The following is a 55,624-nucleotide window of genomic DNA, read 5'->3' on the forward strand; positions in this document are numbered from 1 at the left end:
ACTTGTACAACCCGGCCGTCTTCAGGCCATCGAGCTCTAAACGGAGATGGGACAGAAAGGCTGAAGTCATGGCGCCCTCACTTGAAGAAAACATCGCGTGGCTGACGAGTATCATGACGGCTTTTGACTTGCAGCAAAATCCGGCGCGCTGCGGCATGGAGCGTGAAAACGACAGGCCATTTCACTACGAGATGGCGTGGCAGACATATTGTGTCGCGCCGGATATGCTGACGGACATTTTCCGTCTGGCTTCGAACGTGCCGGCCGCCGGCGCGAACGTCTTCACCCGTCCAGATACCCGTCAATGACAGCAAGAAATGCCTCGCCGTAACGTTCGCGCTTGCTTTCGCCGATGCCGGGAATATCGAGCAGTTCGTCGAAGCCGCGTGGGCGTTCCTTGGCGAGTGCAATCAGCGTTGCGTCGGGGAAGACGACATAGGGTGGGACGTTCAGGTCCTTGGCGATCGTAAAGCGCTCGGCGCGCAGCAGTTCGAACAGCTCGAGATCCGAACCCGCAAGATCCGCGCGCTCGCGCTGCGAGCCCGACTTGGCACCGCGGGCGGCCTTGCCCGACGTCGGCCTGTCCTTGCGGAAGAACACCTGGCGTTCGTGCTTGAACACGGCGCGGGCCTCCGGTTCGAGCTTTATCGCCCCGAAGGCCGTATGATCGACACTGATCAGTCCTGCCGCCAGCAGCTGCCGGAAGACCGACTGCCAGGTGCGGGCCGGCAGATTCTTGCCGGCACCGAAGACCGGCATGTCGACATGCCCGAAGCGCTCGGTCTTTTCGTTGACCGTGCCCATGAGCACATCGACCACATGGCCGGTGCCAAAGCGCTCACCGGTGCGATAGACGGCCGCCAGCGCCTTGATCGCCGCCTCCGTGCCATCCCAGGTCTCGACCGGCTTCAGGCAGGTGTCGCAATGGCCGCAGCGGCCGGGATGGGCCTCGCCGAAATGCGCGAGGATCGCCTGGCGGCGGCAGCCCGCGGTCTCGCAGATCGCAAGCAGCGCGTTGAGCTTGCCGCGCTCGATACGCTTGATGTCATCCGCCGCCCCACCCTCGTCGATCATCCGGCGGCGCTGCAGCACATCAGCCATGCCATAGGCCATCCAGACCTCCGACGGCTGGCCGTCGCGGCCGGCGCGACCGGTTTCCTGATAATAGGCCTCAACCGAGCCCGGCAGATCGAGATGAGCGACATAGCGTACGTCGGGCTTGTCGATGCCCATGCCGAAGGCGACGGTTGCAACCAGGCAAAGGCTCTCCTCTTTCAGGAATGCATCCTGATGCTTGTCGCGCAGCGCCCGATCCATGCCGGCGTGATAGGGCAGCGCCCGGATGCCCTGGGCGTTCAGCCACTCGGCCGTATCCTCGACCTTGGCGCGCGACAGACAATAGACGATGCCTGACGACCCCTTGAAGCGCGAAAGAAAGCGCAGCAGTTGCTGGCGTGGCTGGTCGCGCTCGACGATTTCATAGGCGATGTTCGGGCGGTCGAAGCTGGTGGTGAAGACCTTGGCATTGGTCAGCGCCAGTCGCTCGACGATATCGTCGCGGGTATGCGGATCGGCGGTCGCCGTCAGCGCGATGCGCGGCACGCCCGGATAGCGCTCCGCCAGAAGCCCGAGCGCGCGGTACTCCGGACGGAAGTCATGGCCCCATTGCGAAACGCAGTGCGCCTCGTCGATGGCAAAAAGCGCGATGCGGGCATCGCCGAGCAGATCCGCGAAACCGTCGGTGACGATGCGCTCCGGCGTCACGTAGAGAAGGTCGAGCGTGCCGTCATGGACCTGCCGCCGCACGGCGATTGCTTCCTCGCGGGTCAGCGACGAGTTGAGGGCCGCCGCGTTGACGCCGAGCTGCTTCAACGCCTCCACCTGGTCGCGCATCAGCGCAATCAGAGGCGAGACGACCACACCGAGCCCGGGACGGCAGAGCGCCGGGATCTGGAAACAGAGCGATTTTCCAGCACCGGTCGGGAAGAGGACAACGGCATCGCCGCCACCGGTCACATGCTCGACCACTGCCTGCTGCTTGCCGCGAAAGGCGGAATAGCCATAGACGCGCTTCAGCACATCGAGCGGCGCCGGGCCGGCGTCGTCGAACAGATGGCTGGCAGCGCTTGCGGCGCGCTTCGCCCTTTCGACAAACTCCATCACGTCTCCTTCACGGGAATCACTGCCTGCAATCATCGCAAGATGCGGCCGCAATGCCATAGTCGTCAGGGCAAATGAAGAGAAAGCAGCGATTATCCCGCGCGATCGGCAGGCTTTTCAACGTGGGGGATTGAGCCTTTTGCCAGCTTGACCTTGATGACGCACCAGTACTTTAGTGGCTCCCAAAAAATCGGGAAGTCATCATGGCGAACATTCTAGCGGCGAGCGGCGGCGTCAAGCAGATCATCTGTATCAATTGGGGTACGAAGTACGGCGCTCCGTTCATCAACCGGCTTTATGCCATGGTGGCACGCAACATCACCCCGCCCTTCACCTTCACCTGCTTCAACGACAATTTCGAAGGGCTGCGTCCGGAAATTCTCTGCGAGGACCTGCCGCCGCTCAACATCGCGGACATGCCCACGAACACGCCCGGGATCTGGCAGAAGTCGCGGCTGTGGGGGCCCAAGCTCGGCAACCTCAAGGGTCCGGTGCTGTTTCTCGATCTCGACATCGTCATCGTCGGGTCGCTCGATTCTTTCTTCGAGGTCGGCGAACCTGACGACGTTATTCTCGCCAGGAACCAGACAACCCCGTTCGAGCGTCTCGGCCAGACCTCGCTGTTCCGCTTTCCGGTGGGCAAGCTCGTGCCCCTGCAGCAGAAGTTTGCTGCCAATCCTCAGGGCATTGCCGATGAATATCGCTTCGAGCAACGTTTCGTCACGCGCAATGCGCCCGGCGGCGTGAAGCTTTTCCCAAGACGCTGGGTCCTGCACTTCCGGCAGGACTGTCATTGGACCTTCCCGCTCAACTATTTCTTCGAGCCGCGCCTGCCGGCCGATGCGCGCGTGGTGCTCTTCCCGCGCAGCCTGCTGCCGCAGCATGCGATCGACGGGCAATATGGCTATCGTGGCCGGGTGGACACGCCGCTTGGCCACATTCGCCGCCTGTTCAACGGCGACCGTCGTGAAAAGAACCCGCTCCGCTACCTGCGCCACTACATCCGTCCCGCTCCGTGGGTGGCCGAACATTGGCGCGAATAGTCGGCGTTCGGTTAAGATCGGGTGGGATTTCAGCGTGGCAGCGTAAGTTTTTGGACTAGCGCGCTGCTGGCCCCTTCACGCGGCCGGAAAGCACCCCGAAACCCTCGATGATCGCTTCCTGGTTCTCAAGCCGCGTCACTTCGAGCTGAACTTCCTGAAGCGTGCGCAGCAGTTGCGGCACCGCCTCGAGGTCGCCTTCCTCGGTCGCGTGCGCCAGTTCACGTTCGAGCTCGCGCCGCTGCCAATGCAGCGCCTTGGAGCGCTGGTGCAGGGCCAGCGCCTGCAGGTAGCCTTCGCGGGCATCCTCGGGTGCCGCCACCGTCGTCGCGGTCCAAAGTCGCGCATAGCGGATCTGCTGGTCGATCGCGCCGATCAAGGCGCCGAAACCTTCGGCATGCAGCTGCTCGACCAGACCTTCGCGCGTCAGGCGCGGCCCTTGCGCGGCCGCGGCATTCAGCACCGCCGCCCAGCAGCGTTGCAGGTCGCGATGATCGAATTCGATCGTCGAGATCTCATCATATTCGTCGAACAGCAATTGCGGATGATTGACGATGGTGAGTGCCAGCACGCTTTCGCGCAACAGCGGCGCGATCTGCTGCCCGCTGACGAGCGAAGACCGCGCCAGCCGATCGGAGATCGCCGTCGGTCCTGCCGCATTCGGCCCTCTCGGCCCGCCGGCACCGCGGGGGCCGTTGCCGGGCCTGCCGCCGCGCTCGAACGGACGCCGCTCTCCCCGCCCCGATCCTGACGATTGCAGGAAGGCGTTCAGCCGGTCGCGCATGTCCTGGCCATAGTGGCGGCGCACGCTCTCGTCGGCGATGACGGCCGTGACCTGCTTCAACTTCGCCTCAAGCTCGGCGCGCTTTTCCGGCGTGTCGAACGATCCGCCCTGGATCTCGCGCTGCCAGACCATGTCGGCAAGCGACCGCGCATTGGCGAGCACCTTGTCGAAGGGCGCGCGGCCCTCGTGGCGCACCAGGTCGTCCGGGTCCTTGCCGTCAGGCAGCATGGCGAAACGCACCGAGCGGCCGGGTTTGAGGTGCGGCAGCGCCAGGTCGACGCCGCGATTGGCGGCGCGGATGCCGGCGCCATCGCCATCAAAGCAGAGTACCGGCTGAGACGTCATCTTCCAGAGAAGGTCTAGCTGGTTCTCGGTCAATGCCGTGCCGAGCGGCGCGACCGCATTTTCGACGCCCGCCTGATGCAGCGCGATCACGTCCATGTAGCCTTCGACGGCGATGATGGTTCCCGCGGCATCGTCCGGTCCGGCGTCGGCCAGACGGGACGCACCTTGCGCCGCGCGGCGGGCACGGGCGAAATTGTAGAGCACGTTGCCCTTGTGGAAGAGCTCGGTCTCGTTGGAGTTCAGATACTTCGCCGGTGCATCCGGCGACATGGCGCGGCCGCCGAAGGCGATGACCTTCTCGCGTGACGACAGGATCGGGAACATGATGCGATCGCGAAAACGGTCGTAGGAAACAGGCACGTCCGGACCGTGGACGACGAGGCCGCAGGCCTCGATCTGCTCCTTGCCGATGCCCTTGCCGGCCAGGAATTCTTTCAGCGCATTGCGGCTGTCGGGCGCAAAGCCCAGGCGGAAGGTTTCGATCGTACGCCCCGTCAGGCCGCGCTCGCGCAGATAGGCACGCGCCTTGGCGCCGCCCGCAGTCTGAAGCTGATCCTCGAAAAATGCGGTCGCCAACTCCATGACGTCGAGAAGGCTGGTGCGCTCCTTTTCCCGCCGTTCGGCCTGCGGATCAGGCTGCGGCATGGCAACGCCCGCCATATCGGCGATCTGCTGCACGGCTTCCGGGAAGCTCAAGCCCTCAAGGTCCGTGAGAAAACGGAAATGGTCGCCGGAGACGCCGCAGCCGAAACAATGGTAGCGGCCCTTGCGATCCTCGCAGTGGAAGCTCGGCGACTTCTCCCCATGGAAGGGGCAGCAGGCCCAATAATCACCGCGCGAAACATTGGTCTTGCGCCGATCCCAGGAGACGCGCTTGGCGATCACGTCCGAAATCGGCACGCGATCGCGTATCTCGTCGAGAAAGGATGGTGAAAAGCGCATGAAAACCTCTGGTCGATCCTCCATATAGGCGGCAAGTCCGCGGGACGCCACAAGAGTGATCCGGCTTGCCCGCAATTCACAGGACGGAAACGGGAATTACGCTCGCAACCACAACCCAAGAGGGCAGCAACGGGCTTCCAAAGACCAAAAGTAGCGCTTGACTCGCCGAAGGTGAACAGCGTCAATTCGGTGTCCCGAATTGGAACACCCATCATGGCCATTGCTGTCGAAGCGCTCGCGTCCAGTCCTGTCTTCTTCAGCGCCGTCCTGGATTACGCCCGCGGCATGGTCTCCATGTATGGGGACAACCCGCGGCTCGCTTCGATCTTCGCTTCGCAGCAGCGCTGGCTGATGGCCCAATCCGGTCTCGCCCTCCATCACGACCGCGATCCCGAAGATCTGTTTAGCGGCCTCTATAGCGGGCGTTTCATCAACTATGCCGTCGCCAACGATATCGCCAGCCGCAACACCGCGGCCTCGTTCGTGCAGGAGATGATCGCCTATCGCTTCGCGCAATACACGGTGTCACCACCCACCAAGCGCAATCGGCCGATCGAGCCCACGGACGCTGCGCTTGATTATGTCTGGAAATGGATGCTGGCGCACCTTGCCATTCTCGACGTGCTCGATGGCCGGTCGCGCGTGGCGACGCTGACGCAGGACCCGACCCAGTTTGGCCGGCTGCAGGCGGCAGTCGCTCATGCCCTTGTCGGAAACGACAAGGTTCGCCGTCCCGGACCGACCTTCGATCTCTTCACCTGGGTCAATTCCGGCGGCGTGGTGATGGACGATCTGTTCTCCCGCATCGGCACCTTCGACCCCGAGGCCGAGCGACTGGCGATCGGTTCCGTTTCGCCCAGTGACCTCAGCGAACGCTTCATGATTTCGAAGACGCATCTCAAGCGGATCTTCGACAAGGCGGCCCTGCTCGGCAGCATGGGCTGGGAGCGAACACCCGGACGCGGTGGCGTCTGGCTTTCGAAGGCTTTCATCCGGGAATATTGGGACTATCAGGCGGAGAAGTTCGCGCTGATCGATCGGGCGTTCGAAGACAAGATATTCGCAGACGCCGAAGAGGCGACGCCCGTCACCTATGGACGGGCGTGCGCCGGTATTTGATCCGCCCTTACTTGAGCAGGTCCTTCACGAGACCGGACGCCTTGGCGAAGTCCATCTGGCCCGGGTAGCGCTCCTTGAGCACGTTCATGCACTTGCCCATGTCGCGCAGGCCGTGGGCGCCGGTTTCCTGGATCACCGAGGCGCAGAGTTCGCGCACCTTCTCTTCCGGAAGCTGTGCCGGAAGGAAGTGGTTGATGATCACGATTTCCTGGCGCTCCTGCTCGGCAAGTTCCGGCCGGCCACCCTCGTCGTAGATACGGGCCGATTCCTCGCGCTGCTTGATCATCTTGGCGAGGATCTGCAGGATGTCGTCATCGCTGACCGGGTCCTTGCCCTGGCCGCGATTGGCAATGTCCCGGTCCTTGATCGCCGCCTGGATCAGCCGCACGGTCGAGGTACGCCGCGTATCCTTGGCTTTCAGGGCTTCCTTCAGTGCGTCAGCGAACTGGTCGCGCATGTCCATACTCCATGTCGAAACCGGCCCGCGGTGCTCTGCCCGGAACCGGTTCGAAACCATCATTGTTGTCGTCGTCTTAAACCAGTGTGACAGGTGCAATCAAACGGAATACGCAACCGCTTGAATTATAAGGAATTTTATTTCCAGACAATTCACAGCGGCCGGTTGACCAGGAGAAGCGCTTTGGCTATTTTCCCGCACCTGCACGACATCGGCATGAGAGCACTTTCCGCGGGGATTCCGCGCGTCCATGCCTGAGCACATGAAATGGCGATCGATTGCCGGGCTTTCAAGCCCCGCTTCGCGCCGCAACGGGATAGGAACGATGACCGCGACACCCGCATGGACCACTGAAAAACCAACCGCTCTGCTCGTTCTGGCTGACGGCACCGTGATCGAAGGCAAGGGCATCGGCGCGACCGGCAAGGTGCAGGCGGAGGTCTGCTTCAACACGGCACTGACGGGCTACCAGGAAATCCTGACGGACCCCTCCTATCTCGGCCAGATCGTCACCTTCACCTTCCCGCACATCGGCAACATCGGCGCCAATGACGAAGACATCGAAGATCTGACGCCGGCAGCACGCCACGGCGCGGTCGGCGTCATCTTCAAGGCCGACATCACCGAACCGTCGAACTACCGCGCCGCCAAGCACCTCGACACCTGGCTGAAGGCCCGCGGCATCATCGGCCTCTGCGGCATCGACACCCGCGCGCTTACCGCCTGGATCCGCGAGAACGGCATGCCGAACGCCGTCATCGCCCACGATCCCTCGGGCGTCTTCGATATCGATACCTTGAAGGCGGAAGCCAAGGCCTGGAGCGGGCTTGAAGGCCTCGACCTCGCCAAGGTCGCAACCTCGGGCCAGTCCTCGCGCTGGAACGAAAAGCCCTGGGTCTGGAACGAGGGCTTCTCGACGCTCGGCGAAACCGATGCGGCCTACCACATCGTCGCGCTCGACTACGGCGTGAAGCGCAATATCCTGCGGCTTTTCGCCGGTCTCAACGCCCGCGTCACCGTCATGCCTGCCTCGACCAGCGCCGACGAAGTGCTGGCGCAGAAGCCGGACGGCATCTTCCTTTCCAACGGCCCGGGCGACCCGGCGGCAACCGGCAAGTATGCCGTTCCCGTCATTCAGAACCTGCTGAAGACCGACATCCCCGTCTTCGGCATCTGCCTCGGCCACCAGATGCTGGCGCTGGCACTCGGCGGCAAGACCGAGAAGATGCATCAGGGCCACCACGGCGCCAACCATCCGGTCAAGGATCACACCACCGGCAAGGTCGAGATCGTCTCGATGAACCACGGCTTCGCGGTGGATTCGAAGTCTCTGCCGGATGGCGTTGAAGAGACTCACATTTCGCTCTTCGACGGCACGAACTGCGGCCTGCGCGTCGCCGGCAAGCCGGTCTTCTCGGTCCAGCACCACCCGGAAGCTTCCCCCGGCCCGCAGGACAGCCACTACCTTTTCCGTCGCTTCATGAACCTCGTGCGCGAGAAGAAGGGCGAACCGGCATTGGCCGAACGCTAAGCCCGACAAAATCACATGAAATGGCCCGCCTCGTGCGGGCCTTTTCATTTGCAGATCTCACCTGGCGGACCCCGTAGGCAAGTGCGCGGGAAGGCATCTCCAGCAGGCTGTCGCCGTCAGCCTTCGCCCAGGCGGTCGGCAATGAAATCGACAACGGCCCGAACCGAAGGGAGCTGGCCACGCCGATGCGGCATCAGAAGGGTTGTCGTGACAAGCCCCGCCTGCCAGCCGGGCAGCACCCGCACGAGGCTGCCATTGTCGATCTCGGCACCGCAGAGCTTGCGCGGTAGTGCCGTAATTCCCAGGCCGGAAAGCGCCGCCTCGAGAAGCACCTGGGATTCGTCCGCGACGAAGCGCGGCTCGGGCTTGACCGAGACAGCTGCGTCATCCCCGTTTCGGAGCGTCCAGCCATCGCTGGTCGGCGACGTGAGCAGCCCATCGTGGTCATCGAGTTCACCTGGCTCAATCGGCGTGCCGCGTCGCGCGAGATAACCGGGTGCGGCAACCAGCCAGATCACCTGCGTGGCGACCCGCCGCTGGACGAGACCGGAATCGGGCAAGGGCGCGAAATGATCGCGCACGGCGATATCGAAGCCTTCCTGGATCAGATCGACGAAGCGGTCGGTCGCGTGCAGCGCCACCCGCATCTTGGGATAGGCGAGCGCTAGTTGCGGCAGCAACCCGGCAAGCGTCATCTGCGCCGTCGGCACCGAGGCAGTGATGCGCACGGTGCCGCTTGGTTCGGCGAGCCTGCCCATGACCACGGCCTCGGCCGCTTCCGCCTCGATCAGCATCGCGGCCGCATGCCGATAGAAATCCTCGCCGATCTCGGTCACCGTGAAGCGCCGGGATGTGCGGTTGATGAGCCGGACGCCGAGCGTCTTCTCCAGTTCCGCCACGCGTTTGCTGAGCGTCGACTTCGGCACGTTGAGGACGCGTGCCGCCGGAGCAAAACCCTTGTGGTCGACCACATGGGCGAAGATGATGAAATCGTTGAGATTGCGCATTGAGGAGGCTCAGTGGCTGCATTTGTGGACGACGGGTCCACGCATCCCACTTTTTCGGCAACGCGTCCATCCTTGCAGACTTAGCTCCAGAGCGAACACCAAGCGAGAAATCGTGAAGATGTGCTACGGTTGACCCGTCGCCGGCCTTCGCGCATCCTCCACTGCAACTGGAGATAACGATGATTACAGGTCCACAGTGCCGCGCCGCCCGGGCGCTGATCGAAATCTCGCGCGAGATGCTCTCGAGCTTTTCGGGCGTTGACGAGGATACGATCCTCAAATTTGAGCGCAAGCTGGAAACACCCGCCGACGAGGTGATCCTGTCGCTGAAGCACGCGCTGGAAAATGCCGGTGCGGTGTTTCTGCCGGAGGGCGAGCGCGGCATCGGCGTGCGGCTGAAGTTCACCCGTTCGGAGGCACGCCGCCTCTCCATCCTCGAAAGCGAGGGTGGCGTCGTCGGCGACGACGAGGTTCCCGGCGCCTGAGGTTCGAGTCTGATTTCAACGCCTTAGCCGGCTGATTTGAATCAGGTTCGCTGCCCGTTGAATCGCTTTGCGAACGAAAAGCCCGCCGTTTCCGGCGGGCTTTTTTTGTCAGATGCGGTTGCTCGCGCTTACTTGCAGGCGGCGCAGAAGCGCTGGATGCGGCGGCAAGCTTCTTCGAGCTGGGCTTCCGAGGTCGCATAGGAGATGCGGAAGTTCGGGCCGAGGCCGAAGGCCGAGCCGTGCACGACGGCAACGCCTTCGGATTCCAGGAGTTCCGAGACGAAGTCTTCGTCCGTCTCGATCACCTTGCCCGACGGTGCTGTCTTGCCGATCAGGCCGGCGCAGGACGGATAGACGTAGAAGGCACCTTCCGGCGTCGGGCACGAAATGCCCTTGGCCTGGTTCAGCATCGACACGACGAGATCGCGGCGGCCTTCGAAGATCTTCTTGTTCTCGGGGATGAAGTCCTGCGTGCCGTTCAGCGCCTCTACGGCCGCCCACTGGGCGATCGAGGTGGCGCCGGAGGTCTGCTGGCCCTGGATCATGTCCATGGCCTTGATCAGCTGCAGCGGGCCGGCTGCGTAGCCGATACGCCAGCCGGTCATGGCATAGGCCTTGGAGACGCCGTTCATCGTCAGCGTGCGGTCATAAAGGCCGGGTTCGACTTCGACCGGAGTCGCGAACTTGAAGTCGCCATAGGTCAGGTGCTCGTACATGTCGTCGGTCAGAACCCAGACATGCGGATGCTTCATCAGAACGTCGGTCAGTTCCTTGAGCTCGGCATGGCTGTAGGCAGCGCCCGACGGGTTGGACGGCGAGTTGAAAATGAACCACTTGGTCTTCGGCGTGATCGCCTTGTCCAGGTCCTCTGCCCTGAGCTTGAAGTTGTTTTCCTGCTTGGTCGAGACGGTGACCGGCGTGCCGCCGCACAGCGCCACCATTTCCGGATAGGAGACCCAGTAGGGTGCCGGGATGACGACTTCATCGCCGGCGTTGAGCGTCGCCATGAAGGCGTTGAAAAGAATCTGCTTTCCGCCGGTGCCGACGATCGTCTGGGCAGCCGTGTAGTCGAGGTTGTTCTCGCGCTTGAACTTCTTGGCGATCGCTTCGCGCAGTTCCGGAATGCCGGAAACCGGCGTGTACTTCGTCTCGCCGCGGTTGATCGCGTCGATCGCAGCCTTCTTGATATTGTCGGGCGTATCGAAGTCCGGCTCTCCGGCGCCGAGGCCGATCACATCGCGGCCTTTCGCTTTCAGCTCACGGGCTTTCTGCGAAACGGCGATGGTGGCGGAAGGCTTTACACGGGAGAGGGCATCGGCAAGGAAGGCCATGGGTGAAGGTCCTGATCGTTTCGAGACGAGGTGATCGCTACGGAACGGAGAAAACCAGGCTCCATAGCGGTTAGGTCTATGTCGAAAGACGCCCGGTCTTGCAAGCGCCGGAACGGCAAAAACGCCGGAAACGCGGGCAAAAAGCGTCACCATGACAAAGTTTCATGAGTGCGATCAGCGTTGTCGATCGCCAGCCAAGATCTCAAGGCGATGCTCACCTGCAAGCGCAAGGCCACGAAAATGGAAATGTGGCGGCGGTTTGAACGGCCACGAAACGTATCAGTCCGAAACGGTTCTTGATCGCGATTTATTCAAAAAAATCAGCGCAATTCTACAAAATTGCAAATGCCATAATTTAGCCACGACAACTGTCGCGGAACGCCGCAATTCCGTCCCGCAAGAGCCGGTTTCCGGGCTTTTCCTCCGATGATCCGAACACATTCGCATTACGGGGGTTATGCAATGTTTCTCGACGACGAAATCGCCTCAATGAAAACACGACAGAGCGAGGCGCGCTGGGGCATGTATCTGGCGCTCGCGGCCCTTGCCGCCTGCATCCTGATGTTCATCGGCCTGATGACCCAGGCGGCCGCGGAAACGCCAGACGCCAAGCCCCAGCGGATGGCAGGCTACGTCCGCCCCAACGACGTCGGCACCGGCGCCTTGCTCTTCCCGTCGAAGGAACCGGGCTATTTCGTCGAGGCACCGCGGCTGGCGACGGACGTGACGATCGACGTCAACGGCCCGATCATGCGCACCCGCGTAACCCAGCGCTTCGAGAACCCCAGCAAGGGCTGGGTCGAAGGCACCTACGTCTTCCCCCTGCCCGAGGATTCGGCCGTCGATACGCTGAAGATGCAGATCGGCGACCGCTTCATCGAGGGCCAGATCAAGCCGCGCCAGGCCGCCAAAGAGATTTACGAACAAGCGAAGGCCGAGGGCAAAAAGGCAGCGCTTCTCGAACAGCAGCGCCCGAACATCTTCACCAACCAGGTCGCCAATATTGGCCCTGGCGAAACGGTCGTTGTGCAGATCGAGTATCAGAGCGCGGTCCGTCAATCGAACGGCCTCTATTCCCTCCGCTTCCCGATGGTGGTGGCGCCGCGCTATAATCCGCAGCCGATCGTCCAGACCGTCGATCTCGACAGCCGCACCGGCTATGCCGTCAGCGATCCTGTCCCCGACCGCGAGAAGATCGAAGCCCCGGTCCTCGATCCCAAGGCAAACGCCAAGATCAACCCCGTCACACTGACGGTGAACCTCAAGGCCGGCTTCCCGCTCGGCGAAGTGAAATCCGGCTATCACGACGTCGATATCGCCAATCTCGACGATCTCAGCCGCCGCGTGACGCTGAGGGGCGACAGCGTGCCCGCCGACCGCGACTTCGAGCTCACCTGGAAAGCGATCGAGGGCAAGAGCCCCTATGCCGGACTCTTCCGCGAGACGGTGGACGGCAAGACTTATCTGCTCTCCTTCGTCACGCCACCGGCCACCGCAAGCGATACCGACGCCAAGCCCGTCAGGCGCGAAATCGTCTTCGTCATCGACAATTCGGGCTCCATGGCCGGCCCTTCTATGGAACAGGCCAAGCAGAGCCTGGCGCTTGCGATCTCCAGGTTGAAGCCCGAAGACCGTTTCAATGTCATCCGCTTCGACGACACCATGTCCGTGCATTTTCCGGAGCTCACCGAGGCAACACCGGACAAGCGCGAAGAGGCAATTGCCTATGTCCGCGGGCTAACGGCCGATGGCGGTACGGAAATGCTGCCGGCGCTGGAAGCAGCCCTTCGCACGCAAGGACCGGTCCAGTCCGGTGCCCTGCGCCAGGTGGTCTTCCTGACCGACGGCGCGATCGGCAACGAGATTCAGCTTTTCGAAGAGATCCAGAAGAACCGTGGCGACGCTCGCGTCTTTACCGTCGGCATCGGCTCGGCCCCGAACAGCCACTTCATGACCAAGGCCGCCGAATATGGCCGTGGCACCTTCACGCTGATCGGCTCGGAGAGCCAGGTGGCCGAGCGCATGGGCGAGCTTTTCACCAAGCTTGAAAGCCCCGCGATGACCGACATCTCCGCGAGCTTCGACGGCGCGTCGGCAGGCGACATCACCCCGAACCCGATGCCCGACCTCTATCGCGGAGAACCGGTCGTGCTGACGGCCGAACTCGACGGCGCAGCCCCCGAAGGCAAGCTGCAGATCCTCGGCAAGGCCGGCGACCAGCCGTGGCGGGTCGAGATGGACATCGCCAAGGCCTCGACCGGCCAGGGCATCGCCAAGCTCTGGGCGCGCCGCAAGATCGATGATCTCGAGGCAAGCGCCGCTTCGATCGCCGATCCCGCCACACTCGACCAGCGGATCGAGACCGTCGCGCTCGCCCACCACCTCGTCTCCCGCGTCACCAGCCTGGTCGCAGTCGATGCAACGCCGTCACGCCCGGCCGGCGAGCCTCAAGCCGAAACCAGGCTGCCACTCAACCTTCCGGCTGGCTGGGACTTCGGCAAGGTCTTCGGTGAAAAGCCCGGCGAAGCCACGCCCGGCAAGGTCGACGAACGCGACGCTGCACTCGAAAGTCGGACCAAGCTTGCCATGGCGACGGCCGATCGCATGCGAGCGGCACCAACCGCGCGGGCGGCAGGCCTGATCGCGGAGGCCAACAACCAGGTCACCCTGCCGCAAACGGCCACGGAAGCGGACAAGCAGATCCTGATCGGCCTGATGCTTCTGGCCTTTGCCCTCGTCGCCGGCATGACGTTCCTCTTCTGGCGCGCGCCAATCGCCGCCGTCGTGCTTGCCGGAGTGCGCCGTCGTGGCCGCTGACAACGAAAAGCCCGAGCCACGGCCGGGCTTTCTCGCCCGCCTCTCGGCGGTTGAGACGATCGTGCTTGCGGTCATCGCACTCATTGCCCTTGCCGGTCTGATGTTCATCGGCAAGGGCTTCTACATGAAGGCCAAGGCAGAGGTTTCGCAGGTGCTCTTGAAACGCACCTTCGAGGCCCAGTTGCACGGCAACCCGGACGGAAAGCCCTGGCCCTGGGCCGACTTTCAGACGACGGCCGAAATCACCGCGCCTCGATTGAACCGCTCGGCGATCGTGCTCGAAGGTGCAAGCGGCGAAGCGCTTGCCTTCGGCCCCGCCTGGCTGACGACGACGCCTTTGCCCGGTGACGAGGGTACTTCCGTCATCGCCGCCCACCGCGACACGCATTTCCGTTGGCTGAAGGACGTCAACCCCGGTGATCTCCTGGTGCTGACGCGCAAGGATGGCCGACGCTTCCTGTTCCGCGCCGGCGAAAGCCGGGTCGCCCGCTGGGACGAAAGCGGCATCAACGCATCGGCCACCGGCCATCATCTGGCGCTCGCCACCTGCTGGCCCTTCGATGCGGTCGAACAGGGACCGATGCGCTACATCGTCAATGCCGAACTGATTGGCGAACAGCGCCCGGTGCCGCTGACGACCGGGTCGATCTCGAAATAAAGCGCTTTTGATCGGTTGTGACTTGAACGCCTCCGTCGACCGCACCAGCTTGCCTGTTGAACGAGTCGGGTCGGAGAAGCGGAATGCGGCGAACGAATGCAGGAGCATTGGAACAGCTAACGACGCGGGCGCATAAGGCGCCGGCGCTCGCGATGTTTCTCACGCTGGCAACGGCCCTCGCCCCTTGCGGCGCCTCGGCGCAGGAGGCCCGCGAATTCCCAAGCCAGCACGGCCCCTTGCGCGTCGAGACCCTGGCGACCGGCCTTGAACACCCCTGGTCCGTCGAAGCGCTTCCGGGTGGCGGCCTGATCATCAGCGAGCGTCCCGGCCGACTGAGGATCCTGCGCGACGGCAAGCTGTCGAGCCCGCTGAAGGGCGTGCCCAAGGTCGCCGAGCGCGGCCAGGGCGGCCTGCTCGACATCGCCCTCGACCCCGGCTTTGCCGAGAACAGGACGCTTTACCTGACATTGGCGGCCAGCGGCAAAGGCGGCTACGGCACCGCGGTCGTGCGGGCCAAGCTTGCAAAAGACGAGAGCGGCCTGACCGACGTCAGGGAGCTCTTCCGGATGAACAAGTTTACCGGCAAGGGCCAGCATTTCGGCTCGCGTATCGCGATCGCGCCCGACGGCAGCCTGTTTTTCGGCATCGGCGATCGCGGCGAAGGTGACCGGGCGCAAGACCCACGCGACCATGCCGGAGCGATCCTGCACATCAATGCCGATGGCAGCATTCCCGGATCGAACCCCTATCGCGGCGGCACCGGCGGGTTGGCGGAGATCTGGTCGAAGGGCCACCGCAATCCTCAAGGTATCGCCGTCGATCCCAGGGACGGCACGCTGCTGACGGTCGAGCACGGCGCCCGCGGCGGCGACGAAATCAACAATCCCCAGCCCGGCCACAACTACGGCTGGCCGGTCATCACCTACGGCAAGGACTATTCCGGCGCCGAGATCGGCGAAGGTACGGCGAAGGACGGCCTCGACCAGCCCCTCTTCTACTGGGACCCCTCGATCGCGCCTGGCGCACTTGCCGTCTACCGCGGGAAGATGTTCCCTGAGTGGGACGGCGACCTGCTGGTCGCGGCGCTGAAGTACCAGCTCCTGGCACGGCTCGAACGCGACGACAGCGGCGCCATCGGCAACGAGGAGCGGCTGTTCGATGGCGAATTCGGCCGCATCCGCGACGTTGTCGTCGCGCCGGACGGCGCTTTGCTGATGGTGACGGATGAGGAGGACGGCGCCGTTCTCCGGGTTTCCAAAGGCGCGACGCAGTAACAATTCCGGCCCTCGCCCTTCACGTCAGCCGGTCGCGAAGCTCCCTGCGGAACACGAATTTCAACCCGGACCAGACGGCATCGACCGCGCAGACCTTCACATCGACGAGGCCAAGCGGCAGGAAGATGTCGCGCAGCACATCTTCCGTCAGTGTCGTCGACACCTTCGACGCCTTCTTCGGCCAGGAAATCCAGAGCATGCCGTCATGCCTGAGCCGGGCCGCCACCTCTGGCGCAAGCCTGGCCAATACGGATCTCTGCGTCTCGAACACATGCACATAGTCGTAGCTGCGCTCGGTTGCCGGGCCGATCGACGTTTCGCTGGTCGAGAAACCGGAAAAGCCGGTGACGTCGCTGAGCCCGGGCGGAACGCCGAGAAGCAACGCCACCTGACCGGTCCTCAAGCCCAGCTTGCGAGCAAGCGGCTTACCGGAATATCCGCTGTCGTTCATCGCCATCTCCGAGCGCCGAGACGCTGACGATGAGCCTTGCCCGCCCAGAACGCAACTGCTAGACGGCGGCCTGTCCGAGGAGAACGAACATGCCCCGCATTCAGGCCAATCTGCTGCTGTTGATATCAGGCGCGATCTGGGGCGCCGGCTTCGTTGCGCAGTCGACGGCCATGGATGCGATCAGCCCCTTGTGGTTCATCACGCTCCGGTTTGCGATCGCGACACTGGTCGCCATGCCCTTCGCCATTCTCGAGACGAAACGTGCGACCGAGCCGCTGCGGCTGAAGACCGTGCGCAATTTCATCTTCATCGGCCTTGCGCTCTTTGCCGGCGCAACGACCCAGCAATTCGGCCTCCTCGACACGAGCGTCACCAATTCCGGCTTCCTCACCGGGCTGTACGTCGTCTTCGTACCGGTGCTGACCGTCGTCTTCCTGCGCCGCAAGCCGCATTGGGTCATCTGGCCGGGCGCGCTGATGGCGCTCTTCGGCATCTTCCTTCTGAGCGGTGGGACGCTCTCGGCCCTGAGTGGCGGCGACTACCTGACGATCCTGTGCGCCCTGTTCTGGGCCGTGCAATTGCTGCTGGTCGGTCTTTTCGCGCCCAGCAGTGGCCGACCGATGTTGCTGTCGATGACGCAGTTCGCCGTTTGCACGGTGCTTGGTTTCCTGTTTGCCGTGACCATGGAGCCGCTGAGCCTTGCCGCGATCGAAGGCGCCCTCTTCGAAATCCTCTATGCCGGCATCTTCTCGAGCGGTCTCGCCTTCATCCTGCAGGTGGTGGGCCAGCGCTATACCACGGCGCCGCAGGCGGCCATCTTCCTGTCGAGCGAGGCGCTCTTTGCCGCGCTCTTCGGCGTCCTGCTGCTCGGCGAGGTCATCACCCCGATCGGCTATGCCGGCTGCGCCATCATCTTCGCCGCGATGCTTGCCGTCGAGATCATTCCCGAACTGACGAAAAGCCGGCGCGTTCAAGCGGCCGCCTGAAACCGGCACTTGCGGGCGCAACCGACTGCGGCACGAACTATATCAGCGACCGCCCCAAACGCCGGACTGGCGCTTTACTTGCTATTGTACCGGGCCATCAGATCGTTGCTTCGGCACGAAACCCCGGGCGGGGTGTCGTCGACCGGTCCAATTCAATACCTTTAGTTTTTCTGCAAGAATCGTAGGCAAGAAACGTTCGACGCGAGAAGCATCAAACATATCAGAGAGTTGCGAATACCGGACGCCGCCTGCATTCATCAGGCCCCGTTGTGGCTGCATCGAAAAACAGCAAAAACCCACTCAATTTTGCGGCATTCATTTTCAAAAAGCTGTGATTTCAACAGCTTGCGATATATCTTGAAAGAAGGGCAACAACCGCGGAAATGACCGATTTTTGAGCAATGACAAGACGCAATACCACGCCTGAAAAGTTTTGCTTGCCAATTCAAAATAAACCCATCAATCTTACTCTGTTCGGGCAATCTGCGAACACGGGAAGATCTTGAAATAAAAGCGGGCCGGAGACGCAAAACTCCGGGCGGCCAGGCCGGGAAGACGCATGAAAATGCAACTTCTCCAATGGCTGGCTGCGGTAACAGGACCCTTTCCTCAAACGTCGAGAACTGCCTGCCAACGCCCATTCGGGCAAAACTGCAATGCTACCCGTCCGTCAAACGGGTGGAGAGAAAAGGACCTGACGCATGGCCGAAACTGGCACTGTAAAATTCTTCAACACCGACAAGGGCTTTGGTTTCATCAAGCCTGACAACGGTGGTGCAGATATCTTCGTACACATTTCCGCAGTCCAGGCTTCCGGCCTGAACGGTCTGACGGAAAATCAGAAGGTGAGCTTCGACACCGAACCGGATCGCCGCGGCAAAGGCCCGAAGGCGGTCAACCTGCAGATCGCCGGCTAACGCCGACTTCTGCTGACAGATTCAAAGTTGAAGCCCGGCAGATTTGCCGGGTTTTTTTTGTTCAGGCTCGGTTCAGGCTGGCAGCATTAACTTCCTCTCATCATGAAATCCGGATTGATCCGGTCCATGCGATAGGATTGAAGCTCATGAACAAGTTCATCAAAGCCGCCGTTCTTTCGGTCGCAGCAGCCGCCATCGTCATCCCGACGTTCGGTGTTGCTGAAGCGGGTGGCGGCCACCACCACAACAATGACGACGCATGGGCAGCTGGTGCAGCGGGCCTCGTCGCCGGCGCGTTGATCGGCGGCGCGATTGCCTCGCAGCCCCGTTACAACAGCGGCTACAGCGACCGCGTCTATGTCGATCCGGAACCGGAATACGATTATTACGAGCCGCGCCCTGTCTACCGCGCCCGCCCCGTCTATCAGGCACGCCCGGTCGTCGTTGACAGCTATGGCGGCGGTTACCGCTCGCTCGAGCCCTGGACGCCCTCCTGGTACCGTTACTGCTCGCAGCGCTACCGCTCGTTCAACCCGGACAACGGCACGTTCCGCGGCTATGATGGCCGCAGCTACTTCTGCACCGCCGGCTGATCAAGCGAGCGTCAGAACAAAAAAAGAAGCGCATGGCTCTCGCGAGCCATGCGCTTTTTGATTCGGGCCGCTGATCGGCCTGCTAAGCGGTTCAGAGCCCGCGCAAATAGGGATTGGTGCGGCGTTCCTCGCCGATCTGGCCGCCGGGGCCATGGCCGCAGATGAAGCCGACAGTGTCACCGAGCGGCAGGATCTTGTCGCGGATCGAATCGAGCAATTGCTGGTGATTGCCGCCCGGCAGGTCGGTGCGGCCGATCGAGCCGTGGAAGAGCACATCGCCGACATGGGCGAAATTCTGCGCCCGATTGAAGTAGACGACATGGCCAGGCGCGTGACCGGGGCAATGCAGGACCTCGAAGAGATGATCGCCGAAGGAAACGGTATCGCCCTCTTCGAGCCAGCGATCCGGAATGACGTTCTGGACCTTCATTGCGAGGCCAAAGCGCTCGGCCTGGCTCTCCAGCCTTTCGAGCAACGGCAGGTCGTCCTTGTGTGGGCCGATGATTTCGAGCCCGAGCGCATCCTTCAATTCCTTGGCGCCACCGGCGTGGTCGATGTGGCCATGGGTGATCCAGATCGCCTTCAGCGTGATGCCGTTCTCGCGAACCGTCTGCAGGATGAGATCGACGTCACCACCGGGATCGACGATCACGCCTTCCTTGGTCTCGCTGTCGAACAGCACCGTGCAATTCTGCTCGAAATGGGTAACCGGAATGATGCCCGCCTGTAACATGTGCGCCTGCCTTTTTAGGATCTGCCGCGGCCTCCTTCGATCGTCGTCGATCGATAGATAAAACGCCTGCAGCACTTCAAAGTTCTATAACGATCAGCGCGCCCGACAGGACGCGCTGCGCTGTAGTTCTCTCCTATAGCGGCAAATGGCGTCGGTGACAGCGCCAATCAGCGCAGAACGGCGACTTGGGCGGTGGCGGCCTGGCTGGTCGCAGGTTGCGGCACCGGCCATTGCACCGTCGTCATCAGCAGCGCCGAAATGGCCAGTTCCGCGGCAACGACGATCCGCACCACCGGCTTGAGGCTACGGGCGGTGAAATTGTTCTGGTCCGGCTGAATATTCTGCATCTTCGTTCCCTCTCCCGCCGCCTGTTTTCTTTGGCCCACGGGGCGCGGCAGCAGCGGGAGAATGTCACGGCGTCACATTTCGTGACGTTCCCGGGGGAACATCCGCGCGCGCGGAGACGTTTCGCCTTCATCAATAAGAGGAGAAAGATGATGGTGAAGCTTACCCGCCCCCTGTTGCGAGCCGCTGCGGCCGCGGGTTTGGTGTTGACGGTCGGCATGCCGTCCGCCTTTGCAGCCATGACCGCAACGACAGTCACGGACCTCAACATCCGCACGGGTCCGGGCCCCCAATATCCGACAGTCGGCCTGGCGACGCGCGGTAGCACCGCGGTCATCGATGGCTGCATCGAAGGCAGCAAATGGTGCCGGATCGATATCAATGGCGTGCGTGGCTGGGTCTATGCGCAATATCTGACGACCGACTTCGACGGTTCCGCCGTCGTGGTTCAGGAACGTCGGGCCGACCTGGCTATTCCCGCCGTCACCTATGAGGCGCAGCCGAACGATCCTGTGATCGTCAGTAGCGGCGACGAATTGATCGGCCCCGTCGAAGAGGTCGATCCGATCGTGCCGCCGGACAATGTGCGCACCTACGTCACGTCCAACCCTGGCGACACCGTCTATCTCGACGGCGAAGTCGTGGTCGGGGCCGAACTTCCGCAGACGGTCGCGGTCCAGCGCGTGCCTGACTATAGCTACGACTATGTCAGCATCAACGGCCAGCCCGTGCTGGTCGAGCCGGCGACGCGACGCATCGTCTACGTTTACCGATAGAACTCGACACTCCGGCGACCCCGAGGTCGCCGGAGCCTGCTGTTTCTGCGATCCTCCACGCCGTCTGGCGCATGCGCGAATCATCCCATTTCATCGGGAAAAGACAGAGAGCCGTTCGGTCCCAACACTGCGGCGAACCCTCCTCCCCCGTCCCGCCGGGCTCGGCCTCCGGTTGAAAGCGAACCATTTCAATAGGCTAAGATCCGGCCCTCCGGCTGCCATTTCGTTCAAATTGACAATAAATCAGAATAGGCTTCAACCTATCGGTGCCGGCTCATCGGCTTTAGTGGCCCGTCCACGACGAGCCACGACACGGAGGGATCAATGGAAGCATTAATGCCTATCATTACCCAGTTGATCGCGGGGGCGGCCGGCGGTAACGCGGCCAGCGCAGTATTGAAGCAGCAAGCATTCAGTGTCGTCGCGCGGACCATCGTCGGCGCAATCGGCGGCCTGGGCGGAGGGTTCCTCATTCAGATGCTCGGTGGCGAAGCAGCCGCAACCGGCCTTGCGATGCAAGCCATCGGCAGCCTCGTTGGCGGCGGCGTGCTCAGCGGCATTGTCGGGCAGTTCCTCGGCAAGGCAGCCTGACCCATCCCACGATCATATCCGTAGCAAGACAAAAGGCGGCCGGAGGCCGCCTTTTCTGCATTCGAAAACGTCCCTATGGCGTCACTCGGCCGCTGCGGCAACCGGATAGACTTCCTTCATGTAGTCGTTCATCAGCGTTTCGCAGATCGTCGCCGGCATGAAGCGGTAGGGGCCGATTTCCGAAACCGGCGTCACTTCGGCAGCAGAGCCGGTCAGGAAGCATTCGCTGAAGCCGGAAAGCTCTTCCGGCATGATCGCCCGCTCGACGACCTCGTAGCCGCGGCGCTTGGCAAGCTCGATGACCGCGCGGCGGGTGATGCCGTCGAGGAAGCAATCCGGAACCGGCGTATGGATGACGCCGTCCTTGACGAAGAAGATGTTGGCGCCCGTCGCTTCGGCCACGCGGCCGCGATAGTCGAGCATCATCGCATCCGCATAGCCCTTGGCTTCCGCCGCGTGCTTGGAGATGGTGCAGATCATGTAGAGACCGGCAGCCTTTGACTTCGAAGGTGCTGTCTGCGGATCCGGGCGGCGATATTCGGCGATGTCGAGACGGATACCCTTCAGCTTCTCGGCCGGATTGAAGTAGCTGCCCCACTGCCAAATGGCGATGGCGACGTTGATGCGGTTGTTCTGCGCCGAAACGCCCATGCTTTCGCTGCCACGCCAGGCGATCGGCCGCACATAGGCTTCGGAAAATCCCTGGCGCTTCAGGAGCTCGACGCTCGCAGCATCCAGTTCTTCCACCGAATAGGGAATCTTGAAGCCGAGGATATCGGCCGACTGATGAAGGCGCTGGTTGTGTTCGTTCAGCTTGAAGATACGTCCGCCATAGGCGCGCTCGCCCTCGAAGACAGCGCTCGCATAGTGCAGCCCGTGGGTCAGCACGTGTACCTTGGCGTCCTTCCATGCCACGAACTCGCCGTTGAACCAGATCTCTCCGTCCAACTGATCAAAAGGAACCGCTGCCATGGTGTCATCCTCCGGCGCATGTGCGCCATTCTTAGTTGATTATCGTCCTGCTTTCAGTTTATCGGCAAACTGATTGAGGGAAAATTCAATTTCGTGATTTTGGATTTGCGATCGGAACGGCGCGGCATATCCTTTCAAGGTGTTGCCAACGCCAAATGTCTCGCTTACCGAGCAAGGACGCTAATGGTGCGGTAAAAATATGTCAACAAAGCTGACGTATTTTTCCGAATGTTTCGCAAGTTGCAATCAGGCTGAAAGGAAATGACCGCGTGGCCGGCCAATCCAAAGAGAACACCCGGTATCTCACCGATGCCGCCGCCGATGATGACACGATCGATTTCGAGATCATCGAGCTGCTCTTCTTCGCCTATCGCGACTTCACCTCCGATCCCGACGCCATCCTGGAAAAGAGCGGCTTCGGGCGGGCGCATCACCGGGTCGTTCACTTCGTCGACCGCGAGCCCGGCATGACCGTCGCCAACCTTCTGGACACGCTGAAGATCACCAAGCAGAGCCTTGCCCGCGTGCTCAAGCAATTGATCGACTCAGGCTATATCCGCCAGGAGACCGGCCCTGAAGACCGGCGCCAGCGGATGCTCTATACAACCGAGGAAGGTCAGGCGCTCGCGCGTGCACTGGCCGAGCCACAGTCCCGCCGCATAGCGGATGCATTGGCAAGAACGGGTCCGGGCGCGCGGGAGACGGTCAAACGCTTTCTCGCCGGAATGAAGAACGCCGCAGACTGACACGAGGCCCCACCGCCGGCAGCCGGCGCGGAGCCTGGAACTTGGGAAGCGTGGAATGACGACAAAAGCGACTGTCTCGGACGATGCGGCTCACCTTCTGGTCGTTGACGACGACCGACGCATCCGCGACCTCCTTAACCGCTATCTGGTCGACCAGGGATTTCGGGTAACGACCGCGTCGGACGCGGACGAGGCGCGGCGCAAGCTCGTCGGCCTCGATTTCGATCTTCTGATCGTCGACGTGATGATGCCGGGCGAAAGCGGCATCTCGCTGACCCATAGCCTCCGGCAGATCAAGACCGTGCCGATCCTGATGCTGACGGCACTGGCGGAATCCAATTCCCGCATCGAAGGTCTCGAGGCTGGCGCGGATGACTATCTGTCGAAGCCTTTCGAACCGCGCGAACTGGTGCTGCGCATCAACAATATCCTGCGCCGCAACCAGCCCGCCCAGACGCCCAAGGTCGACCAGGTGATCTTCGGTCCCTACACCTTCTCGGTGGTGCGCAAGGAACTCAGGCGCGGCGCCGATCACATTCGCCTCACCGACCGCGAGCAGGAGATCATGACGCTCTTTTCGCAGCGCGCCGGCGAGACCATTCCGCGCCACGAGCTGATCGGCGACGATGCCGAGGTCGGCGAACGCACGATCGACGTGCAGATCAATCGCCTCCGGCGCAAGATCGAGGACGATCCGTCGAATCCCGTCTGGCTACAGACGGTGCGTGGTATCGGCTACCGGTTGAGCGTGGACTGAGATGGCAGCCCTTTCGATGAGCACGGCGTCCCATGGCAAGCTTTGATGGCATAGAGCGCGGAGCGGCAGGCTCCAGCGACAATGCCTGGAGGCGCTTCACGCGTTGGCTTCGCCGCCGCCTGCCCATGGGTCTTTACGCCCGTTCGCTGCTCATCGTCATCATCCCGATGGTGCTGCTGCAATCGGTCGTCGCCTTCATCTTCATGGAGCGCCACTGGCAATTGGTGACGCAGCGCCTTTCGGCCGCCGTCACCGGCGACATCGCCGCGATCGTCGATCTCATCGATACCTTCCCCGACGACCGCAACATTGCCGAGATCATCCGCATCGCCCGCGATCAGCTCGATCTCAGTATTTCCGTCGAACCGCCCGGCGAACTGCCGCCGCCACGGCCAAGCCCGTTCTTCGAGATCCTCGACCAGATCCTCGGCGAAGAGATCTCCAACCAGGTCCGCCGCCCCTTCTGGATCGATACGGTCGGCAACTCCAAGCTCGTCGAGATCCGCATCAAGCTCGACGATGGCCGCATCCTGCGGGTCTATGCCCGGCGTAACCAGGCCTATGCCTCCAACACCCACATCTTCCTCGTCTGGATGGTGGCCGCATCGCTGGTGCTCCTGACGATCGCGATCCTGTTCCTGCGCGGCCAGATCCGGCCGATCCTGGCGCTGACCAAAGCGGCCGAAAGTTTCGGCAAGGGCCAGAAGATCGACGACTTCGCACCGCGCGGTGCCGACGAGATCCGCCGCGCTGGCCTCGCCTTCATCCTCATGCGCGAGCGCATCGAGCGCCAGATCGAACAACGCACGGCGATGCTGACCGGCGTCAGCCATGATCTTCGAACCATTCTTACCCGCTTCAAGCTGCAGCTGGCGCTCGCCGGCAACAACCCGGATCTCGAAGGCCTGAACCAGGACGTCGAGGACATGCAGAACATGCTGGAAGGGTACCTTGCCTTCGCCCGCAGCGAAGCGGAGGAAGATGTCGGCCAGCTGAAACTCAGCGACCTGATGACCCGGCTCGCTGCGGAGGCCGAACTGCTCGGCAAGACCCTGACCACATCCATCGAGGGCGAAGACGAGATCCGCGTCCGACCGAACGCCTTCACCCGCCTCGTCGCCAACATCGCCTCGAACGCCTATCGCTACGCCAACACCGTCCGCATCGATGCGCGCCACAGTGCCAAGTGGCTGACCATCACCGTAGACGATGATGGTCCGGGCATTCCCGAACGATCGCGCGAGGACGTGTTCAAGCCGTTCTTCCGTCTCGACGAGGCGCGCAATCTCGACAGTTCCGGCACCGGGCTTGGTCTGGCGATCGCCCGCGACATCGCCCGCAGCCATGGCGGCAACGTCACTCTCGGCGACAGCCCGTTCGGCGGCCTGCGTGCAACGGTGCGCGTGCCGGCTTGACCTTCTCGCATTGACGGGTGACTGCTCGCAGGAGACCAGGCTGAGGGAATGCGCTGTGGCGAACGTTATCGATTGGAACGGCTGGGAAAGACGGCTGGCCGAGCTCTGGGCTGCCTTTGACACCGTCGACAGCGAAACCTTCATCGCCCGGATCGAGGCGCTCGCAGCTGAACTTCCGGCGGATCACGCCATCGGCCTGTTCGAACGGGCTTCGGCGCAGGATTCAACCGGCCATGAGACGCAAGCCGAGCCGCCGTATCGGCAGGCGCTGCAAAACGGTCTCACGGGCATTCGCCGCCGGCGCGCCGCGATCCAGCTCGCCAGCACTCTGCGCAATCTCGGCCGCGCTGACGAAGGCATTGCATTGCTGAGCGCCGAACAGGCCCAACACTCGGATGAACTCGACGATGCGGTCGCCGCGTTCCTGGCCCTGTGCCTGGTCGACGTCGGTCGCGCGCAAGAAGCAGCCGCACTTGCCCTCGGCAGCCTGTCGCGCCACCTCCCCCGCTACAATCGTTCGCTCAAGCGCTACGCGGAGGCGCTGCTGGCAGACCAGTAAGCGTTAGCGCTGATAGATCGACGTCAGGCCGCGCCGTTCGTTAAAGCGATGCCAGGCGTCGATGCGTCGCGGATGGCGTGCGCGCATGATGTCGAGCGGGGCGAGCAGCCGACCTTCGCGGCCAAGCGCTGCATCGAGGATTTCGATGATCCGCCGGTTCGGCCAGGGCTTGCGGGTGATCGTCAGCAGCGCCCGGAACGCCTCGTCCTCACGGCCGGCGCCGAGCTGGTGGGCGATCAGTCCATAGGCAAAGGCAGTGGAACGGCTGACCCCTGCGTGGCAATGAACGAGGATGCGGCTCGAAGCATCCTCGGCCGCAGGGCGCATCGTCTCGAACACGTCCAGCACCAGATCGGGGAAATGCTGGGTAGCGGTCGGGTTCTCCTGATCGCGCATGCGCACGATCCGGTGGCTTGCGTCAGCGATGACGGGAACGTTGGCATCCGGCAGTTCCGGATCGAGCAGCGAGAGCACGTGGCTCGCGCGCCAATCGCGCGCGGCATCGGCGGCGCGCCACAGGCAGGAAACCTTGACGCGCTCGGGGATCACTTCGAATGCAATGTTCATCGGGATCACATCAGTTTTTTGCCGTTGGGGACCGGCCGTTCGGTGGCAGCCAGCACGATCGCGCCGGCCTCGTCTTCAAAGCCCAGGGTCAGCACTTCGGAGCGGACAGGCCCGATCTGGCGCGGTGGAAAATTGACCACGCCCAGCACCTGCCGCCCGACGAGATCTTCCGGGCGATAGTGCACCGTGATTTGGGCTGATGACTTTTTTATGCCGATCTCCGGGCCGAAATCGATTCTCAGCTTGAAGGCCGGCTTGCGCGCCTCCGGAAAAGGCTCAGCCTCGACGATCGTGCCCACGCGAATGTCGACGCGCTCGAAATCAGAAAATTCAATAGTCTCGGCCATTACAATTCCCTTTGTGAAAAGTCGCTGCCGCCGGGCTTAAAGCATCGGCGGAGATTCCGGAAGCACGCCGGCATCGGCGGGCGCCCCGTGAAATCTGGCCTCCTCCCAGGGGCGGCGTGCGAATTGCTCGGCCAGGAAATCGACGAAGACGCGCACGCGCGGCGGCAGGAAACGTCGGTGCGGGTAGACGACGGTGATCGGTTCCGCCTCTGCATAATTCCAATCGGTCAGCAGCGGCACCAGCAGGCCCGCCCTGATGTCACCACCGACCAGTATCTCGGAGAGCCGCACGATCCCAATGCCTGCGAGCGCGAGCCGCCTCAAAGCCTCCGTGCTGTTGGCCTCGACGGAACCGCGAACGCGGATCGCATGCCGGCCGTTGCCATCCTGGAACTCCCAGACATTCAGGCGGCCGTGGGCAGTGATGGCAAGGCATGTGTGCCGTCGAAGTCGTCGGGCGTCTTCGGAACGCCGTGTCTCTCGAGATATCCCGGCGCTGCACAGATGACGCGGCGGTTCGATGCCAGGCGCCGCACCACCAGCGTGCTGTCGCTTTGCGCCGCCACCCGTATGGCGACATCCGCGTCGCCGTTCATGAGGTCGGCGATCGCGTCGCTGAAATCGAGCTCCAGATCGATCTCGGGGAACCGAGCTATGAAATCAGGCAGCATGGGCACGATCAGGCGATGTCCGAAGGCGCTCGGCAGGCTCACCCGCAAACGCCCACGCGGCTCGGCGCCCGGCTGGATCGCAAACTCGGCGTCCTCGATGTCGCCGAGGCTCCGGCGGGCTGACTCCGCATAGGCACCGCCTTCGCTGGTGAGGCTGATGCTGCGCGTCGATCGCTGCAGCAGACGCACGCCGAGACGCGTCTCCAGTCGGCCGATGATCTTGCTGACCGCCGAGGGCATCATGCGCAGCCGCCGCGCGGCCGCAGAGAAGTCGCCCTCCTCGACGACGGAGAGAAACACCGCCATGGCTTCCTGCCTATCCATCCTATCTATTCCATATTGTCACAGATGAACGGAATTTATCATGGATTATCGCGCTCACCGACAGGCCGTAGCTTGAGATGCAACTCAGACAGCAAAGCTTGAGGAGTGATGGAAATGGATGAGCAGCGGTACGACAGGCCGGCGAGTTACCAGCTTCATTCCTGGGCGCGGCGTCAGCGCAGCGCGGCCATTGCTGACGCGATCCGCCGGGCAATCGGTGTGATCTGGAGGTTTCTGCTCAATCGGAAACCGCGGCAAGAGCGCGACGCATGTGCGGGTGCCTCCCGCACATGCACGCCCTAAGGCAATCACCACGCCGACGCTGCGATAGCGCGGCGGTGTCGCGGGCTCAGCCCGCCAGTTCTTCCGCCCGCTTGCGCGCCGCCGCGATCGCCTTGTCGAACAGCGGCTGCATGCCGTCGTCGGCCATCAACACGGAGAGCGCTGCAGCGGTCGTGCCGCCGGGAGAGGTTACGTTCTGACGCAACCGCGCCGCTTCGTCGGGGGACTGGTGCAACAATTCGCCAGCCCCCGCGACGGTTTCCCGCGCAAGCCGCATGGCGAGGTCCGCCTCGAGGCCGGCCTTGCGGCCCGCCTCCGCCATGCACTCGACGAGGTAGAAGACATAGGCCGGACCGCTGCCGGAAACAGCCGTCACGGCATCGATCTCGGCTTCAGTCCTGACCCATTCGACCGGGCCGCTGACCTTCAGGAGGTCGTTGACCTGGCCGCGCTGCGCGTCGCTGACGCGCGCATTGGCAAAGGCACCGGTGACGCCGCGGCCGATCATCGCCGGCGTGTTCGGCATGGCGCGAACCGTGGCTGCAGCACCCAGATGCGTCTCGATGAAGGCAAGCGTCTTGCCGGCCGCGACCGAGACGATGACCGTGTTCGGACCGACCAGCGGTTTCAACGGCGGCAGCACGACGTCCATCACCTGCGGCTTGACCGCAAGGAAGATCACGCCGGCCGCGACGCCGGACGGCGCCTGGGTCGCATGCGTCACGCCATTGTCGGCAATGAGCTTGGCCATGGCCGGCGGCGGACCGGGATCGACGACGAGCACGTCGGCACCCCTCACACCACTCTTCAGCCAGCCGGAAAGCATGGCGCCGCCCATATTGCCGGCGCCGACGAGCACGATGGGACCGGAAGCGGCATTCGCCATGATCAAGCCTCTCCAACCGTTTCGAACAGGACCGCATCGACGGCGCGCTGCGCGTCCATGCCGGACCAGACGACGAATTGAAACGCCTGGTAATAGGATTCGCAAGCGTCGAGTGCGCTCGAAAGCAGAACTTCAACCTGCTGGTTGGTGGGCTCGGCGCCGCCGGCGAGCAGCAGCGACTGGCGGAAGATTACCACTTCCTCCTGGCGCCACAGATCGAAGTGGCCCATCAGCACCTGGCCGTTGATGTGGGAGAGCAGACGGATAACTTCGTTGACCCGGCTTTCGGAGACCTTGATATCGAAGGCGCAGGCAAGGTGCAGGGCTTCGAACTCCTCCATCCAGGAGAAGGAAACGTGGTAGTCCGCCCACTTGCCTTCGACCGTCATGGCGATTTCATCTTCGCCGGATCGTTCGAACGACCAGTCGTTATTTGCAGCCACGAACTCGATCATGTCGACCGGGTTGGATTGGCGCTCGACTTCCATTTCCAAAAGGCTCATTCATCACCCTGCATAGGTGTGGCGCAGGCATGCATCATCACGCTCACAAGACGCAACGCTGCAAACCCAACACCGATTACAAACACATTATGATTGCTGAACTCACATCCATCCTGGCTGACTTACCCTGCCCGGAGCTTGCGTGGTTCGTTTCGAATCATCATTTAAAATCAGTGTATAATGGCGGAGTCAGGCTGCCAGCCCCCGGGCCGAAAAATAGCCGGGATGAATCGCGTCCACGTTGTCATTTGGATGAAGCGCCCAAGCTTAACTGACTCTGCCATAAGGGTTTTTTGGCAGTGTCCACAGGTGGAAAACTTTTCAGGTTTTATTAACCAGCCTTAACGCCGCTTCAATCGAGCCAGGATTAACGACAGCAAAACGCCCGCGAAACCAGTTCGCGGGCGAAGTAAAAACGCTGAAACACCGTTATTTCGGCGGAATCGCGTTACTTGCCGGTCGCAGCGATGCTCGCTTCCAAAGCCTCTATGCGGGCGAGCAGCGCATCATTTTCCTCACGCGCCTTGATGGCCATTTCCTTGACCATCTCGAATTCCTCGCGCTTGACCACGTCGAGCGAGTTCAGCGCCCGTTCGGCCTGCGCACGGAAGGCTGTCTCGACCTCGCGGCGCACGCCTTGGGCGGCACCCGCGGCATCGGTCATCATCTTGGCAAAGTCATCCAGAATGCGGTTGGCGCCTGTGCTCATCGTCGCGATCTCCATTTCAGCCATCGCCTCGCATTGCGATGCGGTCATGAATTTCAGGTAGGGTCAGCGGCGTGCGGATGCAAGGAAAATCACGTACCAAATCACGGCCCTGTGTGCGCGGCACGGGCATCGGCGCCTTGACCCGGTGAAAATCGGTCGCCATGTTCCGCCGAAACAACCGGCCCCTGCACGCGCAATAGGTACGAGAACATATCTTGGAAACTCTAGCGACCCGTCTCGCCATCCTTCCCTTCCCCGAAATCGACCCCGTCATTTTCCAGATCGGGCCTCTCGCCGTGCATTGGTACGGGCTCGCCTATGTGGCGGGCATCCTGATCGGCTGGTTCTACGCACGGCGCCTGGCGATGAACAATGCGCTCTGGCGCAACGAGACGCCTGCGGTTACGCTGCAGCAACTTGACGACTTCCTGCTTTGGGCAGCCGGCGGCATCGTGCTCGGCGGCCGCATCGGCTACATCCTCTTCTATGATCTCGGCTCGGTGCTCGCCAATCCGATCCGCGCGTTGGAAATCTGGAACGGCGGCATGTCGTTCCACGGCGGCTTCCTTGGCACGACGCTCGCCATGATCATCTTCGCCCGGCGCAACGGCATCGTTCTCTGGAGCCTTTTCGATATCGTCGCGGCTGTCGTCCCGATCGGCCTTTTCTTCGGCCGCATCGCCAATTTCATCAATGGCGAGCTCTGGGGCCGTCTCTCCTCGATGCCCTGGGCAATCGTCTTCCCGACCGGCGGCCCCTTCGCCCGCCACCCGAGCCAGCTCTACGAAGCGGCCCTTGAGGGCCTCGTCCTGCTCGCCGTACTCGCCTGGTTCATCTATCGTCGCAAGGCGTTGAAATCCCCGGGCCTCGTCACCGGCACCTTCGTGCTCGGCTATGCCCTGAGCCGCATTTTCGTCGAATTCTTCCGCGAACCGGACGCGCAGATCGGCTATCTTGTCGGTGGCTGGCTGACGATGGGCATGGTGCTTTCGTTGCCGATGGCACTCGCCGGCATCTGGGCGATTGCCCGGGCGCGGCGCGCAGCCGCCTGAGAGCGGATAAGGCAAGGGCGTGCGGCTTCCGGCCGCCTCCCGCTAACTGGACGAAGGCATGACGACACCACTTGCGGACAAGATCAAGGCGCTGATCAAGGCTCACGGGCCGATCAGCGTCACCGACTACTTCTCTCTTTGCCTGGCGGATCCGGAGCACGGCTACTACCGCGTTCACGAACCCTTCGGCAAAGAGGGCGACTTCACCACGGCGCCGGAAATCAGCCAGCTTTTCGGTGAGATGATCGGCGTCTTCCTCGTCCACGCCTGGCAGCAGCACGGCAAGCCCGAGGGCGCTGTCATCGCCGAAATCGGTCCCGGCCGCGGCACGATGATGGCTGACATGTTGCGGGTGGTGCGTCGCCTTGCCCCGGAGCTCTACGCATCCGCCGGCGTGCACCTCGTCGAAACCAGCGAACGCCTGCGCAAGGTCCAGTCCGAGACCCTTGCCGCCCATGGCAACAAGGTCGAATGGCACGCAAGCTTCGAGACCTTGCCCGAAGGCTTCCTGCTGCTTGCCGCCAACGAGCTGTTCGATGCCATTCCGATCCGGCAATTCGTGCGCACCACGCAAGGGTTCCGCGAGCGCATGGTCGGCCTTGACGCCAATGGCGACCTCACTTTTGCCGCCGGCGTCGCCGGCATCGACCCGGACCTCTTGCCGACGCCGGCCCAAAGTGTGGCCGAGGGCACGATCTTCGAGATCGCCCCTGCCCGCGACGCCGTCATGTCCGCGCTTTGCGAGCGGCTGAAGATCAGCGGCGGCACCGCGGTGATCATCGATTACGGCCACCTCGCCACCGGCTATGGCGACACGCTGCAGGCCGTCCGCGATCACGAATATGATCCGCCTCTCGCAAGCCCAGGCCGGGCCGACCTCACCAGCCATGTCGATTTCGAGCAACTGGCCCGCCGCGCCAAGACCGACGAGGTACAGATCAACGGCCTTGCGCACCAGGGCGATTTTCTTGTTGGACTTGGTCTTCTGGACCGCGCCGCGGCACTTGGCCGCGACAAGGACGCACTGACGCAAGAAGGCATTCGCCAGGACGTGGAAAGGCTTGCCGGCGCAGGCGCCGGAAAGATGGGCGAACTCTTCAAGGTTCTGGCCGTCAGCAGCCCGCCGGTGCCGCTTTCGCCTTTCCGCAAACCGAAGGCCTGAGCCCTTCCCGGACGGCCCCGTGCCGTTCGGGAATTGACAGCCCAGCCATCGCGGGTCAACATCGCGCCGGCAAATCAGCCGTCATTCGCCGGGCCGGAGCGCGCCCCCAAACCCATTGAATCTCTTCATAAAGCAAAGGCAAATATACCGATGCAGCATGACGCCGCGCTTTCTCCCGTGCAAAGCTCGCTTTTCGGCGAGAAGGCCGGGCCGGCAATCGCCCATGGTTATTTCACCCGCCAGGGCGGCGTTTCCGAAGGGCTCTATCGCGGCCTTAATGTCGGCCTTGGCTCGAAGGACGAAAGAGCCCATGTCAACGAGAACCGCACCCGCGTCGCGGGCTGGTTCGGCGCGCCGCTGGAGCGGCTGGCGACGTTGCATCAGGTCCATTCTCCAGACGCCGTCATCGTCGATGAGACCTATGACGGTACCCGCGCCGAAGCAGACGCGCTGGTGACGGCGACGCCGGGCATCGTGCTCGGCGTTTTGACCGCCGATTGCGGCCCCATTCTCTTTGCCGATGCCCAAGCCAATGTCGTCGGCGCGGCCCATGCCGGCTGGAAGGGCGCGCTCGGCGGCGTCCTGGAAAGCACCATCGACGCGATGGTCTCGCTCGGTGCCCGGCGCGACCGCATCGTCGCCTGCCTTGGCCCGTCGATCAGCCGCCGCAACTACGAGGTCGGCGCCGAATTCGTCGAGCGTTTCGTCTCATCGGATGACAGCTATGCATCCTACTTCAGACCGTCCGAGCATGACGGCCACGCGATGTTCGATCTGCCGGGTTTCACCATCCGGCGGTTGACCAAAGCCGGCGTAACCGCCGAAAATCTCGATATCTGCACCTATGCCGACGAGGAGCGCTTCTTCTCCTACCGTCGGACGACCCACAGGCAGGAGCCGGATTACGGCCGGCAGATTTCCGCCATTTGCATACGGGGGACCTGACATGGCGCTTCAATTTGCCCAGGAAGAATATGCAGGCCGCCTCGAGCGGCTGACGGAGAAGATGCGCGAGGAGAAGCTGGATGCGGTGCTGCTCTTCGCCCAGGAGAGCATGTACTGGCTGACGGGCTACGACACCTTCGGCTACTGCTTCTTCCAGACGCTGGTCGTGAAGAAGGACGGCTCGCTGGTTCTGCTGACGCGCTCGGCCGACCTGCGCCAGGCGCGCCACACTTCCAACATCGAGCGCATCGAAATCTGGGTGGACCGGGCCAACGCCGATCCGACCCTGGATCTCAAGAACCTGTTGAGCGAACTCGACCTGCTCGGCTGCCGCATCGGCGTCGAATACGACACTCACGGCATGACTGGCCGCGTCGCCCGCCTGCTCGACCGCCAACTCCAGACCTTCGGCGAGCTGATCGACGCCTCGTATCTCGTCAGCCGCCTGCGGCTGATCAAGAGCGACGCCGAGATCGCCTATGTCGAGAAGGCCGCAAGCCTTGCCGACGATGCGCTCGATGCCGCGCTGCCGCTGATCCGTCCGGGCGGCAACGAAGCCGACATCCTCGCCGCCATGCAGGGCAAGATCCTGGCCGGCGGCGGCGACTACCCTGCCAACGAATTCATCATCGGCTCCGGCGCCGACGCGCTGCTCTGCCGCTACAAGTCCGGGCGCCGCGTGCTCGACAGCCAGGACCAGCTCACCCTCGAATGGGCCGGCGTCAGCGCCCATTACCATGCGGCGATGATGCGCACCGTCGTCGTCGGCGAGCCGACCAACCGTCACCGCGAACTCTACAGCGCCTGCCGCGAGACGATCCAGGCGATCGAGATGGTGCTTCGTCCCGGCAACACCTTCGGCACGGTCTTCGACATGCATGCGAAGATCATGGACGAGCGCGGCCTTGCCCGTCACCGCCTGAATGCCTGCGGCTATTCTCTCGGCGCCCGCTTCTCGCCCTCATGGATGGAGCACCAGATGTTCCACATCGGCAACCCGCAGGAGATCGAGCCGAACATGTCGCTGTTCGTGCACATGATCATCATGGATTCCGACAGCGGCACCGCCATGACCCTTGGCCAGACCTACCTCACGACGACGGATACCCCCCGTGCGCTCTCGCGCTATGGCCTGGACTTCATTTCTGCTTAGGGAAATCCGCCTAGACTTGCGTTCGTACTGGCAGACGACAGGAGACGTTTCAGGAAACTGCCGCGAAGAAACGGACGGACGGTTTGAAAATGCGAAAGCTCACCACGCCCATCGTAGCTTTTGGCCTCGCCATTGCCCTGGCCGGCTGCAACAGCACCGAGATGCTGACGCCACAGGTTGACGTCGGCGGGGGAACCTTCCGCTCGCCACCGGTAACGCAATCCGACCTCGACGCCATGTCGACGCAGACGGCAATGGCGCCGATGCAGCGCGAACCGGTCAGCCAGACCACCGCCTACTCGCCTCCGTCGAACACGCCGACTGCCTATGCCACTGGCGACGCGACCTATACGGATCCGGCCGGCACCTTCGAGGGACAGGCAAGCCGACTTGCCGCCGGCTCAGCGCCGGTCCAGAACACGATCGAGAGCCGCCAGGCACCGATAGAACAGGCACCAGTTCAGCACACCCCGGTCCAGCAGACGGCGGCTGCGGCCGAGACCGTCCAGACCCAGCCGAGCGTCGCATCGCTGCCGAAGGCAAGCGCTGCCACCAGTGGCACGATCCGCTTCCTGCCGATCATCGGCGCGCCGGTCCAGGCGGTGACCCCGCTCTCCAAACAGCTGGGCGCCGAAGCGCGCGCGCACGGCTTGACGATCAAGGGCTCGGGCGATGCCAGCAGCGAACATATCCTCAAGGGGTACTTCTCGACGCTGAAGGACGGCGACAAGACGACGGTCGTCTATGTCTGGGATGTGCTCGACGGCAGCGGCAATCGCCTGCATCGCATCCAGGGGCAGGACTCGGTTCCCGGTGCCGGCACCGACTTGTGGAGCGGAGTGCCGGCGACAACCATGCAGGGAATCGCGACGAAAACCATCAACGCCTACCTCGAATGGCGACAATCTCAGGCCGGTTGACACAAAGTTTTTAGGATATTGGCCTTCGCGGCGCAGCATTCCCCTTGCATTCAAGTTCAGTCTCGCTAAAAAGCGGCCGATCAGCTCTGAACGGCGGCCATCCGCAAAGAATGACCGCGATTGGAATGGCTCTCGGAATCTGCGCGGAACACACCGCTACCGGAAAAGTACCGGACGGTGACCGCGCCAGCTCAAGGCGGTCCGTCAATGAAGGTTTTCGCAGGTAATTCGAACCGGCTGCTGGCCGAAGCGATCTGCAACTATCTCAACCTGCCTCTCGGCAAAGCGACGGTACGCCGTTTCGCCGATCAGGAGATCTTCGTCGAGATCGGCGAAAACGTGCGCGGCGAGGATGTGTTCATCATCCAGTCGACATCTTTCCCCACCAACGATCACCTGATGGAACTGCTCATCATGATCGACGCGGTGCGCCGCTCTTCCGCTCGCCGCATCACCGCCGTGCTTCCCTATTTCGGCTATGCCCGCCAGGACCGTAAACCTGGTCCGCGCACGCCGATTTCGGCCAAGCTCGTCTCCAATCTGATTACCGAAGCCGGCGCCGACCGCGTGCTGACGCTCGATCTTCACGCCGGCCAGATTCAGGGCTTCTTCGATATCCCGACCGATAACCTCTATGCGATCCCGATCCTGGCGCGCGACGTCAAAGAAAACTACGATCTCAAGAACGTCATGGTCGTTTCGCCTGATGTCGGCGGCGTGGTTCGCGCCCGTGCGCTCGCCAAGCGCCTCGACTGTCTGCTGGCGATCGTCGACAAGCGTCGCGACCGTCCGGGTGAATCCGAAGTCATGAACGTCATCGGTGACGTGAAGGGCAAGGACTGCCTGCTGATCGACGATATCGTCGATTCCGGCGGCACGCTCTGCAATGCGGCCGAAGCTCTGTTGAAGAACGGCGCCACCAGCGTCACCGCCTACATCACCCACGGCGTTCTCTCCGGCGGCGCGGTCGCCCGCGTCACCTCGTCGATGCTGAAGGAACTGGTCATCACCGACTCGATCCAGCCGACGACCGCCGTCCAGTCCGCCCACAACATCCGCGTCATCTCGACCGCGGGCCTGCTCGGCGAAGCCATCAGCCGCACGAGCCAGGAAGAGTCGGTTTCGAGCCTCTTCGATTGAGGTCATCGCAACACGCGAATTCGTGAAACAACGCCGGCGCGAAAGCGTCGGCGTTTTTCGTTAAGCGACCAGTAGCGCAATCGAGGCAGTCTGAATGAGAGCTGCAACAATCTATCAGCACGCGGGTATGCTTTACGTTCACAGTTCATCAAAGACGACTGTCGGAATTTGGATTCTCAATGCTCCAGTCTTGAGTGTGAACAAGACTGATGTCGGAGAACTGGGTCGCGCGATTAGGGAGTGCCTGGCAGCATCTTGCGAGAATGTCCCGCACCCGAGGTCGTTCACAAACCTATTCGATCCGGTGCTCGCCCGAGCGGGGGTGAAATCGGCCGGCGGTTTCTTGAAAGCAGCGAAATGCGTAGAGGTCGAAACGAGCGGTGAGGCAACGGTAAGCCTGATCCCGACACGAAATGAGGGCATCAAGAGCGGGTTCGTTCCGCTACCGGGCAAGGCGGTAAGCGTCATTGGTTCAGACGACGAGCTAGGTTTCGCAGCGATTGAGGCACTCGCAACATCGGAATGACGAGACAATCTCGCGGATTCCCCAAACTTACGCCGGCGTCCAAGCGCCGGCGTTTTTCGTTGTAAGGATGCCGCTAGCGGCCGAGCGCCTGCACCAGCGGCTGGTCGGAAAGATTGTCGATGAACCAGTTGGGATAGACTGGCGCCGGCACGGTTTCGGCGTCGAGCGCCGAGAGCTCCGCCGCCGTCAGGATGAGATCGGCCGCCCCGAGATTGTCCTTGAGCTGGTGCGCCTTGGAAGCGCCGAGCAGCACGCTCGTCACCGCTTGTTTCGCCAGCAGCCAGGCGATCGCCACCTGCGCCACGCTCGCCCTGCGCGTGTCGGCAATTGCACGCATACGCTCCACCAACTTGAAACCCTTTTCCTTGTCGAAGGGCAGGATATCGAAGCCGGAATAGCGGTTGTCCGGATCGCCGAGGTTTTCACGGCTGTACTTGCCCGACAGGAACCCCGATGCCAGCGGGCTCCAGACCATCAGCCCCAGCCCGTACCGCCGCATCATCGGGATGACGTCACGCTCCACATCGCGACCGAGCAGCGAATAGTGCATCTGGCCATGGGTGAAGAGTGCCAGACCGTTGGCCTTCTGGATCTCAAGCGCTGCCGCCACCTTCCAAGCCGACCAGTTGGAAAAGCCGATGTAGCGCACCTTGCCGGAGCGTACGACCGCGTCGAGTGCGGATAGCGTTTCCTCGAGCGGCGTATGCGGGTCTTGCTTGTGCGCGATGTAGACGTCGATCCAGTCGGTGCCGAGGCGCTTGAGGCTCTGATCCACCGACCAGAGGATATGACGGCGCGAAAGCCCCGACTGGGTGAGCGGCGTGCCGGTGCGGAAACCGACCTTGGTGGCGATCACCACCTCGTCGCGACGGGCCTTCAGCGCCTCCCCGAGGATCCGTTCCGATTGCCCGGACGCATAGGCGTCGGCCGTATCGAAGAAGTTGATGCCCGCATCGAGCGCCTGCCCGACCAGGGCATCGGCGGCTGCCGCATCGGTCTTGTAGATGGCACCGATGCTGCGGTCTCCGGCGGTAAAGGTCATCGCGCCGAAGGCAAGGCGTGAGACCACCAGACCGGTGTTTCCAAGCGTCGTGTACTGCATGTCGATCTCCATTGCTTGAAGGTGAAGCGGTGTCAGGGAGACGATGCCAGAGTTGATTATGAGGAAAAACGGCTGCTATCTTCAAAGCCTGAGAAGCAAAACTTCATAATGAGCCAATGACGATCGACCCTTTCAACGGATTGAGAGAGTTCCTGGCGGTTGCCGAGGCGGGCAATTTCACCGCTGCGGCTGCCAACCTCGGTGTCACGCCCAACGCCGTCAGCCAGACGATCCGGGCGCTCGAAGCCCGCCTCGGCCTGCAGCTCTTCGTGCGCACCACCCGGCGCGTCGCGCTTACCGAGGCGGGCCTCGCCTTTCTTAAGCGCGTGCGTCCTGCCGCCGCCGAGATCGCGGACGCCTATGAGTTGCTCGGCGATTTTCGCGACCGGCCGATGGGCAATCTCAGGCTGACCGTGCCGCGCATGGCGATCCCTCTGGTGCTGGCGCCGCTCCTGCCGCGCTTTCGCCAGGCATATCCGGACGTTTCCGTCGAAGTCTCCATCGACGATGCCGCCGTCGATATCACCGAACACGGCTTCGATGCGGGTATGCGCATCGGCGAAGCGATCGAGCGCGACATGATTGCCGTCCGGCTGACGCCCGATATCACCTGGGCCGTGGTCGGCTCGCCCTCCTATTTCGTCAAGCACGGGCGGCCGTTGACGCCCGAGGACCTGACGCGCCACGAAGCCATCCGTTATCGCTATCCGGGATCCGGCACGATCTACCGCTGGGAGTTCGAGCGCGAGGGACGCGATTTCTCGGTCGATGCTCCGGGCGCCCTCACCGTCAATGATTTTCAGATGCTGGTGGAGATGGCCGAGGCCGGCACCGGGCTTGCCTATCTCCCGGATCTTTCGGTGCGGGATGCCGTCACAACCGGCCGCCTCGAACGGGTGCTTGAAGCCTATCTGCCGACTTCACCGGGTCTCTTCATCTATTTCCCGGCCAAGGCGCAGACGCAGCCGAAGCTGCGGGCCTTCCTCGACCTGGCTGCAAAAGTCATGCGGGAGCGGAAATAGTTCCTCAGTTTTCCGTCCGAGGAAAACGACGGGACAGGCCTCGCCGCCGCCAAAGAGCCGCGAGCGCGTCAGAAAGCGCCTCTCCCGTCCATTGTCGAGCGAGAACATCCCGCCCCTGCCCGGCACCACGTCGATGATCAGTTGCGTGTGCTTCCACACCTCGAACTGGCTGGCGCTGATATAGACAGGCACGCCGCCGATCTCGCCGAGCTTCACGTCATTGTCGCCGACGATGTAGTCATCGGCCGGATAGCACATCGGCGACGAACCGTCGCAGCAGCCACCGGACTGGTGAAACAGGATATCGGGGTGATCGCGCCGGATTTCGGCGATGAAGGCCAGCGCCGCATCCGTCGCCAGCACGCGGGGTTCGTTGATCCCGGTCGTTCCTGTCAGGTCGATGGACATGGCAAGCCTCTTGTTCGAACGCACATATTGCATTGGTCGGCTGAGGCGCGGGTGGAGAGCACACCTCAGCCGCCGATCGAGCCGGACGGACGGTGGAGAATACCGTCCCTCCGGCTCCTGTTGCCTTCCCCGGCGGCGGGGAAGGCAGTTTCCGATCAGAAGAAGCCGAGCGCCTTGGGGCTGTAGCTCACCAGCATGTTCTTGGTCTGCTGGTAGTGATCGAGCATCATCTTGTGGGTCTCGCGGCCGATGCCGGACTGCTTGTAGCCGCCGAAGGCCGCATGGGCCGGATAGGCGTGGTAGCAATTGGTCCAGACGCGACCGGCCTGGATTTCGCGGCCGAAGCGGTAGCAACGGTTGGCGTCGCGGCTCCAGACACCGGCGCCGAGGCCGTAGAGCGTGTCGTTGGCGATCTCCAGCGCTTCGGCTTCCGTCTTGAAGGTGGTGACCGAGACCACGGGCCCGAAGATCTCCTCCTGGAACACGCGCATCTTGTTGTGACCGCGAAACACCGTCGGCTTGACGTAAAAGCCTACCGACAGCTCGCCCTCAAGCACGTTGCGGCCGCCGCCGGTCAGCACCTCGGCGCCTTCCTGGCGGCCGATATCGATATAGGAGAGAATCTTTTCGAGCTGCTCGCTCGACGCCTGCGCGCCGATCATCGTGGCGCTGTCGAGCGGATTGCCCTGGCGGATCGCCTCGACGCGTTTCACCGCCCGCTCCATGAAGCGGTCATAGATGCTCTCCTGTACGAGCGCGCGGCTCGGGCAGGTGCAGACTTCGCCCTGGTTCAGCGCGAACATGGCGAAACCTTCGAGCGCCTTGTCGAAATAGTCGTCGTCCTCGGCGAGCACATCGGCGAAGAAGATGTTCGGCGACTTGCCGCCAAGCTCCAGCGTCACCGGAATGAGGTTCTGGCTGGCATATTGCATGATCAGCCGACCGGTCGTCGTCTCACCGGTAAAGGCAATCTTGGCGATGCGCGGGCTGGTCGCAAGCGGCTTGCCGGCCTCGAGCCCGAAGCCGTTGACGATGTTGAGCACGCCGGCCGGCAGCAGATCTCCGATCAGCTCCGCCCAGACGAGGATCGAAGCCGGCGTCTGCTCGGCAGGCTTGAGCACGACGCAATTGCCGGCGGCAAGCGCCGGCGCCAGCTTCCAGGCAGCCATCAGGATCGGGAAGTTCCAGGGAATGATCTGCCCGACGACGCCGAGCGGCTCGTGGAAGTGATAGGCGACCGTGTCATGGTCGATCTCACCGATCGAACCTTCCTGCGCGCGGATGCAGGACGCGAAATAGCGGAAATGGTCGATGGCCAGCGGAATATCGGCCGCCATGGTCTCGCGGATCGGCTTGCCGTTGTCGAAGGTTTCGGCCCGCGCCAGGAGTTCGAGATTGTCCTCCATGCGGCCGGCGATCTTCATCAGGATGTTGGAACGCTCGGCGGCAGATGTGCGGCCCCACTTCTCGCGAACGGCATGGGCGGCATCGAGCGCCAGCTCGATATCGGCGGCATCCGAGCGCGCCACCTGGCAAAGCACGCCGCCGGTCACCGGCGTCGTGTTGTCGAAGTAGCGCCCGGCCACCGGCTCGCGCCATTCGCCGCCGATGAAGTTGCCGTATTTCTGCTTGAACGGGCTTTCGATGATCTTCTGATGCAACATGGTCATTCCTCCCTGAGAACCAGCAACGAGCTGTGTGTAGGAAGGTGAAGTCGAATGCGGGTCTTCGATAGAGCCACGCGAGCGGCGGTACGGAGAACTGTTTCAGAATTGAGACAGCTTGGCGCCGATGGTCATGCTGCGATGCAGCAAGCAGGGAGCAGAGCGTAGCGCTCACCCCTCATCCTGCTGCCGGGAGCTTCTCCCCGTGATAGGCCACGTCCCTTCTCCCCGCCTGCGGGGAGAAGGGTAGGATGAAGGGCACCCTCCGCTGTGATCGGAGATCAGTTGACCGAGAGCCGCTTCATCTTGCGGTAAAGCGTGGCGCGGCTGATGCCGAGCAGTTCCGCCGCCATGGAGACGTTGCCATTGGCGCGCGAAAGCACACGTCGAAGCGCTGCACGTTCCGCATCGGGAAGCTCGGCGGCGTCGCCTGACGTATCTTCCTTCAGAAGATCGGAGGCCGGAACCCCGGCAGCGATGCGCCGGTCGTCGAGATCGAGCCATTGGCGTGCCGCACGCGTGGCGCCGAGCACCAGGTCGTCGCGGTCGACGGCGAGAAGCGCAGGCCCGGCACGATCCACTGGCACCAGCACGATCCGCGCACCGGCGAAGGCACGACGGAAGAGGCCGGCCTCGATGCGCGCGGCGGCATCGCGCACCGCCTGCGACAGGATCGACATCGTGATCTCGGATGCATCGTCGCGGCAAGTGGAGATGTCGATGGCCGCCGCCAGCCGGCCGCGATGATCGCGGATGGGTGCTGTCGCGCAGCTCAAGCCGATATTGCTGCTGAGGAAATGCTGATCGCGCTGGATGACGACCGCGCGCTCGTCGGCAATCGCCGTGCCGATGCCATTGGTGCCGACACTCGCCTCGCTCCACACCGTTCCCGACCAGAGCCCGACGCCGCGAAAATCGGCGTCGTCGCCGACCGCTCCGCGCCGCTCCAGTGCCACGCCGTCATTGTCGGTGAGGAGCAGGCAGCAGCCGGCCTTGCCAACCGTGGCAAACAAGCGGTCGAGCTCGATGCCGGCTTCCGCCAGCAGTTCACCCGAACGCTCGCGCACGGAGTGGAACTCACTGTCGAGCAGCCGCAGCGGCGTGCGCGCTTCCTCCGGAGCAAGCTTGTGCAATGTCATGCAGCGGCGCCAGGAGGCGGCCACAGGCGAGCTCGCCGCTGCCGAAGACTGGTGCGCGACCCGATAGACAAGTTCCGAATGATCCCTGACGACAGGCATCGCCTTCCTCCCTGGAAGCGTCGACCGGCGACGACGGATGCAACCGATCTCCCAAACGGCGCACCTGCTTGGGCGGCACTATAGCCAACGATCTCCGCAAAGGTCCAGCCAGACGAAGGTTCGAGTGCCGGCACCCGTCAGCGAGTTTGATCGGTGCATCACGCCGCCGATATCGACAGCGCGCGCGAATGTGCTAGGCGAAAGGATCATATCGCCGCGACTCAACCCCACAACAGCCGGTTGCCGCCATGCTTCGTGACTTCTCGCTCCAGAGCCTCTTCATGGGCCTGCTGATCGCCTTCGTCGGCTTCGCCAGTTCCTTCGCCGTCGTGCTGCACGGTCTGACCGGCGTCGGCGCCAGCGAAGCGCAGGCCGCCTCGGGGCTGATGGCGCTGTCGATTTCGATGGGCGTCTGCGCGATCGTCATCAGCACCGTAACGCGGCTGCCGGTCAGCATCGCCTGGTCGACGCCGGGTGCCGCATTGCTCGCGAGTGCCGGCGTCGTCGAAGGCGGCTTCAACGCGGCCGTCGGCGCCTTTCTCCTCTGCGGGTTGCTCGTTGTCATCGCCGGACTCTGGAAGCCGTTGGGCCGCCTGGTCTCGACCATCCCTGCCCCGCTCGCCAATGCCATGCTTGCCGGCGTGCTGCTCAGCCTCTGCTTCGCGCCGGTAAAGGCGATCGCCTTCAATCCGTTCTTCGGCTTGCCGATTCTTCTCGCCTGGGCCGTCGTCGGCAGCGTCAACAAGCTCTACGCGGTTCCGGCGGCACTCATCGCCTTCGTGCTGGTCATCGCCTTCGGCGTCGAAATCCCGGAGGGCGCGTTCTCCGCTCTATCCTCGGCGCTGGTGCCGACCGTGGAATTCGTAGTGCCGCAGTTCAATGTGGCGGCCATGGTCAGCATCGCCCTGCCGCTCTTCATCGTCACCATGGCCTCGCAGAACATTCCCGGCATCGCGGTGCTGAAGGTCAACGACTATCACCCCGCCCCCGGCCCGCTGTTTGCCACCACCGGCCTCTTTTCCATGCTGAGCGCCCCCTTCGGCGGGCACGCGGTCAATCTGGCCGCGATCACCGCAGCCATGTGCGCCGGCAGCGATTCCCACCCCGACCGCGCCCGGCGCTACTGGTCGGCCATCAATGCCGGGGCTTTCTACATTGTCTTCGGCCTGCTCGCAGGTGTCGTCACCAGCTTCGTCAGCCTTGCACCTTCCATCCTGATCGAGGCGGTGGCGGGCCTCGCCCTCGTCGGCGCCTTCGCCAGTTCCGCCATGGCCTCCTTCACCGAGGCGAAGACCCGCGAAGCGGCCGCCATCACCTTCCTCGTGACAGCCTCCGGCGTCAGCTTCGGCGGTGTTTCCGGCGCATTCTGGGGGCTGATTGCCGGCGGCCTGATGCTGGCGCTCGCGCGCTTCACCGCGAAAAAGGCTTGAGCGCACCGCAACTTCCCACTTGATCTCCGGCGCGACGTTGCCGCAAATCCGCTGTGCACTTTGGCGCGACATGCTTTAAAACCGCGGCAAAGCTTGCATTTACGGGCGATCTCGTCTATGCACCGCCCCGTCCGCGTAGACACCCTTGGAGGCAACGCGGATGAAGCCCATGCGGCTTCGGTTCATCCGCACTGCCGGATGAGCTCTCCAGATTTAGACATAGAAAGGTCTACCCATGAGCCACGCAACTTATGAGCTCAAGGCCGAGACGCGCGAACGGGTTGGTAAGGGGTCCTCCCGTGAACTTCGTCGCAACGGTCTTATCCCGGCTGTCATCTACGGTGACAAGCAGGCCCCCCTTTCCATCGCACTCTCCACCAAGGAAGTGACGATGAAGATCCACGCCGGCGGTTTCATGACCACCGTCGCAACGATCGACGTCAACGGCGAAAAGATCCGCGTCCTGCCGAAGGACTACCAGCTGGATCCGGTCCGCGACTTCACCATGCATGTCGACTTCCTGCGCGTCTCCAAGGACAGCCAGGTTACCGTTGAAGTTCCGGTTCACTTCGTCAACGAAGAAAAGTCCCCGGGCCTGAAGGCTGGCGGCGTTCTGAACATCGTTCGCCACGAAGTCGAACTCAACGTTTCGGCTAACGACATTCCGGAATTCCTGACCGTCGATCTCTCCGGCCTCAAGGTCGGCGACGCCGTTCACATCTCCAACATCAAGCTGCCGAAGGGCGCGACCCCGGTTATCGCCGACCGCGACTTCACTGTTGCAACGATCGTTGCTCCGGCCGGTGGCGTGAAGGAAGAAGCCGAAGGCGAAGCAGAAGCCTGATTGGCTTTTGGGTGACTGGCGAAAGCCAGTCCCGCTGCACTTCATCGAGAGCCCGTCCCATTCGCTTGGGGCGGGCTTTCTGCATTGGCGCACGGGCCCACAGCCGCGCGACGCCAGCATCGCGTCTCATCATTTATCATGCCGCGATTTCAGCAACATTTAAGATTTTGATGATGTTCTTCAGGCGGGGAAACTGGGGCTCGACTGAAGAGAATCCGAATATGAGATGCGTGGCAGCACCTTCCGGGGCGTGCATTCGATGATGCACTCCGTGGAGAACCGATTTATCGCGATTGTCTGTGGCGCAATGCTCGTGTTCATTGCCCCGCTGCTCGTCCTCTTCCTGAGCATTTCCAGCGATCGCATCGCACGCGAGCGGATTCACAACATCGAACTGCTGATGGCCGCAAGCGCCGAGGCGCTCGGCAAGCCGATCTGGGACTTCGACAGCGACGGCATCAAGCATATCGCCCGATCGCTGATCAACGGCACCGATATCCTCTCCGTCACTGTCCGTGACCAGACCGGCTCCATCCTCGCCCAGATGCCGCTGGGCGGCGCCATACCCAGCGCCAAGGACCGGATCCTCAGCCTGCCCATTTCCTATCAATCCGTGGACGGGCTGAAGGAAGTCGGCCGCATCGAGGTAAGAGTTCCTACGCCCGGCCTTTTGTCGCAATTCAGCAGGGACGAGCTGGCGATCCTCGCCATTCTGCTTTTCGCAGTCGCGATCGTCTTTGCCGCCGCGCTTGTCGGCAATCGCTTCACGGTCATGCGCCCGCTGATGCGCCTGACCGCGGCGATCGAGGCGACCCGCAGGCTTGGCTCACGCCACCGCGTCGACTGGACCTCCGACGACGAAATGGGCGCGCTTGCCGCCAACTTCAACGAGATGCAGGACCGGCTCGAGCGTGAAGAGACGGAACTGAAAAGCGCGCACGAACGCGTCACCGATATCTACAACCTGACGCCCGCCATGCTGTTTTCGCTCGACGTCGACGGACGCCTGCTGGCCGTCAGCGACTACTGGCTGCTGGCGACCGGTTACGACCGCGACGACGTGATCGGCCGTGACTTCGTCGACTTCATCGATCAGCACTGGCACGAAACCTATCGCAGCCATGCCAAGACGATCGCCGTCGGCGACCATGAGATCCGCGAGGTCACCGTCTCCTTCCGCAAGTCGGACAGTGAGCTGATGACGGTGCTGATCCAGGAGACGAAGGCAACCGGCGAAGGCAGCCTGTCGCTGTCCGTGATGACCGATGTCACGGCGCTGAAGCAGGCGGAAAGCCGCAACCATACCCAGGCGATCACCGACCACCTCACGGGCCTCCTCAACAGGCAGGGGTTCGAGGCGGCACTCGACGATGCGATCCGGCAGGCTGACGAATGCGGCATGCAGCTCGGCTGCCTTTTCATCGACCTCGATCGCTTCAAGTGGATCAACGACAATTTCGGCCACGCGGCCGGCGACGAAGTGCTGCGCCACACGGTCGAGCTCATCCATGACGCGCTGCGCCCCGGCGACATCATGGCCCGCCTCGGCGGCGACGAATTCGCCATCCTGATTTCCGACCGGGACGCTGCGGCGCTCGCAAGCGAGATCGGCGAGCGTATCGTTTCGGCCCTGCACGAGCCGATGCCGATTGCCGGCAACGAACTCCTCGTCAGCGCCAGCGTCGGCATCTCGGTCTATCCGGCCCATGCGGAAAACGCCTCCGATCTGCTGCTGAAGGCCGACATGGCCATGTATGCGCGCAAGCACGACGGCAAGAACGGGCTGCAACTGTTCGACGCCAGCATGCTCGACGCTTCCCGCGAACGCCATGAGATTGAACAGTGCATCGAGGCCGGGCTGAAAGACGACCATTTCGAGGCCTGGCTGCAGCCGATCGTCAGCCTTGCCGACGGGCAGATCGCCGGCTTTGAAGCGCTTATGCGCCTCAACCATCCGGAAAAGGGCCTGATGCCGCCCGGCAAGATCATCGGCATCGCCGAGGAAACCGGTACCATCGCCCGCATCGGCGACCGCATCCTCGAAAAGGCGATCCGGCATCTGGCGGCCATCTCCGAGCTGGACGGCACCCAGAACACCTATCTGGCCGTCAACTTCTCGCCGCTGCAATTCGAGCTGACGCTGCCGCACAAGCTCGCAGCGCTGCTCCTGAAGCACCACATTTCGCCAAGCCGGATCGTCGTCGAGATCACCGAAGCGGTGCTCATGCTCGACAATCCGGAAGTGCACGCCGTGTTGAAGCAGCTCAACGAATTCGGCTGCCGCATCGCACTCGACGATTTCGGCACCGGCTATTCGTCGCTGAGCTATCTCAACCGTTTCCCGGTCGATATCGTCAAGGTCGATCAGTCCTTCACCCGTTCGCTGAGTTCCGGCACCGCCGATATCCGGCGCAAGAGCCGCATGCTGATCAAGGGCATCCGCACCATCTCGCATCAGATGGGCTGCACCGTCGTCGCCGAAGGCATCGAGACGAAGGAGCAATGGCAGCTCCTGCGCAAGCTGGGCGTCGATTGCGGCCAGGGCTATCTCTTCAGCCGACCGATGCAGATCGACAGCATGCTGAAGATGCTTGAAAGCGACTCGGAAGCAAAGGCGACGGCAGCAGACAAGCGGGCATGACGCCGGCGCCAGCGGTCGCGATCCCGATGGAGGTTCGGGACGCGGGCATACCGCACGGACACCGCAACATGCGGCGAAAAGGAGGAACGCACGTGAAGGCGCTGATCCCATTATTTTTCCTCGGTCTCTTCACGACCGCGGAGGCGCAGACGATCAAGTTCGTCACCGAGGAGTATCCGCCTTACAATTTCTCGACCGAAAACGGTCCGAGCGGCGCTGCCGTCGATCAGGTCAAGCTGATCATGGAACGTCTGAAACAGCCCTATACGATCGAGGTTCTGCCGTGGGCGCGAGCCTTCATGCTCACCGAAACCGATCCCGCCTATTGCGTTTTCACGACCGGCCACGACGCCGAACGTGACGGGAAGTTCCAATGGGTCGAGCCGCTGCTGGTCGATCATATGGTCATGGTTCGCCATGCCGGCTCCGACATAGCGCCGGTTTCACTGGAGGCGGCACGCCAGTACACCGTGGGCACGCAGCGCGAGGACTTCTCCGCAACCTATCTCAGGGACCACGGCTTTCCGAAGATCGACTATGCCGCAAATCTCGAATCCAGCCTGAAGAAGCTGATTGCCGGACGCGTCGATTTGCTGATGACGTCGGAGAAGACCTTCCAGAGCATGCGCGCCGAAGGCAAGCCGGTCGAACCGGCACTGGTTCTCGAAGGCAAACTCTATGGCATCGCCTGCCACCGCGATGTGTCGCGGGCAACCATCGCCGCCATGCAGCGCGAACTGGATCGGTTGATTGGTAACGGCACCCAGGACGAGATCTTCAAGCACTACGGCCTCACGCCGAACGCCAGCCTGCGCGCCGAGAAATAAGCGTTGACTTCCCCCGGGCACGATGATTTTGGATGGCCCCACCCCGAAATCATCGACGCGTGACGACATGCTGATCATCGTAGGGCTTGGCAATCCAGGTTCGAAATACGCCGCCAACCGGCACAATATCGGCTTCATGGCGGTCGACGTCATCCACCGCCGCCACCGCTTTGCCTCCTGGTCGAAGAAATTCAAGGCCGAGATCGCCGAGGGCGAGATCGCCGGCGAACGCGTGCTGCTGATGAAGCCGCAGACCTTCATGAACCTTTCCGGCGAAGCCGTCGGCGAGGCCATGCGGTTCTACAAGCTGCAGCCGAAGGACATCACCGTCATCTATGACGAACTGGACCTGCCGGCCGCCAAGGCGCGGATCAAGGTTGGCGGCGGCCACGGCGGCCACAACGGCATCAAGTCGATGGATGCCCATTGCGGCAAGGACTACCGGCGCCTGCGGCTTGGCATCGGCCACCCCGGCGTCAAGGATCTGGTACACGCTTATGTGCTCGGCGATTTCGCCAAGGTCGACCAGGCCTGGCTGGTGCCGCTGCTCGACGCGATCGCCGACAACGCCGACATGTTGGTGCGCGGCGAGGATTCCCAGCTTCTGAACAAGATCGCGCTCGCGACCGGCGGCAAGCCGGAAGCGGAAAAGGCCGAAGGCCCGAAGAAGCAGGGTGCGCAGTCGCATATCCACCAGGCGCGCAACTCTGCCCAGCCGAAGAAGCTGCCGACGACCGGTCCAATGGCCGACATGCTGAAGAAGATGTTTGGCTCGAAGGGCGACTGAGCGCCTCCATTCCCTGCCCGATATCGGCGTCTAGCTCGCCTTGTGGGCCGCAAGGAAGATCCGCACCGCTTCCGCAGCATGCGCCTGTAGTGCCCGAGGAGTCGGGATCGCGCCGTCGCCAAGCAGCATGGCGTCGTTGACCGGCCCGCCCATGACCAGCCAGTTGAAGAACCCGCCGGCGACCTCGGCATCCCTCACCAGGATGTCGCCCTTCTCGCCATAGCGCTTGAAGGCGACGGCAAGCCGCCGGATCGAGCGCATCGGTCCGCGCTCGTGCAGCGCTTCGCCGAGTTGCGGAAAGCGCTCGACCTCGGCGATGACAAGGCGACGCACCTGCATCAGCCGCGGCGTCATCACGATCGCCAGCAGTTGCGTGGCGTAGTCGAGCAGGAATTCCTCGATCGGCTCATCACCATCGGGGTCGGCGACCTGCTCCTGGAACTCGTCGCCCGCCCCGCCCGTCATGCTGCGCACGACCTCCAGAAACAGCGCTTCCTTGCTCTGGAAATGGGAATAGACGGTCTGCTTCGACACTTCAGCGGTCGCGGCGATCTCGTCCATGTTGGTGCCGAGAAAGCCGTGCTTCAGGAAAAGGTCGCTCGCCGCAGCCACGATCGCCTTGCGGGTGCGCTCCATGCGCGTCTTTGCGCCGTTGCTCAATGTTGCCCCCTCTCCTTGCCATACGTCACCAAATCACTTGCCGCCCAGGATAGGCCAGTCGGATTGACAAATCAAACTGGACGGTCCAGTCTAGTTAGTGAGATGCGATCGGGAGAGGGTCATGGCCAAACCACAAGCAAGAAATCGGATTGCCGCCTGCCGCTGCGGGCTGGTTGCCTTTGAAGCCGTCGGCGAGCCGATCGTCGGCGCCGCCTGCTACTGCACCAGTTGCCGCACCGCCGGCGAGCGTTTCGAGGCTCTCCCCGAAGCGTCACCGGTCATGGAAGCCGACGGCTCGACGCGCTTTGCGCTCTACCGCAAGGACAGGATCCGCTGCGTCAGGGGTAGCGACCTCTTGCGCGAGCATCGGTTGACGCCCGAGGCGCCCACACGCAGGGTGATCGCAAGCTGCTGCAACGCCGCCATGTTCCTGGAATTCAAGGGTGGCCACTGGCTGAGCGTCTACAACCAGCGCTTCGCCCCGGATGAACAGCCGCCGCTCGAAATGCGGACGATGACGAAGGACCGCAGGGCCGGCGTCGAGTTCGCCGACACGCTGCCGAGCTACAAGACACATTCCGGTCGGTTCATGTGGCGGCTTTTGACCGCCTGGGCGGCGATGGGATTCAAGGCACCCAAGATCGACTATGTGAAAGGCGAGGCCAATGGCATCCCAGGCTGAGAAGATCGAAGTCGAAAACATCGTTTCGCCCGGTCACAAATATCGCGTCGACCGGGTGAAATACGAGGCGATGCGTGAAGCCCTGCTCGCGGTGCTGCCGCCATCCGCGCCGGGAATGACCGTGGCGGAAGCGAAGGAACGGCTGCTGCCGTTGCTGCCGCAGGACCTTTTCCCCGGGGGCGCAAAAGCCGGCTGGTGGCTGAAGGCGGTTCAGCTCGATCTCGAAGCCAAGGGCGCGATCGAGCGCGAAGCGAGCAAGCCGCTTCGGCTGCACAAGAAAGCGTAAGGCAGGCTGGTGCTACCCCACACATCCCCACAGGGCCGCTCGCTATTCTTCGGGCTCGGTGGTGAAGAGCAGCGGAAAGCCCGCTTCCTTGGCGAGATCCGTCGCCGCCTTGGCCTTGGTTTCCGCGATGTCGCGCACACAAACGACGACCACCGAAGTGCCCATCTTGTGCGCCGTCATCATCACCCGGTAGCCGGCCTCCTCGCTCATATGGAAAACGGCCTTGAGCACGCCGACGACGAACTCGCGCGGCGTGTAATCGTCATTGAGCAACATGACCTTGTAAAGCTTCGGCCGTTCGAGCTTCGGCTTCACCTTCACTTTAACTTTTCTGGCAACCTCGTTGTCACTCATCGGAACCACCCCGTTGATGACAGAATGCAGCAAATCTGAGCGTTGCAGCGGCCTTGGCGCGTCTCGAAAGGACAGGGCGCTGTAGCCGCACTATCCTACGGGCAGAGATGCCGATCAAGCAAAAGCAGATTGAACGGCGCCGGCGTCGGTCAACGGTACGGCCGATGACCGACGAACATCGCTGCCGCCGCGTCATAGGAGCGGACGCGCGCCAACGCCGCCTCGGACGTCTGCTTGCGTGCAAGAAGCGCGTGGTAGAAGCAATGCACGAAGAGTGGCGCATCGGTCCCCTCGGGCGATCCGTCCGGAGCGACATAGAGCGCCGCGCCGCCCTTTTCGACAAAGGCGTCGCCAAAGGCCTTGCCGCCGGTCTCGCAGCAGGTGCTAAGCACGATCTTGCCATTGAGCCTGGCATGTTGGGCGACGACCGCGGGCGGCAGGCTGCCTTCGACCAGCATCGAGGTGTCGATTTCCTCGATATAATCGCCGAAGACGAAGCCGTTCTCGTCGCCGTGGCCTGAAATAATGAGATGCTGGTGCACGAGCTCGCCGCCCGCCAGGAGGGTCAGGAAATCCCCCGGCGTTCCCGGCAGATGCAGGGTGACGACGGCACCGAGGCTTTCCAACGTGGCGCGGATCAGCAGCGCCTCGAGCGTATCGCCGATGTCGACGACGGCGACCGGGACGCGCGGAAACAGGAATTTCTGGTCGATCAATGCGGGCTCCCCAGATTTCTTGCCGCCGCAACAAGGCTGGCGGAATTCTGAGCGCATATGCGGCCCGAAGAGCACGCCTTCAACGGGCTGAGCCCCTTATTTACCGTGAACAGGGCCTGCGCCCTTGACCGGGGAGCGCCCTTCCCGCATAGCCACGCCAACGGAATTTTAAGATACGGACGAGACCCCATGGGCTTCAAATGCGGTATTGTCGGACTGCCGAACGTCGGCAAGTCCACGCTCTTCAACGCGCTCACCAAGACGGCAACCGCGCAAGCGGCCAACTATCCCTTCTGCACGATCGAGCCGAACACCGGCGAAGTGGCAGTGCCGGACCCGCGCATGCGCAAGCTTGCCGACATCGCAAAGTCGAAGGAAATCATCCCGACGCGCATCTCCTTCGTCGACATCGCCGGCCTGGTGCGCGGCGCGTCGAAGGGCGAAGGCCTCGGCAACCAGTTCCTCGCTAATATCCGCGAAGTGGACGCCGTGGTTCACGTGCTGCGCTGCTTCGAAGATGACGACATCACCCACGTCGAAGGCCGCATCAACCCGGTCGCCGACGCCGAGACGATCGAGACCGAGCTGATGCTCGCCGACCTCGAGAGCCTGGAACGCCGCACCGAGCAGACCCGCAAGCGCGCCGTCGGCAAGGACAAGGATTCGATGGCACAGCTTCCGATCATGGAAGCCTCGCTGAAGCTTCTGCAGGACGGCAAGCCAGTCCGCACGCTGCTTTCGACGCTCGACGCTGAAGAACTGCGCATCCTGCAGGGCCTCAACCTTCTGACCGCCCATCCGGTTCTCTACGTCTGCAACGTCGCCGAAAGTGACGCCGTCGACGGCAATGAACACACCCGCGCGGTTGCCGAAATGGCAAAGGCGCAAGGCGCCGAGAGCGTCGTGATCTCCGCTGCCATCGAGTCGGAAGTGGCACAACTGCCGGAAGAAGAAGCCAAGGAGTTCCTCGGCGCGCTTGGCCTGGAAGAAGCCGGTCTGGACCGCCTGATCCGTGCCGGCTACAAGCTGCTCGACCTCATCACCTACTTCACCGTCGGCCCGAAGGAAACGCGCGCCTGGACGATCCAGCGCGGCACCAAGGCACCGCAGGCGGCCGGCGTCATCCACACCGACTTCGAGCGCGGCTTCATCCGCGCCAATACCATTGCGTTTGACGATTACATCGCGCTCGGCGGCGAAACCGGCGCCAAGGAAGCCGGCAAGGCTCGCGACGAAGGCAAGGAATACGTCGTCCAGGACGGCGACGTCATCCACTTCCGCTTCAACACGTAAGGCCTGTCGGTCCGATCCCGCACTCGAGGCGCGGGATCGGAGAGCATCAGGACTTGATACTACGGCGCGGCATGCAACCGCGCCGTTATCGTTTCCGGCAAAAGGTCGATGACCATGCGGCGCAGCCGCTGCCAGAAAATGCCGATGAACAATACCGTCACCCCGACGACCGCCAGGGCGATGAAGACGTAGCTGTCGAGCGACGCATTGGTCTTGCTCAGCACGGTCCAGATCGCGCCGCCCAGCGACAACAGCCCTGATGTGACGAAGGCGCGGCGGTCGATGACGAGCCCGACCAGCATGAACAGGGCGACGATCACGATTGCGGAAGCGGCCTGATTGAAGCTCGCCTGTCCATCCCACCATGTTGCGCCGCCGTTGGCCAGGAACACCAGCCCCATCAGCGAATAGAGCAGAGCCGGCGCGGCTGCGAGGTGCAGCCAGAAGGCGATGTCCGAACGGGTGGTGAGCCGCTGCGGGTCCGAAACGTCGTAGCGCATGGCGATCGCGAACACGGCCATCGCCCCCACGAACAGGGTCAGCGGAAAGAGCAGGACGTGGTCGGGGTTGGCAACGTCGATACCGAAGACGTTCTGGAAAGCGATGAGCACCGCCACCACGCAGAGCATTGCGATCGACAGGACCAGTCCGGCCAGCGCCAGCGGAACACGGTAGCGCCAGTAGAACAGCGCCAGCGGGATCGGGAAGGCAGCAACATAGGCCAGGCCGAACGTCAGGGGGTGCCAGGCTTCCCCATGATCGTCCACGAACCACATCGACGTCATCGCGACCCAGTGGACAAGCGCCAGCGTCAGCACCACCGAGGGCAGCGCCAGTCGCTGGCGCCGCACGAGAATTTCTGCAAGCACGAGAATGACCGGCAGCGTTGCGAGCGGACCGGTCAAGCCCCACAGGCCGATGAGGACGACCACGACGCCGATCGTGATCAGGATATCGTGGAAACCTCTGATGAATCGGGGCTGCTCGCTGTCTTCGGCCGCCCGCGCATCGAGCGCGGCGTCAGCCCTGTCGGCTGCGGCATCTGATGCTGCCGGACCGAAACGGAAGCCGCGATCGGCAAGATAGACTTCGAGATCCCGCACCTGATGTGCAGAGATGATCCCTTTTTCGGCAGCGCCGGCGAGCGCTCTGTTCAGTTCGGTCACGAATGCTCCTCGATCAAGCGCCAGCGACTGCGGCGACAAGACAGGAGGTTGCATGAACCTCCGGCACGCGCAACCTGGAAATTCACCCCACTCCACAGCAACAGCGCCCCTCAAAATGGATTCCGCTTCAGGAAATTATACAGTAGGTAGACGGCAGCAAATCAGACGGGACAACGCAAGCATGCTGTATTTCGAAGATTTTTCCGAGGGGCGACGCTTCGACTACAAGCCGGTCGAAATGAAGCCGGCGGAAATGATCGCGTTTGCCAGCGAGTTCGACCAGCAACCGATGCATCTCGACGAGGAAGCCGGAAAACGCAGCATTCTCGGCGGTCTCGCCGCCTCCGGCTGGCACACCAGCGCGATCGGCATGCGCATGATGCTCGATGCCTTCATGGGCAACTCGACGTCCCAGGGCTCGCCCGGCATCGATTTCATGGACTGGAGAAAACCGGTTATCGCCGGCGATGTCCTCAACGGTTTCAGCCTCGTGCTCGAGGCGCGGCGTTCGAGGTCGAAGCCCGATCTCGGCATCGTCAAATTCCGCAACGAAATCACCAACCAGGCCGGTGAGCCCGTAGCGGTCTCCGAATGCACCGTTCTCTTCCGCTGCCGCGAGAAGGGCAGATCCTGATGATGACGATGGAAGAATTCTACGCGGCCAAGAGCAAGACCGCCATCGGGACCCTGGCCTTTACGGCCGAGGACATCATTCGCTTTGCCCGTGACTTCGATCCGCAGCCCTTTCATCTCGATGAAGAGGCGGCGCGGCATTCGCTGTTCGGCGGCCTTTGTGCTTCGGGCTGGCACACTTGCGCCGGCTGGATGCAGTGCTTCGTCCGCTTCTGGAAAAATGAGCAGCGCCGGCTTGCCGCCGAGGGCCTGCGTGCACCCAATCTCGGCCCCTCGCCCGGCTTCCGCGATCTCAAGTGGTTGAAGCCGGTCTATGCCGGAGACACGGTCACCTATTTCGTGACCTTCCTCGATAGCCGCTCACTCACCTCGAAGCCTGGCTGGCGGATCAACACCATCCTTTGCGAGGGCGACAACCAGCATGGCGAGCCCGTGATCCGCTTCGAGAGCAAGGTCATCGAGTTCGTGTGAACGGAGCGAGAGTTTCCGGCACACGGGGTCTTTCAGACGCGCCAGTGTCGCTGCAACACCTTGAACTGCCTCAGCTCCTTAAATTCGCCGCTGACCAGGCGCAGAGTACTCATCTGCAGGCAAGGTTGCGCACCTCGGCCGCATCTCCAGCGGCTTGAGGCCGGCGAACCGCTCGGACCGGAGGAGCAGCCATGGAAAGAACCCATGTTCGCGAACTGGCGGACGAATATGTGCGTCTCGGCGGTCACCGTCGTGTCGTCATAGACGATAACGAGACATCGGTCAGAAGCTGGGAAGAAGAGCCGCCGGAGGCCGAAAGCTTCTGGCAGAAGGAAGTGGAAACACTGCCGCTGGCAACTCAGCGTGAGGTCCAGCTGATGTTGCGTACGATCAATCGTCTCTAGGCTCGACGAGGGAAAGGG

56 protein-coding genes and 2 pseudogenes are annotated in these 55,624 nt (G+C 62.7%); 35 read left to right on the top strand and 23 right to left on the bottom strand.

Going from position 1 to position 55,624, the window contains the following annotated elements; translation table 11 throughout:
- The coding region (locus I8N66_RS07890) for a hypothetical protein (protein ID WP_291151833.1) at positions 1 to 308 on the top strand (308 nt) is incomplete at its 5' end.
- Here the strand turns inward: I8N66_RS07890 and recQ are convergent.
- Positions 283 to 2,160 (bottom strand): DNA helicase RecQ, encoded by a 1,878-nt coding sequence (gene recQ, locus I8N66_RS07895; RefSeq protein WP_291151836.1) that lies wholly within the window; start codon positions 2,158 to 2,160, stop codon positions 283 to 285. The genes I8N66_RS07890 and recQ overlap by 26 nt on opposite strands.
- Before the next feature lie 200 nt (positions 2,161 to 2,360).
- Between recQ and I8N66_RS07900 the strand changes: the two genes are divergently transcribed.
- Positions 2,361 to 3,203: a glycosyl transferase gene (locus I8N66_RS07900; protein WP_291151969.1), complete on the top strand. Its 843-nt coding sequence runs from the start codon at positions 2,361 to 2,363 to the stop codon at positions 3,201 to 3,203.
- Positions 3,204 to 3,258: 55 nt separating this feature from the next.
- Here I8N66_RS07900 and dnaG read toward each other — a convergent pair whose 3' ends face one another.
- On the bottom strand, positions 3,259 to 5,271 hold the full coding sequence (dnaG, locus tag I8N66_RS07905) for a DNA primase (RefSeq protein ID WP_291151839.1): 2,013 nt from the start codon (positions 5,269 to 5,271) through the stop codon (positions 3,259 to 3,261).
- 213 nt (positions 5,272 to 5,484) lie between these two features.
- Here dnaG and I8N66_RS07910 point away from each other — a divergent pair, with 213 nt between their 5' ends.
- Positions 5,485 to 6,390: a hypothetical protein gene (locus tag I8N66_RS07910; protein ID WP_291151841.1), complete on the top strand. Its 906-nt coding sequence runs from the start codon at positions 5,485 to 5,487 to the stop codon at positions 6,388 to 6,390.
- A 7-nt stretch (positions 6,391 to 6,397) separates the two neighbouring features.
- Here the strand turns inward: I8N66_RS07910 and I8N66_RS07915 are convergent, their stop codons facing one another.
- Complete coding sequence (locus I8N66_RS07915) at positions 6,398 to 6,847, bottom strand: GatB/YqeY domain-containing protein (RefSeq protein ID WP_113535662.1); 450 nt, start codon at positions 6,845 to 6,847, stop codon at positions 6,398 to 6,400.
- Between the two features lie 325 nt (positions 6,848 to 7,172).
- Here I8N66_RS07915 and carA point away from each other — a divergent pair, with 325 nt between their 5' ends.
- Positions 7,173 to 8,378: a glutamine-hydrolyzing carbamoyl-phosphate synthase small subunit gene (gene carA / locus I8N66_RS07920; RefSeq protein ID WP_291151847.1), complete on the top strand. Its 1,206-nt coding sequence runs from the start codon at positions 7,173 to 7,175 to the stop codon at positions 8,376 to 8,378.
- Positions 8,379 to 8,494: 116 nt separating this feature from the next.
- Here the strand turns inward: carA and I8N66_RS07925 are convergent, their stop codons facing one another.
- Positions 8,495 to 9,385: a LysR substrate-binding domain-containing protein gene (locus I8N66_RS07925; RefSeq protein ID WP_291151850.1), complete on the bottom strand. Its 891-nt coding sequence runs from the start codon at positions 9,383 to 9,385 to the stop codon at positions 8,495 to 8,497.
- A 179-nt stretch (positions 9,386 to 9,564) separates the two neighbouring features.
- On the opposite strand from I8N66_RS07925, the gene I8N66_RS07930 reads away from it, so the two are divergent.
- On the top strand, positions 9,565 to 9,870 hold the full coding sequence (locus I8N66_RS07930; protein ID WP_291151853.1) for an XRE family transcriptional regulator: 306 nt from the start codon (positions 9,565 to 9,567) through the stop codon (positions 9,868 to 9,870).
- A 128-nt stretch (positions 9,871 to 9,998) separates the two neighbouring features.
- On the opposite strand, the gene I8N66_RS07935 is transcribed toward I8N66_RS07930, so the two are convergent.
- Positions 9,999 to 11,201 carry a pyridoxal phosphate-dependent aminotransferase gene (locus I8N66_RS07935; RefSeq protein WP_291151856.1) on the bottom strand — a complete coding sequence of 401 codons (1,203 nt, stop codon included), beginning with the start codon at positions 11,199 to 11,201 and terminating at the stop codon, positions 9,999 to 10,001.
- Positions 11,202 to 11,690: 489 nt separating this feature from the next.
- Here I8N66_RS07935 and I8N66_RS07940 point away from each other — a divergent pair, with 489 nt between their 5' ends.
- The 3 genes from I8N66_RS07940 to I8N66_RS07950 all read left to right on the top strand — a co-directional run bounded on the left by I8N66_RS07940 (position 11,691) and on the right by I8N66_RS07950 (position 15,950).
- On the top strand, positions 11,691 to 14,018 hold the full coding sequence (locus I8N66_RS07940; RefSeq protein WP_291151859.1) for a marine proteobacterial sortase target protein: 2,328 nt from the start codon (positions 11,691 to 11,693) through the stop codon (positions 14,016 to 14,018).
- Positions 14,008 to 14,676 carry a class GN sortase gene (locus I8N66_RS07945; protein WP_223725091.1) on the top strand — a complete coding sequence of 223 codons (669 nt, stop codon included), beginning with the start codon at positions 14,008 to 14,010 and terminating at the stop codon, positions 14,674 to 14,676. Before I8N66_RS07940 ends, I8N66_RS07945 begins: the two co-directional genes overlap by 11 nt.
- 83 nt (positions 14,677 to 14,759) lie before the next feature.
- Entirely contained in the window at positions 14,760 to 15,950 is a 1,191-nt protein-coding gene (locus tag I8N66_RS07950; protein WP_291151864.1) for a PQQ-dependent sugar dehydrogenase, read from the top strand.
- Between the two features lie 19 nt (positions 15,951 to 15,969).
- Here the strand turns inward: I8N66_RS07950 and I8N66_RS07955 are convergent, their stop codons facing one another.
- Positions 15,970 to 16,401 carry a hypothetical protein gene (locus I8N66_RS07955; RefSeq protein WP_291151867.1) on the bottom strand — a complete coding sequence of 144 codons (432 nt, stop codon included), beginning with the start codon at positions 16,399 to 16,401 and terminating at the stop codon, positions 15,970 to 15,972.
- An 89-nt stretch (positions 16,402 to 16,490) separates the two neighbouring features.
- Between I8N66_RS07955 and I8N66_RS07960 the strand changes: the two genes are divergently transcribed.
- The 3 genes from I8N66_RS07960 to I8N66_RS07970 all read left to right on the top strand — a co-directional run bounded on the left by I8N66_RS07960 (position 16,491) and on the right by I8N66_RS07970 (position 18,897).
- Complete coding sequence (locus tag I8N66_RS07960; protein WP_291151870.1) at positions 16,491 to 17,387, top strand: DMT family transporter; 897 nt, start codon at positions 16,491 to 16,493, stop codon at positions 17,385 to 17,387.
- Positions 17,388 to 18,088: 701 nt separating this feature from the next.
- Entirely contained in the window at positions 18,089 to 18,304 is a 216-nt protein-coding gene (locus I8N66_RS07965; RefSeq protein WP_057253168.1) for a cold-shock protein, read from the top strand.
- Between the two features lie 146 nt (positions 18,305 to 18,450).
- The gene (locus I8N66_RS07970) at positions 18,451 to 18,897 is read left to right on the top strand and encodes a BA14K family protein (RefSeq protein ID WP_113535663.1); all 447 of its coding nucleotides are present in this window, start codon (positions 18,451 to 18,453) and stop codon (positions 18,895 to 18,897) included.
- A 91-nt stretch (positions 18,898 to 18,988) separates the two neighbouring features.
- Here the strand turns inward: I8N66_RS07970 and I8N66_RS07975 are convergent, their stop codons facing one another.
- Both I8N66_RS07975 and I8N66_RS07980 read right to left on the bottom strand, forming a co-directional pair.
- Positions 18,989 to 19,630, bottom strand: coding sequence for an MBL fold metallo-hydrolase (locus I8N66_RS07975; protein ID WP_291151877.1), 642 nt, complete (start codon positions 19,628 to 19,630; stop codon positions 18,989 to 18,991).
- Positions 19,631 to 19,797: 167 nt separating this feature from the next.
- Positions 19,798 to 19,977 carry a hypothetical protein gene (locus I8N66_RS07980; protein ID WP_113535454.1) on the bottom strand — a complete coding sequence of 60 codons (180 nt, stop codon included), beginning with the start codon at positions 19,975 to 19,977 and terminating at the stop codon, positions 19,798 to 19,800.
- A gap of 216 nt (positions 19,978 to 20,193) precedes the next feature.
- Between I8N66_RS07980 and I8N66_RS07985 the strand changes: the two genes are divergently transcribed.
- Positions 20,194 to 20,751: a DUF1236 domain-containing protein gene (locus I8N66_RS07985; RefSeq protein ID WP_291151972.1), complete on the top strand. Its 558-nt coding sequence runs from the start codon at positions 20,194 to 20,196 to the stop codon at positions 20,749 to 20,751.
- A gap of 324 nt (positions 20,752 to 21,075) precedes the next feature.
- Complete coding sequence (locus I8N66_RS07990; RefSeq protein WP_113535456.1) at positions 21,076 to 21,342, top strand: hypothetical protein; 267 nt, start codon at positions 21,076 to 21,078, stop codon at positions 21,340 to 21,342.
- Between the two features lie 81 nt (positions 21,343 to 21,423).
- Here the strand turns inward: I8N66_RS07990 and I8N66_RS07995 are convergent, their stop codons facing one another.
- Complete coding sequence (locus I8N66_RS07995) at positions 21,424 to 22,314, bottom strand: branched-chain amino acid aminotransferase (protein WP_291151881.1); 891 nt, start codon at positions 22,312 to 22,314, stop codon at positions 21,424 to 21,426.
- Positions 22,315 to 22,583: 269 nt separating this feature from the next.
- On the opposite strand from I8N66_RS07995, the gene I8N66_RS08000 reads away from it, so the two are divergent.
- The 4 genes from I8N66_RS08000 to I8N66_RS08015 are packed head-to-tail and all read left to right on the top strand — an operon-like array spanning position 22,584 to position 25,791.
- Positions 22,584 to 23,060 (top strand): MarR family transcriptional regulator, encoded by a 477-nt coding sequence (locus tag I8N66_RS08000; RefSeq protein WP_113535458.1) that lies wholly within the window; start codon positions 22,584 to 22,586, stop codon positions 23,058 to 23,060.
- A gap of 55 nt (positions 23,061 to 23,115) precedes the next feature.
- Positions 23,116 to 23,817: a response regulator transcription factor gene (locus tag I8N66_RS08005; RefSeq protein ID WP_113535459.1), complete on the top strand. Its 702-nt coding sequence runs from the start codon at positions 23,116 to 23,118 to the stop codon at positions 23,815 to 23,817.
- Positions 23,818 to 23,849: 32 nt separating this feature from the next.
- A complete protein-coding gene (locus tag I8N66_RS08010) occupies positions 23,850 to 25,232 on the top strand; it encodes an ATP-binding protein (protein ID WP_291151884.1) in 1,383 nt (460 codons plus the stop codon).
- Positions 25,233 to 25,287: 55 nt separating this feature from the next.
- Positions 25,288 to 25,791, top strand: a complete 504-nt coding sequence (locus tag I8N66_RS08015; RefSeq protein WP_291151886.1) for a tetratricopeptide repeat protein — start codon at positions 25,288 to 25,290, stop codon at positions 25,789 to 25,791.
- A gap of 3 nt (positions 25,792 to 25,794) precedes the next feature.
- On the opposite strand, the gene I8N66_RS08020 is transcribed toward I8N66_RS08015, so the two are convergent.
- The 6 genes and pseudogenes from I8N66_RS08020 to I8N66_RS08050 form a co-directional block, all read right to left on the bottom strand.
- Positions 25,795 to 26,358 carry a protein-tyrosine phosphatase family protein gene (locus I8N66_RS08020; RefSeq protein ID WP_113535664.1) on the bottom strand — a complete coding sequence of 188 codons (564 nt, stop codon included), beginning with the start codon at positions 26,356 to 26,358 and terminating at the stop codon, positions 25,795 to 25,797.
- 5 nt (positions 26,359 to 26,363) lie between these two features.
- The gene (locus I8N66_RS08025; RefSeq protein ID WP_291151889.1) at positions 26,364 to 26,705 is read right to left on the bottom strand and encodes a tRNA-binding protein; all 342 of its coding nucleotides are present in this window, start codon (positions 26,703 to 26,705) and stop codon (positions 26,364 to 26,366) included.
- Between the two features lie 36 nt (positions 26,706 to 26,741).
- Positions 26,742 to 27,700: pseudogene (locus tag I8N66_RS37515) on the bottom strand (LysR family transcriptional regulator).
- A gap of 349 nt (positions 27,701 to 28,049) precedes the next feature.
- Positions 28,050 to 28,868, bottom strand: coding sequence for a pyrroline-5-carboxylate reductase (gene proC, locus I8N66_RS08040; protein WP_223725103.1), 819 nt, complete (start codon positions 28,866 to 28,868; stop codon positions 28,050 to 28,052).
- Positions 28,869 to 28,870: 2 nt separating this feature from the next.
- Positions 28,871 to 29,371 (bottom strand): YbjN domain-containing protein, encoded by a 501-nt coding sequence (locus I8N66_RS08045; RefSeq protein WP_034788736.1) that lies wholly within the window; start codon positions 29,369 to 29,371, stop codon positions 28,871 to 28,873.
- A gap of 448 nt (positions 29,372 to 29,819) precedes the next feature.
- Complete coding sequence (locus I8N66_RS08050; RefSeq protein ID WP_291151978.1) at positions 29,820 to 30,080, bottom strand: accessory factor UbiK family protein; 261 nt, start codon at positions 30,078 to 30,080, stop codon at positions 29,820 to 29,822.
- 215 nt (positions 30,081 to 30,295) lie between these two features.
- Between I8N66_RS08050 and lgt the strand changes: the two genes are divergently transcribed.
- From lgt to I8N66_RS08080, 6 genes are all read left to right on the top strand, one after another.
- Positions 30,296 to 31,132, top strand: a complete 837-nt coding sequence (gene lgt / locus I8N66_RS08055; protein WP_291151911.1) for a prolipoprotein diacylglyceryl transferase — start codon at positions 30,296 to 30,298, stop codon at positions 31,130 to 31,132.
- A 58-nt stretch (positions 31,133 to 31,190) separates the two neighbouring features.
- Positions 31,191 to 32,294 (top strand): class I SAM-dependent methyltransferase, encoded by a 1,104-nt coding sequence (locus I8N66_RS08060; RefSeq protein ID WP_291151914.1) that lies wholly within the window; start codon positions 31,191 to 31,193, stop codon positions 32,292 to 32,294.
- A gap of 150 nt (positions 32,295 to 32,444) precedes the next feature.
- On the top strand, positions 32,445 to 33,239 hold the full coding sequence (pgeF, locus tag I8N66_RS08065; protein ID WP_291151917.1) for a peptidoglycan editing factor PgeF: 795 nt from the start codon (positions 32,445 to 32,447) through the stop codon (positions 33,237 to 33,239).
- 1 nt (position 33,240) lies between these two features.
- Positions 33,241 to 34,392: a Xaa-Pro peptidase family protein gene (locus I8N66_RS08070; RefSeq protein ID WP_223725107.1), complete on the top strand. Its 1,152-nt coding sequence runs from the start codon at positions 33,241 to 33,243 to the stop codon at positions 34,390 to 34,392.
- 89 nt (positions 34,393 to 34,481) lie between these two features.
- Complete coding sequence (locus I8N66_RS08075; protein WP_291151921.1) at positions 34,482 to 35,312, top strand: hypothetical protein; 831 nt, start codon at positions 34,482 to 34,484, stop codon at positions 35,310 to 35,312.
- A gap of 207 nt (positions 35,313 to 35,519) precedes the next feature.
- A complete protein-coding gene (locus I8N66_RS08080; RefSeq protein ID WP_034788749.1) occupies positions 35,520 to 36,452 on the top strand; it encodes a ribose-phosphate pyrophosphokinase in 933 nt (310 codons plus the stop codon).
- Between the two features lie 599 nt (positions 36,453 to 37,051).
- On the opposite strand, the gene I8N66_RS08085 is transcribed toward I8N66_RS08080, so the two are convergent.
- Positions 37,052 to 38,080 (bottom strand): aldo/keto reductase, encoded by a 1,029-nt coding sequence (locus I8N66_RS08085; protein WP_291151926.1) that lies wholly within the window; start codon positions 38,078 to 38,080, stop codon positions 37,052 to 37,054.
- Positions 38,081 to 38,196: 116 nt separating this feature from the next.
- Here I8N66_RS08085 and I8N66_RS08090 point away from each other — a divergent pair, with 116 nt between their 5' ends.
- On the top strand, positions 38,197 to 39,102 hold the full coding sequence (locus tag I8N66_RS08090) for a LysR family transcriptional regulator (RefSeq protein WP_291151929.1): 906 nt from the start codon (positions 38,197 to 38,199) through the stop codon (positions 39,100 to 39,102).
- Positions 39,103 to 39,117: 15 nt separating this feature from the next.
- Here the strand turns inward: I8N66_RS08090 and I8N66_RS08095 are convergent.
- The 3 genes and pseudogenes from I8N66_RS08095 to I8N66_RS08105 all read right to left on the bottom strand — a co-directional run.
- Positions 39,118 to 39,510 (bottom strand): annotated as a pseudogene (locus I8N66_RS08095) (DUF779 domain-containing protein); the annotation flags it as partial.
- A gap of 155 nt (positions 39,511 to 39,665) precedes the next feature.
- The gene (gene adh / locus I8N66_RS08100; RefSeq protein WP_291151932.1) at positions 39,666 to 41,174 is read right to left on the bottom strand and encodes an aldehyde dehydrogenase; all 1,509 of its coding nucleotides are present in this window, start codon (positions 41,172 to 41,174) and stop codon (positions 39,666 to 39,668) included.
- A 281-nt stretch (positions 41,175 to 41,455) separates the two neighbouring features.
- Positions 41,456 to 42,412 carry a helix-turn-helix domain-containing protein gene (locus I8N66_RS08105; protein WP_113535473.1) on the bottom strand — a complete coding sequence of 319 codons (957 nt, stop codon included), beginning with the start codon at positions 42,410 to 42,412 and terminating at the stop codon, positions 41,456 to 41,458.
- 248 nt (positions 42,413 to 42,660) lie between these two features.
- Here I8N66_RS08105 and I8N66_RS08110 point away from each other — a divergent pair, with 248 nt between their 5' ends.
- The 5 genes from I8N66_RS08110 to pth all read left to right on the top strand — a co-directional run bounded on the left by I8N66_RS08110 (position 42,661) and on the right by pth (position 48,941).
- The gene (locus I8N66_RS08110; RefSeq protein ID WP_291151938.1) at positions 42,661 to 43,842 is read left to right on the top strand and encodes a benzoate/H(+) symporter BenE family transporter; all 1,182 of its coding nucleotides are present in this window, start codon (positions 42,661 to 42,663) and stop codon (positions 43,840 to 43,842) included.
- Between the two features lie 235 nt (positions 43,843 to 44,077).
- On the top strand, positions 44,078 to 44,686 hold the full coding sequence (locus I8N66_RS08115; protein WP_113535475.1) for a 50S ribosomal protein L25/general stress protein Ctc: 609 nt from the start codon (positions 44,078 to 44,080) through the stop codon (positions 44,684 to 44,686).
- A 259-nt stretch (positions 44,687 to 44,945) separates the two neighbouring features.
- Complete coding sequence (locus I8N66_RS08120; RefSeq protein WP_113535668.1) at positions 44,946 to 47,327, top strand: EAL domain-containing protein; 2,382 nt, start codon at positions 44,946 to 44,948, stop codon at positions 47,325 to 47,327.
- Between the two features lie 92 nt (positions 47,328 to 47,419).
- On the top strand, positions 47,420 to 48,154 hold the full coding sequence (locus I8N66_RS08125) for a transporter substrate-binding domain-containing protein (protein ID WP_113535476.1): 735 nt from the start codon (positions 47,420 to 47,422) through the stop codon (positions 48,152 to 48,154).
- A 67-nt stretch (positions 48,155 to 48,221) separates the two neighbouring features.
- The gene (gene pth, locus I8N66_RS08130; protein ID WP_113535477.1) at positions 48,222 to 48,941 is read left to right on the top strand and encodes an aminoacyl-tRNA hydrolase; all 720 of its coding nucleotides are present in this window, start codon (positions 48,222 to 48,224) and stop codon (positions 48,939 to 48,941) included.
- Positions 48,942 to 48,971: 30 nt separating this feature from the next.
- Here pth and I8N66_RS08135 read toward each other — a convergent pair whose 3' ends face one another.
- Positions 48,972 to 49,601 (bottom strand): TetR/AcrR family transcriptional regulator, encoded by a 630-nt coding sequence (locus I8N66_RS08135; RefSeq protein WP_291151944.1) that lies wholly within the window; start codon positions 49,599 to 49,601, stop codon positions 48,972 to 48,974.
- Between the two features lie 121 nt (positions 49,602 to 49,722).
- Between I8N66_RS08135 and I8N66_RS08140 the strand changes: the two genes are divergently transcribed.
- Together I8N66_RS08140 and I8N66_RS08145 are read left to right on the top strand one after the other, a co-directional pair.
- Complete coding sequence (locus tag I8N66_RS08140) at positions 49,723 to 50,283, top strand: hypothetical protein (protein WP_291151947.1); 561 nt, start codon at positions 49,723 to 49,725, stop codon at positions 50,281 to 50,283.
- The gene (locus I8N66_RS08145) at positions 50,267 to 50,569 is read left to right on the top strand and encodes a hypothetical protein (RefSeq protein WP_113535478.1); all 303 of its coding nucleotides are present in this window, start codon (positions 50,267 to 50,269) and stop codon (positions 50,567 to 50,569) included. Before I8N66_RS08140 ends, I8N66_RS08145 begins: the two co-directional genes overlap by 17 nt.
- A gap of 42 nt (positions 50,570 to 50,611) precedes the next feature.
- On the opposite strand, the gene clpS is transcribed toward I8N66_RS08145, so the two are convergent.
- Both clpS and I8N66_RS08155 read right to left on the bottom strand, forming a co-directional pair.
- Positions 50,612 to 50,923 carry an ATP-dependent Clp protease adapter ClpS gene (clpS, locus tag I8N66_RS08150; RefSeq protein ID WP_057253114.1) on the bottom strand — a complete coding sequence of 104 codons (312 nt, stop codon included), beginning with the start codon at positions 50,921 to 50,923 and terminating at the stop codon, positions 50,612 to 50,614.
- 149 nt (positions 50,924 to 51,072) lie between these two features.
- A complete protein-coding gene (locus I8N66_RS08155; RefSeq protein ID WP_113535479.1) occupies positions 51,073 to 51,639 on the bottom strand; it encodes a hypothetical protein in 567 nt (188 codons plus the stop codon).
- Between the two features lie 189 nt (positions 51,640 to 51,828).
- Here I8N66_RS08155 and ychF point away from each other — a divergent pair, with 189 nt between their 5' ends.
- A complete protein-coding gene (ychF, locus tag I8N66_RS08160; protein ID WP_291151954.1) occupies positions 51,829 to 52,932 on the top strand; it encodes a redox-regulated ATPase YchF in 1,104 nt (367 codons plus the stop codon).
- A 59-nt stretch (positions 52,933 to 52,991) separates the two neighbouring features.
- Here ychF and I8N66_RS08165 read toward each other — a convergent pair whose 3' ends face one another.
- Positions 52,992 to 54,098, bottom strand: coding sequence for a hypothetical protein (locus I8N66_RS08165; protein ID WP_291151957.1), 1,107 nt, complete (start codon positions 54,096 to 54,098; stop codon positions 52,992 to 52,994).
- Positions 54,099 to 54,279: 181 nt separating this feature from the next.
- Between I8N66_RS08165 and I8N66_RS08170 the strand changes: the two genes are divergently transcribed.
- From I8N66_RS08170 to I8N66_RS08180, 3 genes are all read left to right on the top strand, one after another.
- Entirely contained in the window at positions 54,280 to 54,732 is a 453-nt protein-coding gene (locus tag I8N66_RS08170) for a MaoC family dehydratase (protein WP_223725124.1), read from the top strand.
- Positions 54,732 to 55,202: a MaoC family dehydratase gene (locus I8N66_RS08175; RefSeq protein ID WP_113535482.1), complete on the top strand. Its 471-nt coding sequence runs from the start codon at positions 54,732 to 54,734 to the stop codon at positions 55,200 to 55,202. The genes I8N66_RS08170 and I8N66_RS08175 overlap by 1 nt, the downstream gene beginning before the upstream one ends.
- A gap of 191 nt (positions 55,203 to 55,393) precedes the next feature.
- A complete protein-coding gene (locus tag I8N66_RS08180; RefSeq protein ID WP_113535483.1) occupies positions 55,394 to 55,606 on the top strand; it encodes a hypothetical protein in 213 nt (70 codons plus the stop codon).
- The last annotated feature ends 18 nt before the right edge of the window (positions 55,607 to 55,624 follow it).

This window comes from Ensifer sp. SSB1 (assembly GCF_016652895.1).
Classification (GTDB): Bacteria; Pseudomonadota; Alphaproteobacteria; order Rhizobiales; family Rhizobiaceae; genus Ensifer.

Bases quoted from the DNA above. Each gene is read 5' to 3' on its own strand.
- recQ (WP_291151836.1), bottom strand. From the start codon at position 2,160: ATGGAGTTTGTCGAAAGGGCGAAGCGCGCCGCAAGCGCTGCCAGCCAT.
- dnaG (WP_291151839.1), bottom strand. From the start codon at position 5,271: ATGCGCTTTTCACCATCCTTTCTCGACGAGATACGCGATCGCGTGCCG.
- I8N66_RS07910 (WP_291151841.1), top strand. From the start codon at position 5,485: ATGGCCATTGCTGTCGAAGCGCTCGCGTCCAGTCCTGTCTTCTTCAGC.
- I8N66_RS07915 (WP_113535662.1), bottom strand. From the start codon at position 6,847: ATGCGCGACCAGTTCGCTGACGCACTGAAGGAAGCCCTGAAAGCCAAG.
- carA (WP_291151847.1), top strand. From the start codon at position 7,173: ATGACCGCGACACCCGCATGGACCACTGAAAAACCAACCGCTCTGCTC.
- I8N66_RS07925 (WP_291151850.1), bottom strand. From the start codon at position 9,385: ATGCGCAATCTCAACGATTTCATCATCTTCGCCCATGTGGTCGACCAC.
- I8N66_RS07930 (WP_291151853.1), top strand. From the start codon at position 9,565: ATGATTACAGGTCCACAGTGCCGCGCCGCCCGGGCGCTGATCGAAATC.
- I8N66_RS07935 (WP_291151856.1), bottom strand. From the start codon at position 11,201: ATGGCCTTCCTTGCCGATGCCCTCTCCCGTGTAAAGCCTTCCGCCACC.
- I8N66_RS07940 (WP_291151859.1), top strand. From the start codon at position 11,691: ATGAAAACACGACAGAGCGAGGCGCGCTGGGGCATGTATCTGGCGCTC.
- I8N66_RS07950 (WP_291151864.1), top strand. From the start codon at position 14,760: ATGCGGCGAACGAATGCAGGAGCATTGGAACAGCTAACGACGCGGGCG.
- I8N66_RS07955 (WP_291151867.1), bottom strand. From the start codon at position 16,401: ATGAACGACAGCGGATATTCCGGTAAGCCGCTTGCTCGCAAGCTGGGC.
- I8N66_RS07960 (WP_291151870.1), top strand. From the start codon at position 16,491: ATGCCCCGCATTCAGGCCAATCTGCTGCTGTTGATATCAGGCGCGATC.
- I8N66_RS07965 (WP_057253168.1), top strand. From the start codon at position 18,089: ATGGCCGAAACTGGCACTGTAAAATTCTTCAACACCGACAAGGGCTTT.
- I8N66_RS07970 (WP_113535663.1), top strand. From the start codon at position 18,451: ATGAACAAGTTCATCAAAGCCGCCGTTCTTTCGGTCGCAGCAGCCGCC.
- I8N66_RS07975 (WP_291151877.1), bottom strand. From the start codon at position 19,630: ATGTTACAGGCGGGCATCATTCCGGTTACCCATTTCGAGCAGAATTGC.
- I8N66_RS07980 (WP_113535454.1), bottom strand. From the start codon at position 19,977: ATGCAGAATATTCAGCCGGACCAGAACAATTTCACCGCCCGTAGCCTC.
- I8N66_RS07985 (WP_291151972.1), top strand. From the start codon at position 20,194: ATGCCGTCCGCCTTTGCAGCCATGACCGCAACGACAGTCACGGACCTC.
- I8N66_RS07990 (WP_113535456.1), top strand. From the start codon at position 21,076: ATGGAAGCATTAATGCCTATCATTACCCAGTTGATCGCGGGGGCGGCC.
- I8N66_RS07995 (WP_291151881.1), bottom strand. From the start codon at position 22,314: ATGGCAGCGGTTCCTTTTGATCAGTTGGACGGAGAGATCTGGTTCAAC.
- I8N66_RS08005 (WP_113535459.1), top strand. From the start codon at position 23,116: ATGACGACAAAAGCGACTGTCTCGGACGATGCGGCTCACCTTCTGGTC.
- I8N66_RS08010 (WP_291151884.1), top strand. From the start codon at position 23,850: ATGGCAAGCTTTGATGGCATAGAGCGCGGAGCGGCAGGCTCCAGCGAC.
- I8N66_RS08020 (WP_113535664.1), bottom strand. From the start codon at position 26,358: ATGAACATTGCATTCGAAGTGATCCCCGAGCGCGTCAAGGTTTCCTGC.
- I8N66_RS08025 (WP_291151889.1), bottom strand. From the start codon at position 26,705: ATGGCCGAGACTATTGAATTTTCTGATTTCGAGCGCGTCGACATTCGC.
- proC (WP_223725103.1), bottom strand. From the start codon at position 28,868: ATGGCGAATGCCGCTTCCGGTCCCATCGTGCTCGTCGGCGCCGGCAAT.
- I8N66_RS08045 (WP_034788736.1), bottom strand. From the start codon at position 29,371: ATGAGCCTTTTGGAAATGGAAGTCGAGCGCCAATCCAACCCGGTCGAC.
- I8N66_RS08050 (WP_291151978.1), bottom strand. From the start codon at position 30,080: ATGAGCACAGGCGCCAACCGCATTCTGGATGACTTTGCCAAGATGATG.
- I8N66_RS08060 (WP_291151914.1), top strand. From the start codon at position 31,191: ATGACGACACCACTTGCGGACAAGATCAAGGCGCTGATCAAGGCTCAC.
- pgeF (WP_291151917.1), top strand. From the start codon at position 32,445: ATGCAGCATGACGCCGCGCTTTCTCCCGTGCAAAGCTCGCTTTTCGGC.
- I8N66_RS08070 (WP_223725107.1), top strand. From the start codon at position 33,241: ATGGCGCTTCAATTTGCCCAGGAAGAATATGCAGGCCGCCTCGAGCGG.
- I8N66_RS08075 (WP_291151921.1), top strand. From the start codon at position 34,482: ATGCGAAAGCTCACCACGCCCATCGTAGCTTTTGGCCTCGCCATTGCC.
- I8N66_RS08080 (WP_034788749.1), top strand. From the start codon at position 35,520: ATGAAGGTTTTCGCAGGTAATTCGAACCGGCTGCTGGCCGAAGCGATC.
- I8N66_RS08085 (WP_291151926.1), bottom strand. From the start codon at position 38,080: ATGCAGTACACGACGCTTGGAAACACCGGTCTGGTGGTCTCACGCCTT.
- I8N66_RS08090 (WP_291151929.1), top strand. From the start codon at position 38,197: ATGACGATCGACCCTTTCAACGGATTGAGAGAGTTCCTGGCGGTTGCC.
- adh (WP_291151932.1), bottom strand. From the start codon at position 41,174: ATGTTGCATCAGAAGATCATCGAAAGCCCGTTCAAGCAGAAATACGGC.
- I8N66_RS08105 (WP_113535473.1), bottom strand. From the start codon at position 42,412: ATGCCTGTCGTCAGGGATCATTCGGAACTTGTCTATCGGGTCGCGCAC.
- I8N66_RS08110 (WP_291151938.1), top strand. From the start codon at position 42,661: ATGCTTCGTGACTTCTCGCTCCAGAGCCTCTTCATGGGCCTGCTGATC.
- I8N66_RS08115 (WP_113535475.1), top strand. From the start codon at position 44,078: ATGAGCCACGCAACTTATGAGCTCAAGGCCGAGACGCGCGAACGGGTT.
- I8N66_RS08120 (WP_113535668.1), top strand. From the start codon at position 44,946: ATGATGCACTCCGTGGAGAACCGATTTATCGCGATTGTCTGTGGCGCA.
- pth (WP_113535477.1), top strand. From the start codon at position 48,222: ATGCTGATCATCGTAGGGCTTGGCAATCCAGGTTCGAAATACGCCGCC.
- I8N66_RS08140 (WP_291151947.1), top strand. From the start codon at position 49,723: ATGGCCAAACCACAAGCAAGAAATCGGATTGCCGCCTGCCGCTGCGGG.
- I8N66_RS08145 (WP_113535478.1), top strand. From the start codon at position 50,267: ATGGCATCCCAGGCTGAGAAGATCGAAGTCGAAAACATCGTTTCGCCC.
- clpS (WP_057253114.1), bottom strand. From the start codon at position 50,923: ATGAGTGACAACGAGGTTGCCAGAAAAGTTAAAGTGAAGGTGAAGCCG.
- ychF (WP_291151954.1), top strand. From the start codon at position 51,829: ATGGGCTTCAAATGCGGTATTGTCGGACTGCCGAACGTCGGCAAGTCC.
- I8N66_RS08170 (WP_223725124.1), top strand. From the start codon at position 54,280: ATGCTGTATTTCGAAGATTTTTCCGAGGGGCGACGCTTCGACTACAAG.
- I8N66_RS08175 (WP_113535482.1), top strand. From the start codon at position 54,732: ATGATGACGATGGAAGAATTCTACGCGGCCAAGAGCAAGACCGCCATC.
- I8N66_RS08180 (WP_113535483.1), top strand. From the start codon at position 55,394: ATGGAAAGAACCCATGTTCGCGAACTGGCGGACGAATATGTGCGTCTC.